Source organism: Pseudomonas sp. NPDC085632 (assembly GCF_044541255.1).
Classification (GTDB): domain Bacteria; phylum Pseudomonadota; class Gammaproteobacteria; order Pseudomonadales; family Pseudomonadaceae; genus Aquipseudomonas.
Map to the genome: position 1 here is coordinate 67,175 of NZ_JBITSX010000003.1, position 56,762 is coordinate 123,936.

Consider the following 56,762-nt stretch of genomic DNA (forward strand, 5'->3'; position numbering starts at 1 on the left):
AGCCCTCTCCCAGAGGGAGAGGGAACTGACCGAGGTGACTGCGAAAGATACGCCGACGTGAGATACCGAGCCGAACTCAAATTCGAAAGCAGATCAAAAGCCCCTCACCCTAGCCCTCTCCCAGAGGGAGAGGGAACTGACCGAGGTGACTGCGAAAGATACGCCGACGTGAGATACCGAGCCGAACTCAAATTCGAAAGCAGATCAGAAGCCCCTCGCCCTGGCCTTCTCCCGCTGGGAGAGGGAACTGACCGAGGTCATAGCGAAAGATACGCCGACGTGAAATACCGAGCCGAACTCAAATTCGAAAGCAGATCAAAAGCCCCTCGCCCTGGCCTTCTCCCGCTGGGAGAGGGGACTGACCGAGTTGTTTGGGGGGAGATACGCCGACATGCGATTGCGCGTTGAACTCAGCTTTGAAAAGCCCACAAATCGGCTCCAGCACAAACCCAAAGCCGACCGCACGCTCTTCCACCACTCAACAGGATGAGCGTTAGCTCGGCTGCAGCTGTTGATCTTGATTCACCGGCCGCGTCGGCAGGCTGAGCGGAGGGATTGATCCGGGGGTGGGAGCGCAGCGACCGTTTGGCGCAGCCAAACACAGCGAGAGGAGGTGCAGCGAAGCAAACCGTAGGCGCTGCGCCCGGATCGATCCCGGAGCGAAGGAACCCCGAGCCCCAGCGAGCGGGCCGAACGTTGCGGCAAGCCTTTTTGGGGACTTTTTCGGCGTCTGGAAAAAGTGCCTCGCCGTAAGGGCGAAACCGCCAGAAGCAACACCCAAAGCAACGGATATTCACCCATACCACCCACAACATGGTCGGCCCAAAGGCCGCCAAGCCCAAACAAAAAAAAGCCCCGCAACCACACAAGGCCGCGAGGCAAAAAATTGGTTGGTTGCGGCCAACCAAAGGAGCTCAGTCAAATACGTACAAAAGCCAAAATCAGATGCAATCCTGCGCAGCCCGCTCAAAACTCGAAGGCAAAAGATTCGAAGCCAACAAATGCCGCTCGTAGATAAACACCTTGCCGCCATTCCCGGCTTTATAGGCCTCTAAAACGTTGTCAGCGGAAATCTTGCTCGGCACCACAATCCGGTAGCTACGCTGAGTCTGCGAAACAGTCGGGTTCAGCGCACTGCCCTGCAGCTTGGGCACAACACAATCGGCGTACTGCGCAGGCGTCTTGCTCGTCTGCAAAGTCAGGCTCGGATTATTCGGCGCCGAAGCACAACCAGCGAGCAAAGAGGCAACGGCCAGAGCAGGCACAAAGAAAAGACGCATCGGTGTCATCCTGAAAATAAAAGTTCGGTTCAACCGGCAACGGTTCAGCCTCACGGAGCCGCCGTCGCCATTCATGTTTTAAGTGTTCAGCTCGACGCCACCAGCGCCTTGAGCGACACATCGAATTGCTTCAAGGCGTTGAGTTGCAGGTCACGCTGTTTATCGATCTGCGCAGCGATGGCCGGTGCCGCCTGGTTATGCACCCAGACCGATGGCAACTGTTTCTCGACAGCACCTTCAGCCTTGCCGATGTATTGCAGGTCGGCGTCGTAGAAACGCGCGGTAAAGCGTGCTTCGACCAGGCTGTTTTGCTGCGTCAGCAAGCGATTGAAGGTGTCGAGCTTCACCACCACGTCGGGATGAGCCTGCACCAATGCATCGAGGTTGTCGTAAACGGTCACCGACAAGAACTGTTGTTGCAGCGAACTCACCAGCCAGTCGATGGCCAGTTCCGGATCGGAACTGCTGACAAAGGCTTCACGAATTCGCGAGTCGAGCGCATCTTTCGCGCCGTTGACCGCCATGTCGTGGTAACGCTCAAGGTATTGCAGATTGTCCAGGGTGTTCTCGCTGAGCAACACGCCGACGGTTTGCGAATGCTGCAATGTCGCGCTGCTGCCAGTGAGGGTCTGGAAGTGACACGACCCGGCATCGGCTGCGAACGTCGGTGCAGTGAAGAGTGCTCCGCCCGTCAGCAGGGCGACCAAAGCCAGTCGAGTCAATGTGTTCATCGCGCAAATTCCTTGAGTGCGTGTTCGATGAAGGCGATTTTCCGCCGTTTACCGACAAAGCAGAACTTGCGTTTCTTGATGGTCACTATTACTTCTAGCAATAGTTGCGCGATGTGCAGACTGATACACACTCAATTACAACGAGAAAAACATGAAATGAGGAGTTCACCTTGAGAACGTTTGACCTGATCCGTGACGCCGTTCTGCCCGATTTTCGCGAGCGTGTGGCCGAGTATCTGGTTCAGTACGAAAGTGTATTGCTGGACAAAGACACAACCAACCCACAGCTCATCACAGACACCGCCAATCAGTTGCGCGGCTACCTGCGCGGCCTGAACACCACTCGCGTGCTGGGCATGGCCTACTGGGAAGAACTCGATCGTCGCGTCGTCGACACCTGGCTCGCGCCCGAGCAATGACCGACTAGACTTGCCAGGCTGCTGTCCCCGTCAGTCGAACCGGAGGTGCCCCATGAGCAACACCGAACCCACTACTTTCAACGGCTGGGCCGCCACTGCGGCCGGTGCACCACTTGAGCGTTACAGCTTTGATCCCGGCACGTTAGGCGAAGAAGACGTGGAAATCGCCGTGGAATACTGCGGTGTCTGCCACTCCGACCAATCGCTGATCGATAACGACTGGGGCATCAGCCGCTATCCGTTTGTGCCAGGTCACGAAGCCGTCGGCAAGATCGTGCGCATGGGCCTGCAAGTGCGCGGCCTGAAGATGGGTCAACGCGTGGGCATCGGCTGGTACAAGGGGAGCTGCATGCACTGCTCGTCGTGCATTAGCGGTTCGCAACAACTGTGCGGCACCGCGCAACCGACCATCATCGGCAGCAACGGTGGTTTCGCCGACCGTTTGCGCTCGCATTGGGCGTGGGCGATTCCCGTGCCGGAAAACCTTGATCCAGCCATGGTCGGACCGTTGTTCTGCGCGGGCTCCACGGTGTTCAACCCGCTGCTGCAATTCGGCGTGAAACCCACTGACCGCGTCGGCGTGGTCGGCATTGGCGGTCTCGGCCATCTGGCCCTGCGCTTTCTCAATGCCTGGGGCTGCGAAGTCACCGCGTTTACCTCATCACTGAACAAGCAGGACGAAGCCAAACGCCTCGGCGCGCACAACGTCGTCGCCTCGACCGACAGCAATGCGCTTAAGGCAATCGCCGGCACGCTGGACTTCCTGCTGATCAGCGCCAACGCCGACCTCGACTGGACCGCCATGCTCGCCACGTTGCGCGCCAATGGCCGGTTGCACTTCGTCGGCATCGTGCCCAGCGCCATTCCGGTACACGTGTTCGATCTGATCCCGCAGCAGAAATCCCTGTCCGCCTCCCCGGTCGGCTCGCCCGCCACCATGGCGACCATGCTCGAGTTTTGCGCGCGGCATCAGATTCTGCCGCAGGTCGAGATGTTTCCCATGAGCAAGGTCAACGAGGCCGTCGACCATTTGCGCAGCGGCAAGGCGCGTTACCGCGTGGTACTCGACGCCAGTCAATAAAGGATCGGCGCGGCGGTGGATGCCTGCCGCGCCCTCCCCGCTGCCAGCGGTCTGCGCGGCAACGCGACCGCTGCGAAAAAACCGCCCGAACGCTTACAATCGCCGGTCTCACCGCCCATCAGACAGGCTCATCAAGAAATGCCGCTCGACCCTCCTACGATGTTGACCATTTCCATCGCCCTCGCAGCCGCTGCCGCGCTGTACCTGGCGATCGAGTGGCGCAGCATTCGTGAGCCTTCGCTACTGTTCTGGAGCGCCGGTTTCGCCACCATCACTGTCGGTTCCACCTTGGCCCTGCTGCGCAGCAGCGGCTTTCTGCTGATCGGCATCTGGTTCGCCAACGGCTTGCTGGTGACCGCGCATTTCCTGTTCCTGCTCGGCGTGGCGCGCTTCACCCAGATACGCCTGTCGCCGGCCTGGTACCTGATCTTCGTCAGCTGGCTGGTCATGCTGTTGTTGCCGGACGGGCCGCTGTGGTCGAAGGTCATGCTGGCGGCCAATTCGCTACTGGTGGCGCTGTCGACCCTCAAGGCCAGTTCACTGCTGCGCCCACACGGCAAGTCGTTGAGCGTCGGTGCGGTTCAACTGCGTTACGTCCTGCTCGGTCACGGAATTTTCTATGTGGCCAAAGCCCTGACCGTGGTAATTCCCGGCACGCTGATCGATCTGGCGGCGTTTCGTGGCGAGATCATCCAGATTTCTCTGGTCGAGGGCGCGATGGCAATCATGTTGATCGCCTTGTCGATGACCGGCACCGAACGTTATCGCCGGGAAAAACAGATCGCCCGCCTCGCCGAACGCGACCCGCTGACGGCCCTGTACAACCGCCGCGCCCTGGAAAAACGCGCACCGCGCCTGCTTGAACACGTTTCGCCGGAGCATCCCGGCGCCCTGCTGCTGATCGACATCGACAATTTCAAACTGGTCAACGACCAGTACGGCCACACCGCCGGGGATCGTTTGCTGATCGCGCTGAGCGAGATGATCCGCTCGGTGCTGCCGCGCAATGCGCTGACAGCGCGCCTGGGCGGTGACGAGTTTGTCATTCTGTTAAACAGCTCATCGAGTGAGCGCGTCATGGAACTGGGCAACGCCTTGCGCGAGCAATTTATGAGCATGACCGCACAGACATTCCCCACCACCGCAGCCGTGACCCTGAGCATCGGCGCCAACCTGTTCGACAAAGCGCCTGCCAACCTGACCACGCTGATCGAACAAGGCGATGCCGCCCTCTACGAATCGAAACGCGGCGGACGCAATCGCCTACGCCTGACCGGACTCACCACTCCAGGATAATAAAAAGCATGTCCAGCCTCGAGACTCCTCTGCAAGACCTCGCCGCCCCCGAAGGCGTCTGCTACGGCTGCGGCGGCCGCAACCCGCAAGGCCTGCACGTCAAAAGCCACTGGCACGAAGACGGCGTGCACGTCATTGCCGAGCACTTGCCTGAGGCCAAATACTGCGGCTGGCCGGATCTGGTCTACGGCGGGCTGATCGCGATGCTGGTCGACTGCCATTCCAACTGGACGGCCATGGCCTACCACTACCGCGCAGAAAACCGCGAACCCGGCAGCCTGCCGCGCATCGACTGCGTCACCGGCAACCTCGGCATCAAGTTCATCAAACCGACACCGATGGGCGTGCCGCTGGTTTTGCGGGCGACAGTCGAGGGTGACGTCGGGCGCAAGACCCGGGTGATTTGCGAAGTGTATGCGGGGGACGTGCTGACGGCGGTGGGTGATTCGGTGTTTGTGCGGGTCGATACCGGGCAATTGGCTGATGCGGCGCATGGGCGTAAAAGCCAAAGCCCCTCACCCTAGCCCTCTCCCAGAGGGAGAGGGGACTGACCGAGGAGATGTGAGAGTTACGCCGACGTGAGATACCGAGTCGAGCTCTGGTTTTTAGAAAGCCTACAGATCAGCTCCCTTTTGAGATATCGAGTCGAACTCTGGTGTTGAAAAGCCCACAGATCGGCTCCCTCTCCCTTGGGAGAGGGCTGGGGTGAGGGGTGAATTCACCACCGAACCCGATGTGAAACAGGCTTAGCCCTGTTTCACATTCGCCCGCGCCGTATGCAGCTTTTTATAGCTCTCAACCAACCGCAAATGCCGATCCAGCCCTTCCAGCTTCGTACTGGTCGGCGTCAGGCCATAGAAGCGCACGCTGCCATTGACCGAACCAATCGCCGCATCCATACGCTCGTCGCCAAACATGCGACGGAAGTTAGCCTCGTAGTCTTCCAGCTGCAGATCCTCGTCCAGTTCCATCTCCAGCACCACGTTGACCGCTTGATAGAACAAGCCACGCTCGACGGTGTTGTCGTTGTACTGCAGGAACGCTTCAACCAGATCCTTGGCCTGCTCGTACTTCTGCAGGGCGAGGCAGATCAGCAGGCGCAGTTCCAGAATGGTCAACTTGCCCCACGGTGTGTTGTCGTCGAACTCGATGCCGATCAGCGTGGTGATCTCGGTGTAATCGTCCTGCTCACTGTTTTCCAGGCCTTGGGCGAGATTGCGCAGGCCGACCTTGCTGAGGTTGTGCAGGTTGAGGATGTCGGCGCGGAATTGCAGGGCTTTGTTGGTGTTGTCCCAGATCAGGTCTTCGACCGGGTAGATCTCCGAATAGTCCGGCACCAGAATCCGGCAGGCCTTGGCACCGATGTGCTCGTAGACCGCCATGTAGACTTCCTTGCCCATGTCTTCAAGGATGCCGAACAGCGTCGCAGCTTCTTCGGCATTGGAGTTTTCGCCATCGCCGGAGAAATCCCACTCGACGAATTCGAAATCAGGCTTGGCGCTGAAGAAGCGCCACGACACCACGCCGCTGGAGTCGATGAAGTGTTCGACAAAGTTGTTCGGCTCGGTGACGGCCTGCCCCGAGAAAGTCGGTTGCGGCAAGTCGTTGAGGCCTTCGAAACTGCGGCCCTGCAACAGTTCGGTGAGGCTGCGCTCGAGCGCCACTTCCAGGCTTGGGTGCGCGCCGAACGAGGCAAACACGCCGCCAGTGCGCGGGTTCATCAGGGTCACGCACATCACCGGGAATTCACCGCCCAGCGACGCGTCCTTGACCAGCACCGGGAAGCCCTGCTCTTCCAGGCCTTTGATGCCGGCGAGGATGCTCGGGTATTTCTCCAGCACTGCCTGCGGTACATCCGGCAAAGCCATTTCGCCTTCGAGGATTTCGCGTTTGACCGCGCGCTCGAAGATCTCCGACAGGCACTGTACCTGCGCTTCGGCAAGCGTGTTGCCGGCGCTCATGCCGTTGCTCAGGTAGAGGTTTTCAATCAGGTTGGACGGGAAGTACACCACTTCACTGTCGGACTGGCGCACAAACGGCAGCGAGCAGATGCCGCGCTGGGTGTTGCCGGAGTTGGTGTCGAACAGGTTCGAGCCACGCAACTCGCCGTCACGGTTGTAAATTTTCAGGGTGTAGTCGTCGAGAATCTCGCTCGGCAGCTCGTCTTTCGGCCCCGGCTTGAACCATTGTTCGTCCGGATAGTGGACGAACTCGGCGTTGGCAATCTCTTCGCCCCAGAACTGATCGTTGTAGAAGAAGTTGCAGTTCAGCCGCTCGATGAATTCGCCCAGCGCCGAGGCCAGTGCGCCTTCCTTGGTCGCGCCCTTGCCGTTGGTGAAGCACATTGGCGAATGCGCATCGCGGATATGCAGCGACCAGACGTTGGGCACGATGTTGCGCCACGAGGCGATTTCAATCTTCATGCCCAGATCGGCCAAAATCCCCGACATGTTGGCGATGGTCTGCTCCAGCGGCAGGTCCTTGCCGGCAATGAACGTGCCTGCGTCCGAGCCGGCCACCGGCATCAACAGCGCTTGTGCATCGGCGTCGAGGTTGTCGACCTCTTCGATGATGAATTCCGGACCGGTCTGCACAACCTTCTTCACGGTGCAGCGATCAATCGAGCGCAGGATGCCCAAACGATCCTTCTCGGAGATGTCCGCCGGCAATTCCACCTGGATCTTGAAGATCTGGTTGTAGCGATTTTCCGGGTCGACGATGTTGTTCTGCGACAGGCGAATGTTTTCCGTGGGGATGTTGCGCGTGTCGCAATACAACTTCACGAAGTAAGCCGCGCACAACGCCGACGACGCCAGAAAATAGTCGAACGGCCCCGGTGCCGAACCATCACCCTTGTAGCGGATGGGCTGATCGGCGATCACCGTGAAGTCGTCGAACTTGGCTTCAAGTCGAAGGTTGTCGAGAAAGTTGACCTTGATTTCCATGCGGGATTACCAGAATACGGCTAAACGAATGGCGGCCATTATCCGGTTTTTGCGCGGGAAGTCTTGCCCTTTCGGGAATCGCCGCTGATCGGCGGCCTGCCGTTAAAGAGGCAATTCACGCGGGGTTCACTACGCTTTCAGTGCAGTCGCGTAGAAGAATCTGAACATTGCGCCCGCGCCGTGGTTCTAGATTCAGAAGACAGCGGGTCAAGGACGAGCACATGGACATATCCTCTTATGCAGCCCCTCTTCCACCGCGCCAAAGCGCCGTCACCCGGCGCCTGGCCATCGCCGTCGGCGCGCTGTTCGTCAGCGGTGTGATTGCCGCGACAGTCGCCTTGCTGGGGATTGCCAATGCGCTGGATAGCGAAGAAATCGAAAAAACCCGCTTTTATTCGGCACGTGCTTTGGAAAATCGCATCACCGCATCAAAGAACTACATCACCAGCTACGCCTACTGGACCACCGCCTACGAGCATTTAAGCGGTCAGGTCGACACAAACTGGGCCTACACCGAGCAGAACATGGGCAAGACCCTGTTCACCAATGACGGCTATGACGGCCTGTTCGTGCTCGATCGCGAGCGCACCAAATACGCCGTGGTGCGCGGGCAACTGCTCGATGCGGACCTGTCGGCGTATCTGCAGGTCAGCGCCGCGTCGCTGCTGGATCAGGTTCAGGGGCAGAGCGATCTGAGCAAACCGGTCAGCACCTACTCGCTGTTCGAAGGCTGGCCGGCGCTGGTGTCGGTGGCGGCGATCATTCCCAATGATGAGCGGCCGCTGGATTCGGCGCAGAAAACCTCGGTGCTGGTATTCGTCGATAAACTCACCCCGACCAAATTACGCCTGATCGGCAGCGGCTACGGCTTGAGCAACCTGACCCTGGCGCTGGATGAAACCCTTGCGCCCGACCGCCCGCGAGTGCCGCTGGACAGCACCGGCTACAGCCTGATCGCCGATCTGGAGCGGCCCGGGCAACATTTGTTGTGGTCGTTGCTGCCGCCGCTCGGCGCGACGATGCTGGTGTTGATGCTGCTGACCGCCTATTTCTTTCGGCACGCCCTGCGGTCATCGCAATACGTCGACCAGAGTTTTGCCGTCATGCAAACCTCCAATCAGGCACTGGAAAGCGCCAACCGTGGCCTGGAAGCCAGCGAGGAACGCTTTCGCGCCGTGGCAGAAGCCGCGTCCGACTGGATCTGGGAAGTCGACCGCAACCTGGCGCTGACGTACCTGTCGGCGCGCTTCAGCGAAGTGACCGGTTACCCGCAAACCCTGTGGCTGGGGCACGACATCGGCCACCTGTTGAGTTGCGACACCACGCCGCTGGAACTGTGGCTGAGAAACCTGACCGAGGAGAACAGCGCGAGTGACTTGCGTTGCACCTACCGTGACCACTCTGGCCAGACGCGCCACTGTCGGTTGTCCGCCCGGCCAATCTTCGATAAACACGCGGTCATTGGCTATCGCGGCACTGCCAGCGACATCACCGACGAAGTCGCCGCTCATGCGCAAATCCAGCACCTGTCGATGCACGACGCCCTGACCGGTCTGCCCAACCGCAACAAACTCGCGCGATATCTCGATGAAGCGCTGCTGCTCAAGGAGCACGCGCCCCCGCTGTCGCTGTTGATGATCGACCTCGACAACTTCAAACCGATCAACGATTCACTCGGCCACCCGGCCGGTGACGCCGTGCTGCAAGAAGTCGCTGCGCGCCTGCGTGAATGCACCCGCGAACTCGACATCGTCGCGCGACTGGGCGGCGACGAATTTATCGTGGTGCTCAATGGCATGGACAGTCAGCACGAAATCGACAAGTTCTGCACCCGCCTGATCGGCAGCCTGCATCAACCGATAGTCTTCGAACATCACCCGCTGCACATCGGCGCCAGCATCGGCATCTCACTCAGCCGCCGCCACGGCTATGTGCCCAGCGACCTGATCCGTTATGCCGACATCGCTCTCTATCAAGCCAAATCCGAGGGCAAAAACACCTGGTGTTATTTCGAAGCGCACATGAGCGATCAGATCCAGACGCGCCGGCAACTGGAGGATGACCTGCGCCACGCGCTCAAACACAACGAATTCATCTTGCACTATCAGCCGCGCTACAAGGTCGATGGAAAACACATCGTTTCGGTCGAAGCGCTGGTGCGCTGGCAGCATCCGACCAAGGGATTGCTTGGCCCGGACTTGTTCATCCCGCTGGCGGAGCAGACCGATCTGATTGTGCCGCTGGGTCGCTGGGTATTGCGCGAGGCCTGCGAAACGGCGCTGGGCTGGCCGGAGGATATTCTGCTCTCGGTCAATCTGTCGCCGGCGCAGTTCGCCGTCAGCGATGTGGTTGAGGATGTCCGTGAAGTACTGGTGCAAACCCGTTTCCCGGCCAGTCGCCTGGAACTGGAGATCACCGAAAACGTGATGCTCAACGATACCGACGGCGCGTTGACCACCATGAATGCCCTGAAAGAACTCGGCGTGCGCCTGAACATGGATGACTTCGGCACCGGCTATTCATCGCTGGGTTACTTGCGTGCTTATCCTTTCGACGGGATCAAGATCGACAAGCGCTTCATCGCCTCGATCAGCAGCGGCACCAATGATCGCGCAGTGGTGCAGGCGATCATCGGGTTGGGCAAAGCCATGGGCCTCACCGTGACGGCCGAAGGGGTCGAGACCGAAGAGCAACTGGATATTCTCGGGGCCGATCAATGCAATGAGGTGCAGGGTTATTTCATGAGTCGGCCGATCGACAAAGTCGCGTTTGCGCGGCTGCTGCAGGATTCCAGAGGCGCTCAGTTGAAGTCAAAGAAAGGTCGCGTGACCTGAACGGCTGCACCGCGGACCAACCGCTGGAGCCGTTCGCGGCACCTCAACCGTGTGTTCGCCCCGTCTCCCCGATAAACACATTGCCCGCATCCCGCACCAACTGCCGCCATTCGGCGCTGGTGATCAGCCCCTGCTCCTCCATTTCATCGGCGGCCTTTAGCAGTTCGTCGTACTGTTGTTCCGGGTCCAGACGCATCTGCGATTGCGTCGCCAGTTTGCGCCATGCCGCCAGTTTTTCTTGTTTGCGCTGATCGAACATCGGGGATGATCTCGTGAAGGACTCCACGGGTAGAAGGAAACGAGATCGCGATGGTTCAGTGCAGTCGACGGATGGACCACTGACGGCGAAAACTCTACAGATTGAGCCTGTTCAAGATAGCGGTGGCTCAGTTGATGCAGCAGTTGACTGGTCTGGCCTCATCGCTGGCAAGCCAGCTCCCACAGGTATTGTGTTTTTCAGAAGAAGCGAACTCGCTAAATCATTGTGGGAGCTGGCTTGCCAGCGATGGCGGTAAATCAGTCGATATCCTTGCTGGCTGATTCAACGTTTTCGCGAACAAGTCCGGCTCGCGCTTCGGAGCTCTTTAGAACTTTTGCGCTACACGTTTATACGGATAATCCGGATCCCGGTATTTGCCCGGCTTCTGCCGTTTGGGCAACTCGACCTTCTCGCGCTTCACATCCTCATACGGAATGCGACTGAGCACATCGGTGATGATATTCAGGCGTGCGCGGCGTTTGTCGTTGGAATCGGCCACCAGCCATGGCGCGTGTTCGGTGTCGGAGTGCTTGAACATTTCATCCCGCGCTCGTGAGTAGTCATACCAGCGGCTGTAGGATTTCAGGTCCATCGGTGTGAGTTTCCAGGTCTTGCGACCATCATTAATGCGCGCCTCTAGCCGGCGGGTCTGCTCTTCGGGGCTGACTTCCAGCCAGTACTTGAGCAGGATCACCCCGGACTGAACGATCGCGTGTTCGACCCACGGAATGGATTTGAGGAATTTGTCTGCCTGATCGTCCGTGCAGAAGCCCATCACCCGCTCGACACCCGCGCGGTTGTACCAACTGCGGTCGAAGATCACCACTTCGCCTGCCGCCGGTAGATACGGCAGATAACGCTGCACATGCATCTGGCTTTTCTCTCGATCAGTCGGCGCCGGCAGCGCCACCACACGAAAGACACGCGGGCTGACGCGCTCGGTCAGCGCCTTGATCGTGCCGCCCTTGCCGGCGCCATCGCGCCCCTCGAAGACGATGCACACCTTGACGCCCTTGGCGATCACCCACTCCTGCAACTTGACCAGCTCAACGTGCAACTTGCGTAGTTGATCGAGGTAATCCGTGTTTTTCAGCTTGGGACTTTCAGGCGCGGTGGCGGCCTTCTTTTTGCCTTTTGCCATGACCTTGGCCTCTCTCCAATAAATGCAGAAACAGAGTGTTGATTGACGGGACAAACCAGACACGTGAGGTTAGTTCATGCCGTGCTGATTGCCATTGCCGGGCAAAAAGCCAAATTGCCATGTGTTTCGTTCGTTCTTTATTGCGTCGCACTGTTCATTGCCCGTTCTTGCCTGCCTGGAGTTTTTTTGATGCCGTCGCCTAAATCCCTGCCCACCGCCCTGCTCGGCCTGGCCCTCGCCTGCCCGGCCATGGCCGAGACTCAAGGTCTGGAGTTGGGGCAAGTACTGATTTCGGCAGATGAGCAACGGGGTTCCGAAGCCAGTGTTGAAGAAGCCAAGGCCCGCCTGGAACAAGTGCCCGGCGGCACCAACGTGGTCGACATGCGTCAGCCGTTGCAGGGCCGCGTGGCGAGCAATCAGGATGTGCTGGCGTATCAGCCGGGCGTCTATGCGCAGTCGGCGGGCAATGAAGGCGTGAAAATCTCGGTGCGTGGCTCAGGCATCAACCGCGCGCCGGGCGCCCACGCATCGGGGCTGTACACGATGCTCGACGGTCTGCCGCTGAGCGGTCCGGGCGGCACGCCATACGAATTGCTTGAACCGCTGTGGGTCGATCACGTTGAAGTGCTGCGCGGTGCCAACGGTTTTGATCGCGGTTCGCTGGCACTGGGCGGTGCCATCGATTACGTCAGCCACACCGGTTACAACGCGCCAAAACTGCAAGTGCGCTACGCCACCGGCAGCCACGGCTATCAGCAGCGTCAGGTCAGCTCCGGGCAAGTGCTCGGCGACTTCGATTACTACGTGTCGCTCACCGATTCCAACGCCGACGGCTACCAGGATCACACCGCCAGCCAGAGCAAAGGCGTGATCGCCAACTTCGGCTATCGCTTCAACCCGAACCTGGAAACGCGCTTCTACATCCGTTACCGCGAGACTGACAACGACCTCGCCGGCCGCGTGACCAAGCATTCCATCGAACACTCGCCCCGAGCAGCCAATCCGTCCTATGCGGCGCGCGATGACAGCCGCAAACAGCCGGGCAGCACCTTCATCGGCAACAAGACCACCTATTACATCGACGACGATTCGAGCATCCAGACCGGCCTCGTCTACCACGACTACCCGATGGACCTGCGCGAAGGCCCGAACCGCTTGAAAGTCGCCTACACCGACGTCAGCGGCACCTTCGATTACAAGCGCCGTGACACGATTTTCGGCATGGAAAGCCGCAGCAATGTCGGCCTGCGCGTGACCAAACACCTGCCCAATGACGGCGCCAGCGAGTTTGTGCGCATTCCCACCGCGCCCAACACTGTCAGTTACTTGCCGGGCACGCGCATGCGCAACTTCACCTATCAGGGTTCGGACACCGTTCTGCATTTCGGCAACGACCTGGAAATCGCCGACGACCTGTGGCTGACCACCGGCCTCGCCGCCATCTACACCCGCCGCGAAAGCGCCGTGACCTCCCCGCAAAGCGGCGGCAAAACCAGCATGAACGACTGGGACTACGCACCGCGCCTCGGCCTGCGTTACCAGATCACCCCGGACCTGCAAGTGTTCGGCAACCTCAGCCGCTCGGTTGAAGCGCCGCATCCGTGGTCGCTGATCTACAGCTCCAACGTGCGCTTCCCGGAGGGTAATGGCGCCGCGACCGGCACGCAGAAAGACCCGATCAAACTGCAGAACCAGACCGCAACCACACTGGAGCTGGGCGGCCGTGGCGACAGCGTCGTCGGTGAATGGAGTCTGGCGTGGTATTACGCGCAGGTTCGGCATGAATTGCTTTCGGTGTTGCCGGATGCCACGGCCGTCACGCCTTATGAGTTGAACGCCAGCCCCACCATTCACCAAGGCGTGGAAGCCAGCCTCAACAGCAAACTCTGGTCGGCGGCCGATGGCCGTCAGTTGAGTTTGCGTCAGGCGTATACCTTCAGTGATTTCCACTATCGCGATGATGATCGTTTTGGTGACAACCGCTTGCCCGGTCTGCCGATGCACTATTACCAAGGCGAATTGCGTTACGACTGGCCGCTGGGGTTCTTTGCGGCGGTGAATACACAACTGGTGTCGAAAGTTGCGGTGGATTACGCCAACAGTTACTACGCCGATCCTTACGCATTGTTCGGCGCGACGCTGGGTTACAACGCGCCGAAGGGTGACTGGCAGGGTTGGGTGGATATGCGCAATTTGACCGACAAGCACTATGCGGCGACGGTCACGCCGGGGTATGACGACAAAGGGCTGGATGCGGCGCGGTCTACGCCGGGTGAAGGGATGGGGGTTTATGTCGGGGTTTCGTGGAGTTTGCTCTGACATCTGGACCTGTGGGAGCCAGCCTGCTGGCGATGGCGGCGTATCTGTTGCGAAGACGCTAGCTGACCCACCGCCATCGCTTGCAGGCAAGCTCCCACAGTATCCAGTGCTTCAGCCCAGCCGCATCGACAGTTCAATATCGTCCGCAAACGGCACAGACAAATACCCGTTCTGCGGTGCGCGCACATAGGCCAGATACTCCGGGCAATAATCGGTGTTGTCCGCCACCACCAGCGCGCCCGGCTTCAGGTGTTTTTCGACCAGACTCAACACGTCGCCATACAACGCCTTCGCGCCATCGAGCAGGAGCAGATCGACCGATTCCGGCAGATCCGTTGCCAGCGTCAGCAATGCATCGCCTTGGCGAATCTCCACCAGATCGCTGACGCCACCTTCAACGAAGTGATGGCGCGCCAGTTCAATCTTCGACGGTTCGAATTCGCTGCCGATCAACACTCCGCCGCCGTTATCGCGCAGCGCCGCTGCCAGATGCAGGGTGGACAGGCCGAATGAAGTGCCGAACTCGACGATGGCTTTGGCTTTGGTACTGCGCGCCAGCATGTACAACAGTTTGCCGGTGTCGCGAGAGACTGGCAGCCACAGGTCTTTGAGCATTTCATAGAGTTTCAGGTATTCGGTTTTGCTGTGCATCAGGCGTTCGCGTTCTTCGCCAGGCACTGAGTTAAGCAACGGATTGGTGGCAGCGCTGGCTTGGGCGTAGAGGCGTTCGATCAGGCTCGCCAAGGGTTCAGTGGTCAGAGTGGTCATGATTGCTTTCCGTTAGTTGGGGATTAAAATGCGAGTGATTCGTCGCATTTAAATGATGCGAGCGATTCGCTTCTTGCGCTATTCGCATTCCCAAGGACGCCCGAGCTGCCCATGACCAACCGCCAGACTGCCCGTATTTCCTCACGCAAACAGCCGCAGCAGGCTCGCTCCAGCGAACTGGTGGCGGCGATTCTGCAAGCGGCTGTTCAGGTTTTGAGCGAGCACGGCGCCAGCCGTTTCACCACCGCACGGGTTGCAGAAAAGGCTGGCGTGAGCATCGGCTCGCTGTATCAGTACTTCCCCAACAAAGCGGCGATCCTGTTCCGCTTGCAAAGCGATGAATGGCTGCACACCACGCAGATGCTGCAGCGGATTCTGCAAGCGTTTGACCAGCCGCCACTCCAACGCCTGCGTACGTTGGTGCAGGCGTTCATTCGCTCAGAGTGCGACGAAGCACAGATGCGCGGCGCACTGAACGACGCCGCCCCGCTCTACCGCAACGCTCCCGAGGCCCACCAAGTGCGCGCGGCCGGGCGGCAGATTTTCGCGACATTCATGGAAGAGTTGTTGCCCGAGGTCGATGAGCAGATCCGTACCTCAGCGTGCGATCTGATCCTGACCACGCTGAGTTCGGTGGGAAAGGATTTTTCCGGCAGCCCGCGTACTGAGGAGGAAATCTCGGTATGCGCTGACGGGCTGGCGGATATGTTCAGTGCTTATGTTGTGGCGCTCAACGAGCGCCGGGCACCCCTCACGCGCGCTTCGGCAGCTTCCAGTTCGGCCGAATGAAATGGCAGGTGTAGCCATTCGGAATACGCTCGAGGTAATCCTGATGCTCCGGCTCCGCTTCCCAGAACGGCCCCGCCGGTTCGATTTCGGTCACCACGCGGCCCGGCCACAGTTTTGAGGCGTCGACATCGGCAGCCGTGTCCTCGGCGATATCGCGTTGCGCTTCGCTGAGGTAATAAATCGCCGAGCGATAGCTACGACCGAGGTCGTTGCCCTGGCGGTTAGGCGTGCTCGGGTCGTGGATCTGGAAAAAGAATTCAAGGATCTGTCGGTAGCTGATCACCGCAGGATCGAAGGTGATCTCGATGGCTTCAGCGTGGTCGCCATGGTTGCGATACGTGGCGTTCGGCACATCACCGCCGGAGTAACCGACGCGGGTCTGCAACACGCCGGGATAGCGCCGCAGCAAATCCTGCATGCCCCAGAAGCAGCCGCCGGCGAGGATGGCGGTTTCGGTTGGAGTGGTCATGGCTTGTCGTTCCTTTCGCAAGGGTTGGGTGTAGAGACTGATATGGGGGCGTGTTGGCCGATTCCAACGGGTGCGCAGAGCACCGGTCTTTAAACGCTTGATTGCAAATCCGACCGTGACTACGGCTTAGGAATTGCCGGAAGGCTTATCTCAGACATAGGTTCCGGGACAACGGTTTCGTACCCTTTTAAATGCTCCATCAGTTGCTGGTATTTCTGGAGAGGAATGGTTCTGGCCGGTTTCTGCAAATCGTTGCCGAAAAAGTTTTCCCAATGCCCGATCAGCACCTTTTTCGGCCGTGTGACACGCAGCAGTCCGATAGGGTAGTACGCGACTTTGTCCCAACTGGCTGCACAGAGGATTTCAACATCAAAGCCTTTACTGTCGGCAATGACGGGAGGAAATCCCCACGGTGGATCAGCGGCGCTGTCCTGATAATGGATGCGATAAACCGGTCGCCCGCTATCGTCGAGCAGATCAATCACCCACGCCAACGTCTTGTGCCCGTTCTTCCAGTCGAAGATAGAGGTTGGGATCTGCTCAAGATCCCTGTCATAGCCCCCTGGCAAAAGGTTCTGACCGAAAATGTGTGGCGCATGCATGCTCTCGACAGGCATTGCGCGAATCCTTCCGCGTGGCATGCCACCCGGTAGATCCAGAGGGTTTGCGCCATCCCTCAAATATTGCCCTGACGAATAGAACCATGTGCCGGGCCAGCCCGGGTCTTTGTGATTGCTGATTTGCGCGCGGCCCGGCACCACTGTGGTCGGTTTGGGAGTGTAAGCCTGCAAAATATGACGGACCGTTTCCGACCCGTAGATCACCGCATTGGGTGCCTGGACATTAACTACGCGAGCGACGTCGAGCAGGTGATCGTAATGTGCGTGGCCGACCAACAGCATGGTCACATACTGTGCGTCCGGCATGTTTCGATCAATTTTCTCCGGGTCGGACTCTACCGTCAGAGGAGGAACTCCCAGAATCCCCAACGTCGCCGGATTAGTGAAAGACGGTGCCAATAACAGCCCTTCATCTTTCCAGCGCAACAGCCAGCCACCAACACCCAGGAATTTGATTTTCGGCTCGGGCAGGTTGTGATCATCGGTTACCCGCAGCCCTTGTTGCTTGGGAGCATAGGTACACGCTGCGAGCATCAACAAGATCAGCAAAATGAGTGTGCGCATAATCGAGGCATCCTCGATGCAGCTATCATTGGTTGCCATCAACCAGGCACTCCCCTCGCGGGGAATGTCTGGCAAACACGCCGCCTAAAGCCGTCTTCGAACCCGGCTCAAAGTTTCCCTTTTAGCGCCGGTTTGGTCGAGTCGTCTGTGGTTCTGAAGATGCTGAACTCGATAGGTTTACCACTGGCAACAGTGATACTCATGACGTTCGAGTGGGCACCATAGAAAGTGTTTTTCCTGATCGTAGACTTGTATTGAAACCCTGCCCCGGTCACCGTCCTGGGTGACTCGTAGTAAAACTCCAGAGGCAGGCTGGGCGTAAACTGATTGATGGGGCTGGACATGAGCTCATGAACAACGACTTTGTTCCCTGAACTGTCTGTTATATCCATGTCGGCGCAGTACGAGGTGTGCATGTCGCCCGTCAGGAATACCACATCGGTGATGCCATTCTTCAGAATGTGTCCGAGGATCTTTTCTCGTTGAACCTTGAAAGCCGGGTCACACCATTTGTCCTTTTCCGGATTCTTTACTTCCCCCACGAAAGGCACGCTGGTAACGATGAACTTGGTGCTGTTCTTGTGTTGAGTCAGCCAGTTGAGCAGGCTTTTGAGTTGCTTGTCGTCAATCATCTGCTCAAGTGCAGCGATGCGTGAAGTGCGCGTATCCAGCACGAAGAATTGAACGTCGCCATAGCTGAAAGCATAAAAGTACTGGTCCGGCGATCCCAGCGTGACCGGGTTGTGCGAGTGCTGGAATTCCCAATAGGTCTTGAGTGCGATACGTGGCAAAGTACTACCGAGTTCTCCGCTACCGTGCTCGTAGTTATTAATGATCTCGTGATCATCCAGAATCATGTAATGCGGCAATTCAGTCAGTACTTTTTTCGCCGGAATGCAGTCGTCCCAGGCGTCCAGATACTTGTCCCGAAAGTGCTCCAGACTGGCCTCAGGCTTGAAAGGAATATCGGCATAGATCTGATCGCCTGCATGGATCATGAAGCGAGCCTGCGTTTTTGCTGCCACTCTGGAAATCGTTATCCAGGACTGATCCGGTCGCTCCAGAATTCCCAGTGAGTGCAGGTTGCAAGAGCCCAGCAAAAAGGTGAAGGGTTGCTTGGCGGTTTTCGGAAAGGTTTTGAAGCCGCCTTCGGCGTAGGCATCCCTGACGCGCGCATCGACCGGGTCTTTGAGCGTTTTTCCGAAGGCTACCTTGACCTTGTAATCAGTGTCGGCAGCCAATCCAGTGAACTCATGAACGTGAGTGAAAAACTCGGATTCTTCGGTAATTATTGAACGCTCATCCATTATTTTCTTGTTGGCAGGATTGATCAACTGGACGAAAACCGCCGGCCAGCGCGCTGATGCTCTCACCCAGACCTTGGCGGAAGTGTCTGTCGTGTGTCCCAGAATAAGCCTTGGCATTTGAATATCCTTTTGTAGACGGTCCCTAGCTTTCCCGGTCGTTGTCGACCAGGTTCACAGGCGCTGAGGATGCTACGAATCGAACGGCTTGTTCTGATGAGCAAATGGCTTCGTTACATGGTCAAATACGCGCTTGGGTGGATTGTAGATTCCCGTATGGTTTGTGCCAGTTTGCTGCGAAAAGCACCATTTGTACCGTAGGGCCAGCGCGAAGGCCTTTAATGTCGAAACAACCTTATTCTCTAAAAGCCGATCGCATTCAGGCAGCAAGCTGCTTTACTCCAATGAAGGACAGGCATCGGAGGCGAATATGGCGAGCAAGGTAGTGGATCTTGTACGGGGCAGTTCGTTTTTTAAAACTGCTGCCGGAATGCATCGAAACCCATTGGGGCTCATTGCATTGTTCATCATCTCGGTTTATGCAATCGGAGCGCTCGTTGTTGCATTTGGAAACGACAAGTTTTATGGGGCTCCAAGCCACCCGGTGATTTTGTTTATGGCGACCTTTCCCGTTGCCGTGCTTTTCGTTTTTTACTTACTGGTTGCGTACTACCACACCCACCTCTATGGGCCTGGCGACTTCATCAATCAGGATCATTTCTTTTTAGGAGCAACCCCAAAAGCACTAAAAGGACTTACGACAGGCGCCGCTATTTCCGGAACACCGATACCAGCGACCGAGTCGGATATTTCAGCCTTGAATGCTGCATACGAACGCATGATCGACTTTGGCTTCATTCTCCTTCATCAATCGGAGACTCTTCGCGCTAGAACTACTCCGGGAAGCGGGTTGTTCAAAGTAAGGGTTTGGATAGAACCCATGGACCGAGAAAACAATCTTGCTGAAATTGAGTCGGTTACCTACCGGGTCTGGGAAGATTTCCCGCAACCCGTAATCGCTTCTTCAGATCAACAATCGTCTTTTGACCTCTGGTTAAAAATCTACGGAGAGTTTCCGGTATTGGCCGTAGTGAGGAAGAAAAATGGCGAGACGTTCCATTTGATGAGGCACATCGACTTACCTGGGCGTCCCATGGACTGACCGAGAAAAGCCAGGTCGACATCGGCTTCGAGTCCTGTTCATCCAACGTCTACTGCCAAAACAGCTGCATCACCGCCGTCTAAACCGCCGACTTCGAAAAACTCCGCACCCTCATGCCACCCGAAGTCCTCATCACCGTACAACCCCTCCAAATCTGCCCCGGTCGGGGCCTGATCGCGTTCACCGCGCACACTTACGATTACTGCGACAGCGACGCCTACAACGAAATCGCCGTGTCGATCGTCACCAGCAAACCCGCCATGCCTCCAGCCGAAACTCGGACGCGGTGACGATTACTATGGGCGACGAGAGTTTGTCGAATTATCTGCGGGCGTCGGGGCTGGGGAAAAACGCTGAAGTATGAGTATTTGACGTCATTTCAGAGTGCACTGTACACCCCCCAAATCCTTTGTTTTGCTCGATGCGCGCTGACCCAAGAGATTGACCGAAGGGTGGATCCACAGATTTTTCTGGAGCCGTTCAGCTATCCAGCGGCCTAGGTTCAACAGCGTTTAAATACGCCTGGTACAAGTGGGCCTTCAGTATCCCTCAAGGCTGGCGATAACCTGTTCGGTGGTTCAGTCGGGCGTGAGCATTTTCGCACTGATCCACCCGCCAATCTTCTATTGATCATGGACTCTCCAATGCTTCACCGTATCCACGCCGATTATCACCAGGCAACCTTCAGCCGTAGCGCCTGCGCTTGGCTGTTTATCGACGACGTTCCCATCGAGCGGTGGCTCAACGACCATCTCGAATACCCCGGCCTCGACATGAACGCTCTTTCGCTGATCTGGTTGCTGGACGAGGAAGAGGACGCCCTCGCCCAACGCCGCTTCGCACCTGCCGAGGACGGTTCGTCGACGCTGGTGCCGTTGCTGGTCTGCAGCGATGACATGGACTTCGATTGCTTTGTGCTGATGACCGAACAGGTGATCGATGGCGATACTTTGCACTGGCGTCGCTTTGGCTTGAGCGTTTCCAGCGGCCTGGAAGTCGGCATCAGTACGCGGTGGGACGCCGAAAACCGTCCGGTCAGTTTTTCCCTGGCGCAGTTTCGCGGCGCGCTGGAGGATTTTTACAGACTGATGAAAGCCGGGGGTGCCGAGTAGCAGGCTACACCACCGCCGACCGACACCTCCGGGCATCAGTGCCCGACAACCGCCGCCGCTCCAGCAACACGCGGCCCAGACCGGAACCCGTGCACCCGCGCGCCGAAGGCGATTACAAACCCAAGGCTCACCAACACCACCATCGCCCACGGAAACGAGGCGACGCCCCAGCGGTCGAGCAACACCCCGCCGACCACCCCGCTACCGGCAATCGCGCTGTTCCACGCCACCACATTCAACGACAGCGCGACATCGGCGCCTTCACCGGCGGCATCTGCCAGCGCCGTCTGCAACAAAGTCGCCGCACCGCCAAAACTCAATCCCCACACCGCCACGCCTAGGTAAATCACCTGCGGCATACGCCCGAAAAAGCCGAACACTACGCAAACCAGTGCAAACGTGGCCAGGCTCACCAGCACGGTCTTGCGCAACAGCGGCTCAACCCGTTTCGCCGTCAGCCAGATCCCCGCCAGCGCGGCGATGCCGAACACCAGCAAGACCAGATCCACACGATCGGCCAACCCCGCCGGGGCTACGAACGGCGCGATGTAGGTATAGAGAATGTTGTGCGCGAGCATCCAGCTGATCACCACTGCCAGCACCGGTCGGACGCCCGGTGTGGTCAATACGCGGCGCAGCGACAGACGTTGATGCGCAGGTTGCGGCGGATAATCCGGCACTTTCACCAACACCCAGACGATCAGGATCAAGGTCAGGGCCGACATCAACCCGAACGTCGTGCGCCAACCGACGAGGCCTCCCAGCCATGTGCCGAGCGGCACACCGAGTGACAGGGCAATCGGCGTACCGACCATGGCCAGTGCCAATGCCTTGCCCTGTTGATCCGGCTCGACCATGCGTCGCGCATACCCGGCCAACAGACTCCAAGCCAGACCCGCCGCAACCCCGGCGAAAAACCGCGCCACCAGCGTCACACCATAGTGCGACGACAGCGCCGTAATCGAGTTGAACAACAGAAAACCAACAATCGTCAGCAACAACACATTGCGCCGACGCCAACCACGCGTGGCGATGGTCATGGGGATCACCGCCAGCACCGAGCCCAGCGCGTACGCGGTGACCATTTGCCCGGCCATGGACGGCGAAATCGCCAGGCCATCGCTGATCAGCGGCAACAGTCCGGCGGGCAAGGTTTCGGTCACGATGCAGATAAAACCGGTCATGGCCAGCGCCAGCAAGGCGCCGATGGGCAAGCGTTTTGGCGCTGCCGATAAAGTCATTGAAGGTGTCACGGGAAACTCCTTGAGCGCAAAATGTCAGACTTAAATACCGATCGATATAAAATACTGGCGGCAGTCGAGGCACGTTGTCAATGACTTATGTATCGACTAGTATCCAAATCACTTTCCGAGGAGTTTCTGCTATGGCCAGAACCGGTCGCCCCCGCGCATTCGATCGCGACGACGCCGTTGACCAGGCGATGCAATTGTTCTGGCAACACGGCTACGACTCGACCTCCCTCGCCCTGTTGAAGGCGCAATTGGGCGGCGGCATCTCCGCGCCAAGCTTCTACGCCGCATTCGGCTCAAAAGAAGCCTTGTTCGATGAGTGCGTGCAGCGTTACCTCACCACCTTCGCCCAGGTCACCGAATGCCTGTGGGACGAAACCCTGCCGCCACGCCAGGCCATCGAGACCGCGCTGCGCCAGTCGGCATGCATGCAATGCGATGACGGCCACCCCAAGGGCTGCATGGTCACCCTCGGCGTCATGAGCGCGCCCAGCCCGGAAAACGCCGGTGTCGTCGAAGCCCTCACCCACTCCCGCGCCCGCACACGCGCCGGGATTCGAGCATGTGTCGAGCGAGGTGTGACCGAGGGATTATTAGCGGACGACACAAACGCAGCCGCCATGGCGACGGTGTTCGACAGCTTCCTGCAGGGGATTTCCATTCTGGCTCGGGACGATACGCCGCTGGAGAGCATTGATGCGGCGATTACGCAGGTGATGGGGACGTGGGATTTGGCCCGTACCCTACGCAACTGATCCGCCGCCACCGTCATCGGCCCCGGTGCCGGTTGCGGATACGCCGTACCACGGGCGGTGTGGAAGGTGATGTTGCTTTCGACTTTCTGAATGACCTGATGACTGTGCCCGTTCAGCACCGTCACCGAACCGTACTTGCTCAGCCCCGACGCCGACAAACCTCATCAAGCCCAATCAATTCGGGGCTTCAACGTCGTCTCGTGGCAAGTCAACCACATGCGCTACGTCCTCGTCTCCGACGTCGTAAAAAGCGAACTGCAGACCTTCAGTCAGCTCCTGCCCCCCCCTAACCACCATCCCCAAGGAGCTGCGGCACGCTGCGCCTACAGGGGGCAGCCTGGATGTTGGTGGGGCGAAACGTCAGACGCCGCCAGTAGCGCTCCTCAACATCCGGGAAAAGCGTGAGATCGCCAAATGGATTTCATCCTGAGTATCGCCATCCCAATCCTCAATCGTCGCCAACTCAGCCCTCAGCGCGTCAATTCGATCGCGTATTTCAGCAACCTCTTCGTCCCCACATTGCCGCGCAATTGCCGTCCACTGCTCTTCCGAAATACGCTGCTGCACGGAAAGCCCCGCACTCGCTTGCGCGATCATTGCTGACAGTTTACTCATCAAATGCCCCTCATCTATTCCGTCCAGGCCGTTCGGCCCGATGCTCCCACCGATAACTTTGGATGACGTAATCAATCGACATCGTTGGGCTAGTGGCCATCCAAGTGTGAGCGTCAAAATGGCTGCCGCTGCTACAGGCGAGAATGCAAATTCAAAATGTATTTTTCCACAACATTGAGGCTACAACGAGCCTCGGCTCCTGATGGCAGAGGGAAACCTCTGGGAAATTTCCTACAAGCCAGCGGGAAGCCGGCTATTCGATGCGCCCCTTGTGATCCTGATAATTCAGCCCTTCGTTGGCCGACGCCAACAACGTCCAGATGCAGTCAGCCTGCATTGAATGGCCGTTTTCTTCTCAGGAGGGCACACACCATGAAGATCGGGTTACGGATGCTGGGCGGGCTTGGCGCATCGGCGTTGATGCTGATGGCGGCGCCGGCGATGGCGGCTTGCACCTGGGCGACGGGCAACAATACGGTCAAGCAGTTGACGCTCACCGGTGGTGCGGTGTTCGCGCCGCGAGACGTGCCGATCGGCACCACGCTGAACACCAACGGCACCATGCGACAGCTGAATTTCGGTGACACCTTGCTGTGTTATGGCACGGCCACCTACAACACGACACTGATCGGTCCGGTGGCGGTAAACATTCCGGTGGATGTGCTGGATGTGCCGACCAATGCCTTGCTGCAGACCAACGTGCCCGGCATTGGCCTGGCAATCTACATGACCGGTTTCGCTGCCGCATGGATTACGCCGCCGGGTAATCCCAACCGCTTCATTCCCTTCAACATGAATCGCACCGCTCCAAGCCAGGCGAACATGAACCAGGCGATGATGCGTTATGCGCTGATCAAGACCGGTGACATCGCGCCTGGCACCCACACCATCAACCAACTGGTCGCCACTGGCACTTCGGACATGGGCCCAATGTTCGACCTGACCTTTACCGCTACCGTGACCCTGGCCGGCTGCTCCCTGCCCGCCGCACCGGGCAACCAGATCAACGTGCCCATGGGCACCTGGGAAAAACGCGTATTCAACGGCAAAAACTCCACCACCCAAGCCCAGCCGTTCGCCATTACCCTCAACGCCTGCATCGCCGGCAACAACTATCCATCGAACACCAACGGCTACTTCAACGGCAACTTCGCCAACATTCAGATCGATGCCGACAAGACCTCAACCATCCTCGACGCGGCCAACGGTGTCCTGAGCCTGTCGAGCGATTCGACGGCTCAAGGCGTGGCCATTCAGGTGTTGCAGGACAACGGCACGCCGATGAATCTGGGTCAGCCCGTGCGCCTCAATCGGATCGTCAACGGCGTGACGTCAGTGCCACTCCGAGCCCGTTATATCCAGACCGGCGATGGGCCGACGCCGCAACCCGGCACCGCCAATGGCCATGCGAGTTTTACCGTGACTTACCGCTGAAATCCACCCACAAAAATCCACCTGTTTTTCCCGACGCTCCCCTTTGCCATCGCCTATTTCGTGCGGTGCCAAAGGCGGGGCGTTTTTTTTGCCAACAACTTATTGATCGCATAGCCGCGCTAGGAAATTTCCTACAAGCAAAGGGATTTTCCCTACATAGCGCCCTGATCAGCATCCCGATAATGAGCCTCAGACGCCACGCTCTGCCCCAGACGGGATGGCGACGTCGATCCGTCTCAGGGCCTTCGGGCTCAAGGACATTTACTCAATATCTGGAAGTGATCATGAAAAATTTTGCGCTCAAAGGTTTGTCCCTGGCCCTGGTTCTGGCAGCTGCTTCGCAAGCCGCAATGGCCGCCGACGGTGAAATCAACTTTGTCGGCAGCGTGACCGACAACACCTGCCCGGTCGTGGTGTCCGACCTCAACGGTTCGGCCGGTGCCGGCGACGTCGGCCTCGGCAGCGTGCCGGCGACCTCTCTGGCAACGGCCGGCGCAGTAGCGGGCGGCGGCGCGTTCACCCTGACCATCGACACCACCGCACCTGGCTGCAACGTCACCGGCAAGAAAGCCGTGGTCAAGTTCCTTTCGCTGAGCGGCAACGCCGGTTCCAGCGGCCAGTGGATCGGCCTACTGCCGGAAGCCGGCGTGGCCACCAACGTCGCCGTGCAGATCAAGGATGCGTCCGGCAAAGACGTGCAACTGGGCCTGGAATCCTCGCCTTATCTGGACCTGACCCAGCCGCTGCGCTTCACCGCCAACTACGTCGCCACCGGCGCCGCCACCTCCGGTCCGGCCAACGCCAAAGCCGCGTTTACCGTCGACTACCAATAAGTCCGGTCTGCAGCCGGCGGCGATTGGCGCCGCCGGATGCCCTTCCCTTTGCCACGGTTTTTGTGGCCGTGCCGACAAGAGGATGAACGCAATGAACCCAGCAAAAACCCCCTTCAAAACCGCATCGGTATTGGCCGTATTGTTGAGCGCGACGTTGCTCAGCAGTTTCAGCCAGGCCGGTGTGATGCTCGGCGGCACGCGCATCGTGTACGACGGCAACAAACGCGATGCCTCGATCACGGTCAGCAACACCACGGCCGAGCCTTACGCGGTGCAAGCCTGGATCAACACCGAGGCCGACGACAACACCACCGCCACGCCATTTGTGGCCACGCCGCCGCTGTTTCGCCTCGATCCGCGGAAAGAGCAAATGGTGCGTATCCAGAAAGTACCCGGCGATCTGCCGCAGGACCGCGAATCGGTCTTCTATTTCAACGCCCAGGAAATTCCGCTGGCCGGCAAGGCCGACGCCAACACCCTGAAAATCGCCATGCGCACGCGGATCAAAGTCTTCTATCGCCCGCCCACCCTCAAGGGCAGCGCGATGGAGGCACCGCCGCAACTGCGCTGGAGCCTGCAACAGGAACAAGGCAAACCGGTGCTGGTGGTCAACAACCCGACAGCGTTTCACGTGTCCTTTATCGGCGTAAAAGTCGAGGCCGGTGCGCAAGTCGTTGAAGTCAACGAACCGAAAATGGTCGCGCCGATGAGCAGCCAGCGTTACGCACTGCCGGGTTTCAGCGGCCGCAGCGGCGCGGTGGTGTTCTCCGCGATCAACGACTACGGCGGTTACAGCGAGCCGAAAAAAGTCGAGCTGAGCAGCGCCCCGTAACACCGCCACCCCTTTCCTTGCGAACCTGCCTGCACGCTGCCGATGCCGCGTGGCGGCCGAGTGTTGAGTATTGTCATGCGAATCGAAGCCCTGAACCGTCATCGTCAGTCCGCGCCTTTTGTTCCATTGCATCTGTCGGTCGCCATTCTCGCGGCGCTGATGGGCAGTTCGGCAAGCGCAGACGAACCGGCGAAGTTTGATGCCAGCTTCATGCAGCCCTTCGGCGGCGCCAGCGCCGGGCCCAACCTCGATCTGGACGCCATCGCCAATAGCGGCAGCATCGGCCCCGGCACCTATCCGGTGGTGATCCGTCTGAACCAGAGCTTTTTCGACCGTCGCGACATGACCTTCGCCAAGGACGCAAAAAGCGCTGAAGTGCGCGCCTGTCTGTCCGAAGCGTTTCTCAAGGAACTCGGGGTCAAGGTCGATGCGTTCCTGCCCCCGGGCGAAACATTCCCCGCGTGCATCGACCTTGCCGCGCTGATCGAAGGCGCTTCGGTGAGCTTCGACGCCGGGCGTCTGGCCCTCGACATCAGCGTGCCGCAGATCGCCCTGCGCCGCGACGCCGCCGGTTATGTCGCCCCCGAAGAATGGGATCGCGGGATCAACGCGGCGATGCTCAACTATCAGTTCTCGGCGGCCAACACCCAGTCCGACGCCCGTGGCAACGGTACGCAGTACAACCTCTACGCCAACGGCGGATTCAACCTCGGCGACTGGCGTTTTCGCTCCAGCTCCTCGTTCCGTCAGGACGAAGACGGCCAGCAGGACTGGCAGCGCAGCAACACCTACGCGCAGCGCGATTTGACCGCGATCAAAGGCACCCTGACCCTCGGCGAAAGCTTCACCCCGGGCGACGTGTTCGACAGCATTCCGTTTCGCGGCGCCCAGGTGGCGTCGGACATGGGCATGTTGCCGGACTCGATGCAGGGTTATGCGCCGATCATTCGCGGCATCGCCGAAACCCAGGCCAAGGTCGAAGTGCGGCAGAACGGCTACTCGCTGTACACCACGTACGTCGCGCCCGGGGCGTTTGAAATCGACGACCTCAACGCGGCGTCGGGCAGTGGCGACCTCGAAGTGATCATCACCGAAGCCGACGGCCGCGAGCGGCGCTTCACCCAGCCGTACGCCACGCTGGCCAACATGCTGCGGGAAAAAACCTGGCGTTACAGCGCCACCGCCGGTGAGTACAACGCCGTCGACGGCGGCCAACGTCCGGTCTTCGCCCAGGCGTCGCTGGCGTACGGTTTGCCGTTCGACCTGACGTTGTATGGCGGCCTGTTGGGCGCCGACTTCTATCGCGCCGGCGTCGTCGGCGTGGGCAAAAGCCTCGGCAGTCTCGGCGCCGTGTCGCTGGACGTGACCCAAGCGCAAACCGACGTGCCGAGCGGCTCCGGGGTCGCGGCTGGCAAAGAAAAAGGCCAGAGTTTTGGCGTGCGTTACGGCAAGGCCTTCGAAACCGGCACCTCGGTACGCTTCGCCGGCTATCGCTATTCCACCGAAGGCTATCGCGACTTTGATGAAGCGGTGAGCCTGCAAGAGCCGAACGAATTCAACACCTTCTCCAAGCGCAGCAAAGTCGAAGCCAGCATCAACCAGGCGCTCGACAGCTACGTCTCGTTCTACCTGAACATGAGCAAACAGAACTATTGGGGCAGCTCGCGCGAAGATAAACAGATGCAACTGGGCTTCAACACCCAACACAAGGGCGTGACCTACGGCATCTACGCGAGCAAGACCCTGACCGACAACTTCGGCCAGAACAATCAAGTGGTGTTCACCGTGTCGATGCCCATCGGCCAGACGCGCAGCACCGGCACCTACACCGTCACGCGCAACAACGACGGCAGCCTCGACCAGCGCGCCGGCCTGAGCGGGCGCGACGGCAACCTCAACTACAACGTCAACGCCAACCGCTCCGACAACGGCGGCAACAACGGCTCGGCCCTGATCGGCTACCGCGCACCGTTCGCCCAACTCGGCGCGGGCGTCAGCGTCGGCAGCGGCTACCGCCAGACCTCGGTGAGCGCCGCAGGCTCCGTGCTCGGTCACAGCGATGGCCTCGAATTCGGCCAGACCCTCGGCGAAACCGTGGCCCTGGTCGAAGTCAAAGACACCCCGGACGTCGGCGTCCTCAACGCCCCCGGCACCCTCACCAACGCCAAGGGCTACGCCCTCGTGCCGTACGTCACGCCGTACCGCAAAAACCGCGTGGCCCTCGACACCGGCGAACTGGACAACAACATCGACATCGAAGAAGGCGTGACCAACGTCGTGCCCCGTCGCGGCGCCGTGGTCAAAGCCAGCTTCGCCGCCAGCCGCTCGGAAAAAGCCCTGCTCAACGTGCGCCTCAAGGACGGCAAACAACCGCCGTTCGGCACCCCCATCACCAACGAAAAAGGCGCCAGCGCCGGCGTCGTCGGCCAGGCCGGTCAAGTGTTGCTGTCGGTGGGTGAAGGCAAGGTCTACCAAATGAAATGGGGCGAAAAAGCCGAACAGAGCTGCCGCATCGAACTGGACGTGAGTAAAGCACCGCTGGTGGATGGTTATCGCGTGGCGGACGCCGTGTGTCAGTAAAACCGGGGCTTGATGCGCGTTGATGATCGACGCTGTTTAAGGATGCCAGGCCTCACACGCCTGGCATTTCAACGACCGGTTTAAAAACGTTCCGAGATACGTCCGACAGGCTACAACGCCTTGCGCCGTTGCCTACGACTACGCCAGAATCCGCCGGCTTGTGCGCCGGGTGGGCGGGTTCTATCGTGGGTCGGTCACTGAATAGCAGTGATCGGGTTTGGTAGCCCGTGTATACAAGGTGCGCAATTTCACTATTGGCGAAAGTCTTCGCCTGGCTTTTATGGTGGTCATGCGCAGGGCGCTTTCGAGCGCGCCGGTTTTCCTTGTGTCCCGGTCTACCAACCTGTGCATGGCCGCCACCCATCGTTTGGTAGCGAGTGGGTGATGGCTCCTTTTAAGCGACACAAGGGAGTTACATCATGTTCAAGATCACACCGAATCCGCCAGAAACCGATCCAATCGCAGGCGACGAATCCCCCGACGCCAAGAAATTCAACGAAGCCGTCGACCGCGCCCTCTCCCACTACCTCGGCCCTGCCCCGGAAATCATGCTCACCCCGTACCAAACCAACAAGATGTTTATCGCCAACCCGAACACCAAGACTGAGGAATTGCTGGTGAATGCCAGTGAATCACTCGGCTCGGCTTCGGTGATGCTCGGGGATGTTATCGGGCTAGTTCACGGACCGGCACGCAAGACGCTGCAAGGCATTGCGCAGGTGGTGATGCTTGGGGAGTTGGCGGTGAATAGGGCGTTGGATAACGTGGTGCCGACGGAGTAACGAAAATTCCTCCATGACGGCTAGGATGTCGTCATGGAGGTTGATCAGATATACGCACCAAGATTGAAAATAAATCAGATAGAAAGTAAATCCGTCCCTTTTTTCTATGACCGATTACCTCATACGATGCTTACACCCTAGCAAAGGTACTGGGACTGTCGTTCCTGTTGAGTGGCATTTCACATTACTGCGTCGAGAGACCAGCGTTGAAACTCAGGCATGCGCTGAGGGGTGACGTGAAGGATGGCGACGGGCAAGTGCAAGTGCAAGTGCTCGGTGGTGAACTGCGACTTGATCGCAAGCTCAGGCGTGTGCACCAACAATCGTGCTGGCGCATTGGTCGAAGCAGGCGTTCACGCATGCGCTTCGTTCTGGTTTCCGATGTGGAAAAAGACGAACTGGAGACCTTGGGTCAACCTATGCAAAATGGTGCCTGAACCACTTTCCTCTCAAACACTTTTTCCGTGTGCAGGGCAAGCCTGACAGCGAAGACGGAAGTCCATTTAGCATTGAGTTAACCATAGTGACTGTATTGAAGACACTTCGAGAAAGGATGTATTGATCGTCACTCAATCCTAAGTGCTGCTTTACAGCGGACCGTAGCATCTGATTAGATAGAGGCACTTTGACATCAATTCGTTAACCCTCCCTTTTACTCACCATCTGAGATCACCAATGGAAAATGGACAAAAGAAACTCAAGGAGCTTTTCGATGGAAGAAAAGTATTCAGTATCCCGGACTATCAGCGAGCATACGCGTGGGATAAGACACGCCAACTCCCGGACTTCCTTGAAGACATTGAAAACCAGTCGTTAGGCCGCGATTACTTCCTAGGGACGATCTTGTTTCAGGAAAGGGATGAGAAATTACAAGGCTACGACGTAATTGACGTGGTGGATGGCCAGCAGCGCATCACAACAATTATCATCTTCATGAAAACCCTTCTTGATGAACTGGCGACACGACTGGGTCCCGAGGAGTTCGTGGATAAAGGACTCGATCTGGTGATAGAGACCTACATTAAAAGTCGAAACCGAAGCAAACTCAATGCCATTTCTCCGGACAACGACTTTTTCCAAGATTATATTCTAGAAGACCAGAACGGTGCGGACTACATAACCACGCCGTCACAGCGTCGACTCTACAGCGCCAAACAGTTTTTTGCCGAAGCGCTCGCAAAAAAACCGACCACTGAACTATTGGAATTGAAAACCAAGTTGGACTCACACACAAAAGTCCTTACTTACTCCGTAAAAGATACAGCGGAAGCGACGCTTATTTTTGAAACGACGAATGATCGTGGTAAAGGCCTAACCCACCTGGAGAAGATCAAAAGTTTCCTCATGTACAAGACTTATCTGGCCACAGGCGAAGACGTCGACGTACACCTTCGTTCGATTCAGGAACGCTTCACTGAAATTTATCGAGAACTTGAACAGTTCGATGAGAGACTTTCGGAAGACTCTGCACTTCAATATCACTGCATTGCATTCGAGAAATGGAGTGATAAGTCTGATTACCAGCAGCCTGTCAACTACATTCGCAACAAGATTAATCCACTGATAAATTCCGGCAAAAAGGACGAGGCACTAAGCTTCATTGATCGATTCAGCAAAGAGCTAAAAGAAAGCTTTACAATTCTCAGACTTTTAATGCAATCGCAAAGTCAGGGTTTTAGAGATCTTGTCTGTCTGGATCGCTTAGGCGCATTTTATCCACTTCTAACGAAAGCTTACAAATTTGACACCTCTGCCAACAAGGCGAACTTCGACTTGGTCTGTAAATTTCTGGAAATTTACAGCTTTCGCGTATTTTCTATTCAACAGGCACGCTCCAACACTGGTCAACCTGCACTGTTCACTGCTGCAAGGGATTTTGGCGGGAAGTTTACCCCCTTGTTCGACAGACTCACCACCCTCATTAATCATCACAGCCCTAATAAATTCTTTAAGGAAAATCTGCAGTACACTGATTTTTATGCGTACATGCACTCCAAGGACATGAGCTACCTGTTCTGGAAGTACGAAAACTACCTTCGCCAGACAGAACAACCCATTTGTGCAGACATGTCAGAGCGCGAATACAGGGATGCTACCAAGCGTACCAATCTGACAATAGAACACATTGCATCACAAACTCCCGAAGCGCTGGGTATTATTCGGAACGTTTCAATACTTCCTGCGTTGAATGAAGCGTTTCTGGAAGAGCATATCAACCGGCTGGGCAACCTAACATTCGACCCGGCCTCCGCTAACTCATCAAAGGGCAACAGCAACATCCAGCTTAAAAACTCCAACTATTTCAAAAAAGCGCCTTACAAAACTCAAAACGAACTGGATAGTTTCATTATCGATGGTAAATGGAGCATCGGTTCCATTGAGGCCCGGGGGAAAAAAATCATAAAATTTTGCCTGCAACGCTGGAACCCTGAATATCTGGAAACCCCATAATATTGATGTCAGACACCTGCGCTCGCTGAACAAAGCGTCAAAGCTTCAGCTCGGCTGGTTATCAACGCCGGGTTGAACAGCGAATGCTGCTGAAAAATGACTGAAACCATTCCAATTATTGTCGTAAAAGCAATACAGCCAGACAATTCTTAGGCCCTTAGCCAGGCTTAGTTCTTAACTGCAAGGAAGCCAGCCATATGTCTACCCCAAAAAAGCATCATTACGTCCCCAAAGGAATACTAAAAAATTTTACTGCCGACACAGCTCAGGAAAAAATAAATTATATTGACAAATTTTCCGGAGAGCTACACAGCAGCAGCACACAAAAAGTTGCCCGCCAGCACTACCTATATAGATTTTCCGAAGGAGGTAAATGCCTTGAGAAAAGCTATTTTGGTAAAATCGATAGTGCAGGACCAATCGTTATTGATAAAATCGTAAGCGACGCACCATTGGAGAAACTGACACTTAAAGAACAAAAAGACTTACGAAGATTTGTCTCTGCTCAAATGCTGAGGGTACCTGCCATCCTGAAGCAACTGGAAAACTTTGATGATGACATTTCAAATGCATTTGATGGTGAGCATTCCATAATCAAGGAAACCGCACACATTGACTTCCTGAATTCAATCCTTAAAGGTGTAGACATCTATGATGATCTACTTTCGAAAAAAAGTATGACCGTACTGGTACAGCGGGACGCCTCGCAATATTTTGTGATTGGCGACGCACCGGTCATAACTAAAAACTACGGACCTAACGCAACCTCACAAATCGGACACTCACTCCCTATCATTGACTGGGACTTTATCTCATTACCTCTATCGCCTAAACACATATTGATATACTTCAATCAGTCTGACCAAGTCGACATCCGACAACTCGCGCAGGAAAACAATGACTGGCAATTCATAAAAGCTGACAAGTTTGTTTTCTCCGCATCAAAAGAGCTACTCTTGACCGAACTAAAAATATATCACCAAAACGCATATAGATTCATAGAAAAAACCAAACCCGAGTACATAGCTGAACACTCTTTAAAATACGGCGACAAAATCGAGATCGGCCCACCTAGAATAGCCTTTACGGAAACTGCAAAAAAACAGATAAGAGACTTACTAATTAAATCTTCAAAAAACAAGAAACCTTAAGTTAACACCTGCCATCACTGAGTTCGTCGCCGATGTAGCGAACTCGCTGCCCTCGACATCGCATAAAGAGATAAAAAAGAAATTAGCGAATTTTCTAGAAAACCATTCCATTCTATGAACGGACGTTGAGCAGCAACTCGCTGCTCTTTCTTTGGCTTCGGCAAACCTACAGCATAAGCGCCACGCACTGATGCCGCTCTTGTCGCCAATCAAAAAAAAAAACACGAACGTTCCCGAACGCCTGACCAAGTCTTTGTGCAAAGGCTACCCATCAGAGCGCCAAATCTGATGTTTTCAACTCTCAAACAGCGTCCAGCCATGGCAAATGTCATCAAATTCTTTCGCCGTAAAAAATAATACAAGTTCCTCAGGGTTGAATGTTTCTTGCCACTAGTTCCAGTACCCAGGAATAGGGTCTATCGTTATCACGTTATTGCAGGCGGTATTTTCCAATATCCCCAGAATGATATCAGGCTGCACTCAACTCGAACCTTTCACCTTGGTTCAGCGCCCAGAGTTTTCCGACAAGGCTGTCATCCCCGACCACCGCTTCATCTGGCGCCATCAGATACCGTGTATAAAGTTTTTTGTAGTCGGGCGCTTCTGGGCATGGACCAACCCTTTGATGAAACGAGAACTGCCGAGGGGTCCAGAGATCTGAATTGATGGCGTGCTTTGGCCGAAAGCAAAACGGTCATCAGCCATACCCACTCGATGCTCAAGTGCGGCTGTGATCTTGAAAAAAAATAACCTCAACCCTTCTTCTTCAACAATTTATTCAGGTAGTACTTCACACTCCAGCGATCCTTCGGTCTCGGTTTGTAATGGGTTTTGTTTCTTTGCGAAGGATCAACCCCCACCCCACTCGCCGTGTAGTAATAAAGCGCAATCGACCGTCGAGTGATGCGCTCCGGCGTAGTCAACGGCTCCGGATGCCCATGGTTACTATCCTTATCCGTATTAAAAATCACACACCGGTTATAAACCGGCAGCACCTTCTTCAGGCATTTCTTCATCCCTACATCCCAAAGCTCCAGGTTGCCGCCGTACGCCTCCTGCCAGTCCTCGGTCAGGTAAATGATCACGTTCAGCCGACGCTCAATATTGAGCTTTTTGTTCAGCCGAAAATCCGAGTGCACGCCGAGGAAACCGCCGGTTTTGGTTTCGTGTAATCCACCGCCAGCAAAATAAGGGTCAGGAATCAGCCCTTGAATGCCGGTGAGTTTTTCGAGGAATTCCAGCATGGGTGCGGAGTTGAAGGTGTTGAATACGTTCTTCAGGTACGGGCTGCAGGCGTTGGGGCTGATCTGGCGTTTGAGTTGGCCTTTGTAGCCGCGCTCGTAGATTTGTTCGTTGTTGGTCGGTTCGACGGGGAAGTGTTCGCGGATGCTGGCGATGACATCGGCTTGCAGGAAGTTGTCGATGACGATGTGCGGGAATGGCGTGGCCTGGGTGTATTCGTGGGTCAGCGATTCGCCGAAAGCGCTGGCGGCGGTTTGGTCGAAGTCGAGTTCGGGGGTCAGGGTGATGGGGAGTGTTTGCGTGTTGGCTTGCATTGCCGCTCCAATTGACTTGAATGCTTTCAGGTCTCGGTAAACAAGGCTGGGCGCTCTGCGCGGTGCCTTGGTTTTTTGCTGAGTACGGATGCGAGCAGGTTGCCATGTCGGCCATGGCCTGCCGAGTGTCCGTTGCGTAAACGTGGGGCGGCGCTGTAACGGCATGTTTCTGGCTGTCACAAACTCGTCATATTGCCTCTGCTAATCTCGTCGGCGCCCTGCCCTACACCCCAGTCCGAGAGCCCCCAACCGAAGGTCCCGCCAAGGTGTTTCCGACTCCCGTTCGCCAGCCAATCATCCTGCGCTCCGACAATCTCCGTTCCGATGACTTCGGCGCGTTGTTCTCCCGATTCTTCGGCAACCGTTATTCCGACTCCCCGCCGCTGCCGTCGAACATCATTATCGGCGGCGTTTATGGGCGGCACGATGGCGTCAGTTTCCGGCGCATGCATTACCACGGTGATTTCAGCGTTTCGTTTCCCGATCCGCAGGATGAGATTACGTTTGTGATCCCAACGGCGGGCAAGATTGTTTTCAATCACGCGACCGAGTCCATCGGTGTGACGCATATGGGCCTGGCGGTTGATAAGGCCGATATTCGTTCGATGCGCTTTGTTGATGATCATGCGCATCACGGCATGTCGATCAATCGTCATCAACTCACCGAGCGGTTGTCGATGCTGTTGGATAAACCGATTGTGCAGAAGATCGTTTTTGCACCCAGCGTGGACCTGAACACTGCAGCGTTTCAGGGGATTCGGGCGTTGATTGATCTGGCGACGGGGGCGGAGTTTGATCTGTTGCTCAACAGCGGGACGTTGATGCCGTCGCGGTTGCGCGAGATGTTAATTGATGCGGTGCTGGAGGCTTGGCCGCACAATTTTTCCGAGGCATTGCAGCGGCCGGCGCCGAGGGTTGCGCCACGGCATGTGAAGTTGGCGGTGGAGTTTATTCAGGCGCATCCGGAGCAGTTGGTCAGTGGCGTGGATCTGGCGCGGTTGAGCCATGTCAGTCAGCGCGCGTTGCAGGAGGGGTTTCGGCGGTTTGTCGGGATGTCGATTGTGGGGTATCAGCGGCAGGTGCGGCTGGAGCGGGCTTATGAGGTGTTGAAACGGCGGGGTTCGGGATCGGTGACTGAAGTGGCGTTGCGATTTGGGTTTAGTAATGTGGGGCGGTTTTGTCGGTATTTTCAGGGGGCTTATGGGGTGAGTCCGGCGGATTTGCGGGGGCGCGGTTGATCGGTTCTTACGCTGGAATGCTGATTGTGGGAGCTGGCTTGCCAGCGATGGCGGTGGGTCAGGCAATGGAGATGTTGGCTGGGCTGGCCAAATCGCTGGCAAGCCAGCTCCCACAAGGATTTTTGGTGTGCCTGAGATTGTCGGCATCCCATAGGGATTTTTGGTGTGGTTGGGATTGATGGCAACTCATATAACCTTTGGTGTTGGTTGGATTGGGGTCTTCCTTGACCCCGCTTCTGTTTAGAACGCGTAGCTGGCCTTGAGGCCGCCGTTGAAGCCGTGGCTGTCGCCGCCGCCATTGGCGCCTACTTCTGCACCCAGGCTCAGGGCGCCGAGGCTGGCCATCACATTCACTCCGCCGCTGAACTGGTCGCGATTATCAAACGCCGCACGTTGTTCGATGTCGAGGCCCAGCAGGTGGCTTTGGCTGTCGACTTCGTTGTCGCCCAGTGTGCGTTCGTAACCGACTTGTACGCCCGGCACCAGTTGCCATGCGCCCATCGTCACCGGGACAAAACCTACGTTGAGGTTGGCGACGGCGCTGCGGCGGGTGGCGCTGTTGTCGTCGACGTTGAGTGCCAGTTCGCTGCCCTTCTCTTTGAAGCCGTTGAGGTCGAGGTGGCTGACGCGCAAACCAAGGCTTGGCTCGAAGGTCATGCCGTTGACCGGGGCGCGGTAGCCGAGGGCGACGGTGGCGCCGGTGAGGTTGCCGTGGGTATCGCCTTTCGCGGTGCCGAGGCCGCCGCCGAGGTCACGTTTGCTGTCGTAGTCGACGTAGCCGGCGCTGGCGTTGGCGTCGAGGAACAGGCCTTGTTCGAGGCTGGTGAAGCCGTAGCGGGCGCCGATGTTGAGGAAGGTGAAGTCGGTGTCAGCCTCGCCCCCCGCGCCGCCGACCGTGCCTTTGCTGTAGCCGAAACCGCCACGTGCGCTGAGCTGTTCGCTGAAGCGTTGGGTGATGCCGACCATCAGGCCTTGGCTGTGTTCATTGCTGCTGTCGGCGTGGGCCGAGCCGTCGGTGCCGAGGTAGCCGGCGAGCGCGGTGGTCCAGAGGCGGTACTGGCCGACCTTGAGGTCGCTGCCGCTGGCGAATGCTGCGGCGGCTTGTTCGATCATCGCGTTTTGCCGCAGCAAGTAGCTGGCGGCGTCGGCGTGCACCTGGCCGCCGACCTGCGATTCAACACCGCCGAGGGTGCCGGCGTCGATGGCCGATTGCAGGTAGTAGTTGTAGGCGCTGTAGGTGCCGGACAGGTTGGTGTTCTGCAATTGGCGGAGCAGTTCGGCGCCGGCGGCGGCGTTGCCGATCAGCCCGGCCTGACCCGGCAGGCTGTTGTATTCGACCAGTTTGCCGCGCAGAACGTAGATGGTTTCCTGTGACAGCCCGAGGCCCTGCTTCAGGTAGTTGTCCATGCTGCCGTATTGCGCGGTGACTTCATCGAGACCGGCCTGAAGGTAACTGGCCTGGACGCCCAGCAACGGCTCGTAAATGGCGGCCATGCTCGGCGGCAGCACTTTGAGCGTGGCGGCGACGCGGGCGGCGGTATAGTCGTTGGTCGCCAGGTAATTGGCCATGATCGTTGCGTTGTCGACACCGGCGATGCTCTGCAACACGGCGGCGGTCCAGCCGGTGCGATCCTTGCCGGCGGTGCAGTGGAACAGTTGCGCAGCGTCGACGCTGGCCAGTTCATTGAACAGGTTGCCGAACTGGCTGCGCATGCCGGCGTCACTGACGAAAGCGCGGTTGGTCTGCTCCATCATGGCGATGGCGTCGGCGGCGCTTTTGAAGGAAATATTGGTGATGTTCGAGCCGGAGGTAGTGCTGCCGATGATGTCGATGTTCTGCCAGGTTGCGCCGCTGATCATCGTGTCGGGGGTGGCGGCGATTTCGCTGGGGGTACGCAAGTCGTAAACGGCTTTGATACCGAGGCCGTTGAGAATCGCCAGATCGGCCGCGGTCGGCGTCAGCGCGTTGGAACGGTAGAACACCCCGGCGCGCATCGTGCCGTCGTGGGCCGTGGTGTACGCGGTGGTGATGCCGGCGACGTCGCGAAAGTTGTCGATGCCTTGCAGGCGCGGCGTGTCGAGCGGCACAGACTCGGCAGCATGGGCGGCGGCGATGGACAGGCTCAGTACGGACAGCGAACACAGAAGACGTTGAAACACGGTGCAGCCTCATTGTTTAAGCGTTGGGCTGATCACTATGGGTAGGCAAGTGATACTGAATATGACAGTTTTGCTTTGAAGGGAAATGGCTGCGCGAATGGGCCGTGGGGTGCGTGATTGGTCCATCCACCGGTAGGGAAAGTCTCAGGAACTAACGAAAATGGAAGATCAGATTCGAATGGCAACACGTGAAGATGCCGCCATGATCAGTGAACTCATCGTGAACACTTTGCGTGAGTCCAATGGGCGCGACTATTCGCCAGACGTTATAGCGCAGGTGCAGCGCAGCTTTGCACCGCAGGCGATTCTAGACTTGTTGAGCAAACGTCAGGTTTATGTGGCGACTTGGAATCAACACATCGTGGCAACCGCCAGTCTTGATCAGGACGTGGTTCGCAGCGTGTTTGTCGAACCGGGCTGTCAGGGTAAAGGGCTGGGTAAGCGGCTGATGGAAAAGCTTGAGTCGGTCGCTGTTAGCCAGACTTTCACCAAGCTGCAGGTGCCCTCTTCGATCACCGCTGAAGGTTTTTATCGCTCGCTTGGGTTCGACAGGGTTCGGGATGAATATCACGGTGCCGAACGCACGATCATCATGCAAAAGCTGTTGTGACCGCAGCGGCAGCCCCCTGTAGGAGTGAGCCTGCTCGCGATAGCTAGAGTGTCATCTAGCACATCAACGGCCTGACCCACCGCCATCGCGAGCAGGCTCGCTCCTACACGGGTGCGTGGTGTTCGCAGAATCGGCGGTTGAACATAACCACTCGCGCAGTCAGCCTGGTTGATCTACAGCAATATTTGCCCCACACAGCGGCGTTATTCTGCAGTGGCTGAAAACAGCCGTGCTGTGCGCACGTCACAGGCCTTGTGGCCAAGGTGGCGCTAAATGAACAAAAAACGCATTGTCTGGGGGAGCATTCTCCTGGGCCTTCCGTGTGTCTTGCTTCCGGTCCTTTTGATGGGTTACGTCGCCTGGATGTTGAATCTGGCAGCGGCTCAGCAACGTCTGGAAATCCTCGCTTCCGTCGCCTCCAGCCGTGCCCACGGGACTTTCAGTGAAGCGGCCGGCGCACTGAAATCCATCGCTGGGTCGCGTCTCGCGCCGTGCACGCCGGAAAGCATCGACGAGATGCGTCTGCTGACTATCAACACCCTCTCGGTGAAGTCGATCGGCTACGTCGAAGAAGAGATTTACGCCTGTGGTTCCTGGGGACCGGTCGGGCAGCACGCGACGCCATGGCGCGAGGATTTCACCACCTCGGACGGCGTGCGCGTTTCACTCGGCGTGCAGTCGCGCATCGTTGCGGCGAAACCGATGATGGCGCTGCAGTATGCGGCGTTCAACGTGCTGGTCGATCCCGAGCAGTTTCTGCATGTCATGCTTGATGAGGATTTGCACCTGGCGGTCGGCACCGCGTCCGGGCAATTGATCAGCGCCTCACGCCCGGGCGCGGAGCACTTCCTCGCTCGCGTGCATTCCGGTCCGCACTCGGGGCTCGACGACGGCTACCTCTACACCCTCGTGCACAGCGGCGACTGGGTCGCCATCGCCGCGCTGTCGCGCCATGAGCTGATGCAAGGCTTGATCCGCCGGGAGTTACTGCTGTTGCCCATCGGTGGTTTGCTCGCCGGGGTGCTGGTGTTGCTGATCGTGCGCCGCACCCGGCAACGTCTGTCGCCGCTGGCGGAACTGCAACTGGCGGTGCGCAATCGCGAGTTCGTTGTTCACTATCAACCGATCATCCGCCTCAGCGACGGTGCCTGCGTCGGTGCGGAGGCACTGGTGCGCTGGCAGCATCCGGATGGCTCGCGGGTGTGCCCCGATGCGTTTATTCCGCTGGCCGAGCGCAGCGGTTTGATTCTGCCGATCACCGATCAGGTCATCGACAATGTGATGCGTGACCTCGGCCCGTTGCTGGTCAAGGAGCGCAGCTTGCACGTGGCGATCAACCTGGCGGCGAAGGACGTCAGCAGCGGCCGCTTTCTGCCGATACTCGACGCTGCGTTACGCCGCGCCGACGTGCAGCAAAAGCAGATCTGGCTGGAAGCCACCGAGCGCGGCTTCGTTGAGATTGATGCTGCCCGCGCCACCGTCAATCGCGCCCGTGAGCTGGGTTATCTGGCGGCTATCGATGATTTCGGCACCGGGTTTTCCAGCCTGCAGCATTTGCAGCAACTGCCGCTGGACGTGCTGAAGATCGACAAGTCGTTCGTCGACAATATCGATCAGGATGCCGCGACCGGCACCGTGACCGGCCACATCATCGAAATGGCCAAGAGTTTACGTTTGCAGATCGTTGCTGAAGGTATCGAGACCGAAGCGCAGCGCGATTACTTGCACCGTCAGGGTGTGCAGTTTGGGCAGGGTTGGCTGTTTGGCAAAGCGATGCCGGCGGAGGAATTCTTGCGGTTCTATCAAGAGCGGGCAAACGTGCTTGTCGACCATCCAGCGCTAGAAAGCGTGTAACTATCGCCGAGCCCCGGACAAGCCACCCGCCAGCCGATCAAGAATCTGCACGAGCTCAGGTCGCGTCCATTTTTCCCACGGTACGATCTCCTCGTCATCACCGGTGTGCCTATGCTCTCCGGAATCAAACGCCAGGTAGATGGAAAAAGCCGGCTCGGGCATTTCGGCATCCATGCCGAGGTTGACGATATCGCCGAACAACAGATTCATCACCTCGTCGCACGCGTGAAAGTCGCGTACACCGCTAAGGAACTGATCGGCCATGGCAATCGCGACTTGATTCAACAGGTCGCGAGGATTCATCTGCACAGCCTGACAAATAAGGCTCAAGTCGTGAATCGTGTCTTGCTCCAGAATTTGCAAAACGTAAGCAAGATCAGCGCGGCTCAGGGTCGGCAATGCGTGTCCTCCGGGCGTACAGTGAAGTGTGCGCGCAGCATGCAATGGATCGCCGCCAATGCCAACGTCTGCTGCACACTTCAATTGGTTTTGCTGACAACCTTGATGTCTGTAATCCCTACCCGCTTGGCCTGCTCGAGAATCTCCTCGGCCGTCGAATCCGCAGTGGGCATGATCAAGCCGTTTTCCGCGTCGCCCAGATGCAGTTCCAGCAAGTGCATCGCAGCCTCATGGTTGGCCAACTCCTGTTCCTTGAGTTCAAGCAGAAAGGTACGAGGCTCGCCGTTGAATCGGTAATCGATGTGAAAGGTGTACATGATGTCATCCGCGTCAGTAGAAAAAGGCACTGATCATCCTGACGCAGCAGTCAGTTTTTAGTTCAATCGCAAAGCGAAGCGGTCAGACCTCCCCGCGATTCAAGGGAAGTCTCGACATGGTCGTGTTGTTGTTTTTTTCAACTCATCATGAACGCATCCAGTTCCTCATGGCGGGTAATCAGAACCGCAGGCGAAACGCCCAGGGTCAGCGCCAGTACGACGCTGCTGTGCAACAACTCGGTGTTTCGCTCGATATCAAACGCGGCGGTCATCAGATCGCCCAGATGATCGAATGCCTCAAGGATGTCCTGCACGACGGCTTGGCATTGCCGGTCGACTGTGGCCAGGTATTCGTTCATTCGTGCATCCAGGGTGGCCTGAATCCCGGCCGATTGCCCTTTGAGGAATTCAGCAAGCATCTTGCCAGCCACGGAGCCCACTACCGCGCCGATCACGGGAACAGGTATCAGAGCCTGTCCGGCGGCCGTAGCGATACCGACGATGGCCGACTCTGCGCAGACAACAGTGCCCAGGCTAATCAACTCGTCCAGATCAATCCTGCCGGCGTGGTAATCGACGATCAGCGTACTGACCCCTTTCGCGGCGCTGACCACAGCGCCGGCAAAAGGCGCAGCCATGTTTGCATAGTTGGTCATGAGGTAGATCGAGCCGCCGGCGATCGCACCGCCGATTGCTGCCGTGCCTGTATCGATTCCAACATCGGCCCAGTCCTGCGTGTTGAAATCACCCTTGAATACGTTTTTGCCTTCCTTGTATTTGGCGTACAGCGAAGTGGTCAACCCGACGGCACCTCCCACCGCACCTGCGATCGCGGCAGCCTGGGCCGCGCCAGCCAACGACGGGCCGTTTTCGCTGCGAATCTGTTCCTTGCGCTGATCATTGCGGTCGGCCAACGCATTCTCTTCCCGCTCAAGAGTGTCGAACACCTTGCCCTGTTGCGGGTCCGCGTAGTTCTGCAGGCTGGGTTTGACGACGTCCTGGAAAGGTTTGCCAGACGTCTCCTCGATTTCCTTGACCTTTGCCAGGATGGCCCTGACCGACTTATCACTCAGAGGACCGGGATCACCGTTGATGACGCGGGTGATGGTTTCGAACTGGTCCTTGGGAATCTGGTAACAAGAGCCGTCTCTACCGAACGTTTCGTACTTGCTCATATGCTCAAGCACTTCGCCGAGCCCATTGTTGGCACCGTTGATGAACTTCGACTGAACCGCGATACCGTCCAGCAGGAAGTCCTCGGGGGCCGCGCGGCCGACGCCTTCGAACGTCGCAACGAAGTCGCCTTGTTCGACCAGCGAGCGGGCATTGCGCACCCCCACTTCAACCTGCTCGGCAATTTCTCCGTGTTTGGTCAAAGGGTTACCGAGGATCTTTTCGGGGGTTTTCAGAAACGCGCGAACAATATCAATTTGCTCAACCGCTTTGTGCAGCGCTTCATCCTGACCGTTCAGTAACCGGGTAGTGGTCTGGATTCGAATGTTGTTGATTCCGTCCACCAGTTGCGCACTGATCTGGTCGCGGACCGTACCCGTCTCCGTCTGATCGAGCGCCATTATTCAGGCGCCTTGTTCAATAGTTGAGAAAGCGAGTTCATATGGTTGACGAGCGCGCCGAGCATGTTCTTCTGATCAGCATTGAACAGCGAGTAGTTGTTTGGAGCGGTGCGCGTCAAAACACCCAGCAATACATCAATGCCGTCGGCGTGTTGCACGGTGCTCGCGATCATCCGGTCTACCCATTGTCTGGCGACGTTCAATGTCCGGGTGGAGGCTTCGATCTGTGCACGATGCTCGGCAGCCTCTTCGGCAATTTTCCGGTTTTTGCTCCGCGCATACAGACCGCCGCCTACAATGGCTGCGCCACCAATGCCCCAGCCAATGGGACCTGCCAGCGCGAGCAATGCCGATCCTGCAGACATTCCGCCACCGCCCGCCGCCAATGCACCTCCGCCCAACCAGGCAAGCGCAGCGTTGGTGGCGGCGGCGCCCGACAGCCCGGAAATCGCCGCACCGGTGGAAGCAGTGCCGAACGTGGTAGCAACTGCCATTGCGGCCGTCGGTGCGAACGCTGCTGTACCGACACCCGCGGCTACACCAGCAGCCGCCGACGAGCCGGCCGTGAATTCGACCTTGGAGGCTTCGATGTTGAGCTTGTTGACCAAGCCACAAAATGATTGGGCCTCGGCCCTGAAAGTCCCAAAGGACTTTTCGAATTCCTTGGGTGAGTTGGCCAGGTGGTTGATGAACGTCTCGACCGATCTCATCAATTCGGTACTGGCGCGGTGGCGCACGGTATGCAGACCGGTACAGGCTTTCTCGACATCGTCAGCGACAAGCGTCTGACGATTGCGGGCCTTTTCAAGTTGCTCCAGCGCGTTTTTTTTAAGATCACCATTGAACATTGAACGAATTCCATCTCGATTGTGGCAAAGTGCCACATATTAATGGAATCGACAGATATGGCAATTAGCCTTTAACGCCTGACGGCAGAGCAGTTGCGCATTTTTTACAGGGAGAACGAGATGGGTTTCAGGGCGCCTTCAAATCAGATAACGGTGGTGTATGCGGACGGATACGTCAGTGCCGCCAACATCATCGAGGCACGAATCCAGGCGTTTGCCGGGTATACCAGCCGTCTGTGGGATGTCGGCTTTTATGATGCCAACAAGGCCACGCTTGACAGCGATCAGCGGGTCATTTTTCTCGGTGGGCCGGATGAGAATTCGGCGGCCGCCGCTTACGCAAAAGTGTTTTCGAATCAGGAGAAAGCCTTCGGTTGTGTTTACTCCATCGTCGGTTCCAAAGCGCTGATTTACCCTACCGGTGAGGCGCCGGACGATTCGCTCCAACCGGACGACTCCACTCATTTTTATAGCGACAGCTGCGGCAACACGCGCTCCAAAAACAGTTTTTCCTCATTCTCAGGCATCGAATCGTCTTCGGTGTATCAGGCAGTGGCCGGTGTTTTCGGTGGTGGCCTGTTCAACCGGATGCTCAAACCGAAAGTACCCACGCGGCAGGAGCAACTGGAAACCGGTTGCGAAGAGTTCATGCAGCAACGATTCGCCCGCTGGGTCAACTTTGACGCGACCCGGGCAACGCCCTGATATCACTCATCCGTGGCGACAGTAGACCAACGATGCAAGGGTTTTCCCCCGAAGGAGCAATATGACAACGCTGAAACAAGCTGAAGACAAAATGGAAGTTGACGCAACGCTGCGTGAGGCCTATCTCTTCGAAGCCGCGAACAAAAAGGTGATGTTGATCGCCGTGACGGAACAGTCCCGGCTTGGCCAGATCGAAGAAAAGCCTGACTTTGAGTACTATCGCGCCCGCGCAACCAAGCCGGGGACATTCAATAATCAGTTTGATCGATTCGGCAATTGCGTTTCGGTCACGGTCTGCCACCAGACCCATACCGTAATGTTTGGTCCGACCAGTCAGATCCAGATGTACCCGGAAGGGCACGGCCTGGGCCCGGCCTTGATGGCCCGCGTCATCGACTGGCTGCATCGCAAAGGACTACAGAACTACGTCATTCAACCGGGCATGCTTTCTTCTCACACAGTCAATGGCGACAGTGAGCGCCAGCGCCGTAATCAGTTCTACATGAAGGTTGGGTTCGTGCTGAGCGGCAGTGACAAAAATGGTCAAAGCGCGCAAGGTCTTGACGTGCTCAGCGGTCACTTCTCTGCGCCCACGGTCGGTGTCCTGAAGGTACAAAAGGCCTACCTGGATCGACTTGTTCCCTGCTCCGACTTCTATAGCAAACTGAGTACTGAACGGTATGTCGCGCAGCAGAATGTCTGGGATATTCAGAGCCATGTAGCCTGGGCTAAAGGCAGCAGCTGGGCGGCACTGCTGAAGCGTATCGTGCTGTTCATCATGAACTCGCCGATCGACAAACGCTGATTCACTCGCTTAGCGGGCTTGGTTGATCGCCAAGCCTTTTGAGCCTCGTGTATTCAAATCCTGGATGTCGGTTGCAACCGTCAATCCCTCCCCAGGCTGTTCCTGCAACTGTGCCCTCCCGCATCGACCGCTACGCTCAAGCCAGTCGCACGCACCACTGACGACTCGAAATCCGGTTCGGCTAATGTGTCGTCAACGCGCAAAGACTTTAAATCATCCTCGTACCATGCAAACTTTTCGCGTCGGCAGGCGTCCTTTTCTTAAACCCCTTAGCGGCTGATTTCAGCCAAGGATCGGCGATGACCTTCTTCATTTTTCTTCTGGCCTGCGCAGCAGCGGCAACTACCGGCGTGATGTTCAAACCGGGACCGTGGTACGAAACGCTGAACAAACCCGGTTTCACCCCGCCCAATTGGGCGTTCCCCGTGGCCTGGACAATTATCTATCTGCTGCTGGCGTGGGCCGGTTACCGCTTGAGCCTGATCCCCGGCAGCCAGACCGTGCTGGCGCTGTGGGCGGCGCAGATTGCGTTGAACACGCTGTGGACACCAGTGTTTTTTGGCGCGCATCAGGTGTTGGCGGCGATGGTGATTCTCACTGTGTTGTGGCTGGTGGTCGCGGCGATGGTGGTGCTGGCGATACAACTGGACCTGATCACGGGGTTGATCCTGTTTCCTTATCTGGCGTGGCTGTGCGTGGCGGCGGCGTTGAATTTCTCCATCCTGATCAAGAACCGCTGATGAGCAATGCCAATTGGGGTACTGCAACACCGTGGCCGCAGGGCGAGCGCGAGTTGGCGCAGGTGCGTGCTTTCAACAGGAAGCTTGCCTGGCTGCCGCGCTTCAAGATCCGCAATCGCCTGACGCCGCGTTTGATTCAGGCGCTGCTGCGCCTCAGTCAGATGGGCGGCTCCGGCGTGTTGCGCAAGTTTGGTCTGACGGCCGAGCGCAAGCTGATTGATAACGTGCCCGTACGGATAATTCGCCCCCAGGGCACGGCGAAAGGCGTGGTGCTGGATTTTCACGGCGGCGGCTGGGTGATCGGCAATGCGCAGATGGACGACAACTTCAACGCGGCCATCGTCGATACCTGCGAGGTGACGGTGGTTTCGGTCGACTATCGATTAGCGGTTTCGACGCCGATTGAAGGTCTGCTGCAAGACTGCCTCAACGCTACTCGCGGAATATTGCAAGAAGCCGAGTTTGCCGGTCTGCCCGTGGTGGTGGTCGGTGAGTCGGCGGGTGGCCATCTGGCGGCGGCGACCTTGCTGGCGCTGAAGCAATGGCCTGATTTACTGCAACGCATCAGCGGTGCGCTGCTGTATTACGGCGTCTACGACCTCACCGGAACACCCAGCGTACGCAACGCGCCTGCCGACACGTTGGTGCTGGACGGCCCCGGCATGGTCGAGGCGTTGCGCCTGCTGACGCCCGACATGACTGATGAGCAGCGCCGCCAGCCACCGTTGTCTCCGCTGTACGGCGACTTCGCCGGTTTTCCGCCCGCGCTGCTGTTTGCCGGCGAACTCGACCCGCTGCGCGACGACACCCTCGACATCGCCAGGCGTTGGGCGCAATCAGCGCCGGTCGACATGTACGTGTTGCCCTCCTCACCTCACGGTTTTATCCACTTCCCCACGGCCATCGCTCAGGGCGTTCTGGCCTACAGTCGGAAATGGATTTCGGCGCACGTTAAGGCAAATCTTCAGCCCGCTTGAAAACCGGCTGCCCAGGCCAGTTGGCGATACGCCGCGACCAATTGTTCGAGGTTAAACGCCAGATTGCGTCCGCTGGGATTGGGTAGCACCCAGACGGCCGCATGGCCGAAGGTCTCGGGCTGAAGCCCCCAGGCAATGACCTTTTTCCCGGACAGCCCCGAATAAGCCGCTTTGCCGAGAAACGCAACATGCCCGGGTTTGTAGCGGGCAATCTTCTGTTCGAAATCGGCCGCAGCGGCGACAAACTCCTGCGCCGATACTTGATCCGCCCGCGCGGTTGGCCTTGCGACCACCGCCGTCAATCCGCACTGATATTGCAGAATCGAGCGGTCGTTTTCCGGGCGCACTTCTTCGGGTGTAAACCCGGCCAGATGCAACGTGCGCCAGAACCGATTGCTGCGCCCGGCGAAATGATGTCCCTGCGCCGCTGCCAGCAGACCCGGATTGATCCCGCAAAAGACCACTGACAGGTCTTGCGCGAGAATGTCTTCGAGGCCGTTCATGAGCGCGCTCAGCCGCAGATCACGCTGACGGCGTTGCGCACAATCGCGGTCAGTTCTTCACGGGATTTGCCCGCCCGCGCGCGGATCGAAATGCTGTGCAGCAGCGAAGATGCGATCACCGCCAACGCAGCCAGATCACTATCAGGCTTCAGTTCCCCTGTCTCGATCGCCGTTTGCAGGCGTGCTTCCAGATCGGCATCCAACTGGCTCAACCGTGCTGACAGTACGTTGCGGATCTGCGGGTCTTCGACGGCTTCGGTGGTCGCCGTGCCGATGGCAAAGCAACCGCGAGGCTGGCCCTCGCCCGAGAAATAAATCGCCAATTGCCCTTCATAGAAGCTGGTCAGTGCCTGTGCCAGGGTCAGGTTGTTATCGGTCAACACGGTCTGCATGGCGGCGTGCGCGGTGTCCCAATATTGATCCAGCGCCTTGATATAGAGCGCGTGTTTATCGCCGAACGCGGCGTACAGGCTTGGCCGGTTCATGCCGGCGGCTGTGGCGATGCTGTCCAGCGACGCGCCGGAATAACCCGTGTTCCAGAACACGCCAAGTGCCTGCTGCAGCGCCGTGTGCGGGTCATACGCACGAGGCCGGCCACGGCCTTTTCCTTCTGTCGGTTTATTTTGTGCCATGTCGTACAAATTCCTTGCAAGGATGGGAAGTCGCTCATATTCTTACACCATCGCACAAAATTAAGGAACCAGAAATTCCTTGGTCAACAGCTTTGTTGTGGCGCAACTCAAACGAGCTGTAGCAACGACAAACAGCGGAAAGGAGCGATCCTCCCCCACCGCGCACGGATTTGATTTTTCGCAGCCATTAATCACGTCGCGGCCACAGGCGATTGCCCCGGTCGGCCCGATGTCCCGTTTGCGCTTCAGCATTTTGGATAGAGCAGATCATGACCCAGCCAATTGATCTCACCGCAACACATGCCAGCGCCCAGCCGATCCGGGATCTGGCGGACGCCCCGCCAAAAAAACCGCTCAAGCAAAGGCTGCGGCCACTGTTGATGGCCGGCCTGCCCGCGCTGTTCGCGGTCATCGGTTACAGCCAATACCGGGCGAACGAGCCTTACGTCTCCACCGACAACGCCTATGCCCGAGTGGCCAAGGCATCGATCAATGCGCGGGTGTCCGGGCAAGTGGTCGAGATTGCCGTCAACGACAACCAACCCGTGCGCAAAGGTCAGGTGCTGTTTCGCCTCGACCCACAGCCGTTGCAGATTGCAGTCGACCGCGCCGAAGCCCAGTTAGGCAATGCTCGCCTGCGCATCGACGGCCTCAAGGCCAGCTATCGCCAGCAACAAGCCGAACTGCAATCGGCGCGGGCATCGGCGGACTACGATCAGAAAGAATTCGCCCGCAAAAAAGCGCTGGTCGCCAGCGAATTCGTCTCGCGGGCGGCCTATGAGCGCGCCGACACCGATCAGAAAGTCTCGCGCCAACGCATCGCTTCGATCGAGCAACAGATCGCCAGCACCGTAGTCGCCCTCAGTGGTGATCCCGACATCGCCATCGACCGACATCCAACCGTGCGCGAAGCCAAGGCGCAGCTCGACGAAGCGCAGCTCTATCTGTCCTACGCCACAGTGACCGCACCGGCCGACGGCATCGTGGCCAAGGTCGACGACTTACAAGTGGGCAATTACGTCAGCAACGGCACTGCCGCGTTCGCATTGATTTCCGACCATGAGACCTGGGTCGAAGCCAACTTCCGCGAAACCCAGGTCACGCACATGCGCCCCGGCCAGACCGCGACGATCACGCTCGACACCTACCCTGATCGCCCCTTCAAGGCCCACGTGATCAGCATGAGCCCCGGCGCCGGCGCGGACTTCGCCCTGCTGCCGCCGGAGAACGCGACCGGCAACTGGGTGAAGGTGGTGCAGCGGGTGCCGGTACGCCTCGAACTCGACGACGCCGACCCGGCCATGCCGTTGTTCTCGGGCACCAGCGCCACCGTCGAAGTCGACACCGACCACCGCACACCGTGGTGGTATCCACTCAAGTCGTTGCTCAGCGCGGGGTAATGGGAGATGAACAACACGGCTGATCTGCGCGCATTGCGCTTCGTCGCCTTACTGACGACTTATCTGCAATCGATGAACCTGCCATTGCCTAATGCCGCCCTGCGCTTGATACAGGGCAGCCTGTCGATGACTGACGATCAGGCCGGGTGGATTTTCACGGCGTATCTGGCCGCCAGCGCGATCACCTTGCCGATCGCTCAGTGGCTCGCCGCCGCCTTCGGCTTGAAGCGGGTTTATCAGATTGCCCTGGTGCTGTTTGCCCTCGGTCTGTGGCTCGGCACGTTAGCGAGTACGCCGCTGGAATTCATCGCCGCGCGCATTCTGCAAGGTCTGGCCAGCGGCATATTGGCGCCGCTGTCGATGGCGATTGCCCTGGAAACCCTGACGGCGGAAAAGCGTCCTGCGTTCGGCGCGAAATGGACAGCGCTAGTATTGTTCGGCATCGTCAGCGGCCCGAGCATCGGCGGCCTGATCTGCGAGTACTTTGACTGGCGGCCGATGTTCTACCTCAGCCTGCCGCTCATCGCGTATATCTTCATGGTGGTGGCGTTGCTGCTGGCCGAGAAAAAAGCCGAGCAGCGTCCGCCCTACGATTTCTTCGGCTTCGCCACCTTCACCCTTGGCATGATCGGCCTGCAGATGCTCCTCGACCGTGGCGAGCGTCTGGACTGGTTCGACTCGCTGGAAATCTGGATTGAAGCGCTGGCCTGCGGGCTCGGGCTGTACCTGTTCATCGTGCATCGGTGGACGGCCAAGGTGCACTTCGTCAGCAAGGCGTTGCTCAGCGATCGCAACTTCGTGCTGTCGACAGTGATGTTCTTCGCCCTCGGTTTCGTGCTGCTGTCGACCATGGCGCTGACCTCGCCGATGCTCGACGAAATCATGGGCTACCCGCCAGACACCACCGGTTTTCTGACCATTCCGCGCGGCTTCGGCCTGGTCGGCGCGTTCCTGCTGATGGTGCGTGCGCCGGGCTGGATCGACACCCGCGTGTTCATCTCCGCCGGCCTTGCGCTGGTGGTCTACGCCAATTGGCTGATGCTCGGTTACTCGCCCTTGATGGACTGGACACCCGTGGCATGGAGCGGATTCATTCAAGGCGTCGGGCTCGGCGTGTTGATGCCGGCGTTGAGCAAGGTCGCCTTCAGCACGCTCAACCCGGCATCGCGCGCGGAAGCCGCTGGCCTGTTCAACCTGATGCGGGTTTATGGCAGCACCCTCGGTGTGGCGGTGGTGCAGATCTTTTTCTTCAACAACACCCAGGCGATGCACATGGCGCTGGTCAGCCAACTGACGCCCTATCGCCTGACGCTGCCGACTTCGCTGCCGGCGCTGGAACACTTGAACCACCTGGTGACCCATCAGGCCGCGTTCGTCGCGGTGATGGGGCAGTTCAAGATTCTGATGCTGGCGATGCTCGTGGTGAGTCCGCTGGTGTTGTGGCTGCGCAAACCTGCTGCCGCCAATTGATCTTTGTGGAGTACGCAACATGAAAACGTCTACGCGCTTCACTCGTTCTGCAATTCCCGGCACTTTCAGCGCACTGGCCCTGATGGTGATGCTGTCGGCCTGCACCGTCGGCCCGGACTTTCAACGCCCCGGCACTGGTTCGTCAACGCACTATGATGAGCAAGCCGAGCAGTCGACCGGTGCTCAGCGTTTCGACATGGGCCAACGCATTCACGGCGATTGGTGGACGGCGCTGCGCTCGCCGAAGCTCGACCAGGTGATGCGCCGCGCCATCGACGGCAACCTTGAACTGGTCGCCGCTGACGCAACGTTGCGTCAGGCCGCCGCGTCTGTTGCCGCAGCAGAAGGCGCGCTGTACCCACAAGTGGATTTTGCGGCAGCGGGCGGTCGGCAACGCACACACAACGGGCCGCAGCCAAGCGTTGCCAATGTCTACGCCATCGGTCCACGTGTTGCATTCGATCTGGATGCTTTCGGTGGCATCAAGCGTGAAGTCGAAGGCCAGCAGGCGCTGGCCGATTTGCACAAACATCGCTACGAAGCGGCCTATCTCACCTTGACCGGCGAAGTGGCCCGGCAGGCGTTACTCATCGCCTCGGCCAATGCGCAGATCGCGGCGGTGCAAACGCTACTGGCCAATGACACGAAAAACCTTGATCTGGTGCGCCGCGCCCAACAGAGCGGCAGCACCACGCGCATCGATGTTTCACTGGCCGAAACCCGCCTCGCTCAGGATCGTACCCTGCTGCCGCCCCTCGCCCAACAGCGCGATGCGGCGCGGCATGCCTTGTCGATCCTGGCCGGTAAAGGCCCGGCTGACTGGATCACTCCAGACTTCACCCTCAATGACTTTGCCCTGCCAGCGACGCTGCCGGTCAGCCTGCCCTCGGAAACCGCGCGCACCCGCCCGGACATCTTGCAGGCCGAAGCCGAACTGCACATGGCCAGTGCGGCCGTGGGCGTGGCGACGGCCAATCTCTACCCGCGCATCGAACTCTCGGCCTCACTGGCGCAAGCCGCTTCCGGCAATGGCGGTGCCGCACTGTGGGGATTTGCTGGCGGACTGACCGCGCCAATCTTCAATGGCGGCACGTTGAAAGCCGAGCGTCAGGCGGCTGTCGATGGCTACAACGCCTCGCTCGCGCGCTATCAGCAGACGGTGATTGAGTCGTTCGGCCAGGTCGCGGACAGCTTGCAGGCGATCCATCACGGCGCCGAACAAAATCTCGCGCAGGACGATGCATTGCGGGCCGCGGACAGCAGCTTGCGCCTCAACCAACAGGCTTACGCCCAAGGCGAAAACAGCGTACTGCAAGTGCTCGAAGCCGAGCGTGCCTACGAGCAAGCGTTGCTCGGGCAGATTCAGGTGAAGACCGCGCGCTATCTCGACACCGTGCAGTTGTTCGTGGCGCTGGGCGGCAACGCCGTCGGCGCTTTCGAGCAAAAACTTGCCGCCCGTGCAGGCAAAGAACACACACCACTGTAACCACTGACACTGGAGAAAAACCATGACCTATGAAGCCTTTCACGATGCGCTTCGCGACACCCGCTGGCCGCTGAACAACGGTGCAGGCTCGATGCCGGCCGTTGGCTTTGGCACCTTGTTCCGCGATTTGAGCACCACCACTGAAGCGGTCAAATGCGCGCTGGAGGTGGGTTTCCGCCATTTCGACTGCGCCGAGCGCTATCGCAATGAAACGCAGATCGGCGTGGCTTTTCAGCAGGTCTTCGCTGCCGGCCAGATTCGCCGTGAAGACGTGTTCATCACCACCAAACTGTGGAACACCAACCACCGGCCCGAGCGGGTCAAACCGGCCTTTGAGGCAAGTTGTCAGCGTCTGCAAACCGACTACATCGATTGCTACCTGATCCACACGCTATTCGCCTTTCAGGCGGGGGATGATCAGGACCCACGTGACGTGTTCGGCCATGTTATCTACGATGGCGAAGTCACTTTGCTCGACACCTGGCGTGCGCTGGAAAGTCTGGTGGATGAAGGACGCTGCAAATCCATCGGCCTGTCGGACATTACGCTGGAAGCGTTGAAAGAGATCGTCGCGCAGGCGCGGATCAAACCGGCCGTGGTACAGATCGAGTCGCACCCGTATCTGCCGGAATGGGAAATGCTCGAGTTCTGCCAACAGCACGGCATCATTCTTCTGGCGTTCGCGCCGTTGGGCCATGGGATGGAGCCGAATGTGCTGGAGGATGTGGTGCTGAGCGGAATTGCCCGGCATGTGCAGAAGACTCCGGCGCAAGTGGCGCTGGCGTGGGCCGTGCAGCGTGGCACGGCGTTTCTGACGACCTCGGCGACGCCAGCGCATATTCAGGAGAATTTTGATGTTGCGACATTGCCGCAGCGGGCGATGCGTGAAATCAGGGAAGACATCAGCACACGGATCCGCTTCAATTCGGTGGTGGAAACCGGGGTGCCGGGGTTTATTCCTGGGCGTAAATCTTGAAGTTTGTGGCGTGACGCTGAGTGTAGCCCTCACCCCCCGCCCTCTCCCTGAGGGAGAGGGCGCCTGATCGCGTGCTATTCAAATCCTGAGTTCGACTTGATATTTCAAGACACCACGGTCAGTCCCCTCTCCCTCCGGGAGAGGGTTAGGGTGAGGGGCTGCCATTGAAAGTGAACACCGACTCACCAACACCACACAACCCACCATAAGGCGGAACAACGATGGACGTTTTCCAGAGCATGCGTTTCTTCGTCGCCGTCGCGCAAAGCGGCAGCTTTACGGCGGCCGCCGAGTTGCTCGACACCACCACAACCAACGTCTCCAAAGCCGTGTCCGCCCTCGAAGCCCGCCTGCATACGCGCCTGATCAACCGCACCACTCGCCGTCTCGCCCTGACCGAAGCGGGCCTGCGCTACCTGCAACGCTGCGAACGCATACTCGACGATGTCCGCGAGGCCGACGAGGAAGCCGGCACCGCACAAACCCTGCCCGTGGGCCGCTTGAAGATCCACGCGATGTCGGCCATCGGCAACCACTACGTGATCGACGCCATCGCCCGCTATCGCGAGATTCACCCCACGGTGATGTTCGACCTGACCCTGACCAACCGCGTACCGGACCTGCTCGAAGAAGGCTACGACATGTCCATCGTACTGGCCCGTGAACTGCCGGATTCCGGCTTCGTCGCGCAACGGCTGGGCATCACCTACAGCATCCTCTGCGCGTCGCCGGCTTATCTGGAAAAACGCGACATACCCCACTCGCCCGACGCCCTGGCCGAACATGAGTGCCTGCGCATCGTCAACACGGTAATGCCGGTGGAGCACTGGACGTTTGAGGGGCCGCAAGGCATGGAGACCATCACTATTCCCGTGTCGCCTTTCCATATCAATACCGCCGACGGCATGACCATCGCGATCAGAAAAGGCATGGGCATCGGCATTCAGCCGATAGCTTCGGCCGTGGATGGGCTACGGGCGGGGACGTTGGTGCGGGTGTTGCCGGAGTACCGGCTGGAGGAGTTGAACCTGTTCGCGATCTATCCGTCGCGCAAGTTCGTTGATGCGAAGACCAGAACCTGGGTGGATTTTCTCAAGCAATCGATCCCGGAATTACTGGCATCGGACGAAGATATTGCGGGAGCAAGAAAGCCCTGAGCGCAGCAGACAAGGAGTGTCGACCCTCCCTTCTCTGCACTGAATCAACTGGAGCAGCCAGTGCCCATCACCTGGTATTGCAGAACATGGCGCTCGCCATGGGAATCCTCGTAAGTCATCTGTACCGGCACCGGCGCGCATTCATTGGCCGGCTCGGTGATCGAGATCACATGCTCGATGTCGAGTTTGGTCGAGTAGCCATAGGTTTCGACCGGCAGGTTTTGCGTCGGCGCCGAATCCGCGTAGGCCTGTGCGCCCAGACTGCCAAGCAGTAACGCCATTGCGATTTTCATTGTGTTCATGATGTTCACCGTCTCGTTGAGTGGGCCGCTTCAGCGTGATTGCTGCTGGCCTGGAGACGATGCTAGGGAGTGACGGTGGCGGGAAAAATCGGGCGGCGGGACAAACACTGTTGCCGAATCGAGGGTGAATACCTCGATTCGGTTCTCGAGGGTGCTCCGCCACAGCGAGTGGCTCACCGGCTTAACTCAAGGGTCGGGGTTCACGTAAGATCTGTCCACAACTCCTTGACCGAGGAGACAGGCTCATGAATACGAAGGGATAACGTGAACCTAAGAGAAGAAATCGAGAGGATTTTTGAGGGCAATGCCTTCGCCAGGCCGCTTTACTATTCCTACCCCGGAGGACTGCGCTTCGAGCTCTCCGAAACCGGTGGGATCATTGAGCAGTTCCAGACCGCCCTACGAAAATCGACAACGATCTGTGGCGATATCTTTTCTGACGCCGCAACGTTTGTAGTGTGTCTGCGCACTCACTCAGGCAACCATGGATTTATGCATCGGGCCGCGATTCAGGCATTTCGATCTGCAGGCGTTGATTTCCCTCCTGAACGCTCAGTCTGGAGTGAGGAGATAGATGTCGAAGAATGGTATTGCGAAGAAGAGCCTGAGTACTGGATCAACATCGCGTTCGAAACGCCGATCACAAGCCTTCAAGCATTTCTCTGGTGCGCGTTGACTAAAGATTTTGGCGCTATTGAGCCCAATCCCCACTGTGATGTGTATCTGTTCAATCTGCCGAAACAGGTCATGGTTTTCCCTACGACGACAGAGGCATGGATGTCGTCGGCCCTAATGCACCGCTGCTTTCGCAACTGTACGAGCGGCACAATCAATACCTGCTGGACTATGACCGCTCGGCCATGGATGCCACGTTCGCAGGAGCGCGTTAGTCGCTACACCGGGCGCTGGCATCAGCGACGAATCCAAAAAGGGAGCTTTTGGGCGTGAACAATACTGGGGGCGCAATATGGAAATAGATCGTCTGCTCAAGAAGCGGCAACTCAATGTGCAGGAACAGAATGCGGTGACTGCCCATCGCCTGACGGAAACCGCTCGATTCTGGCGTGATACCAATATTCCCGAGGCCTTGGCACGTTTCGGCGAGCGCCAAGGTGTTGATTGGTCAGAAACCGTCGTACTCGATCTTGAAGTCGACTTTCCCGGAATGCCACGGCTGTATGGCTTGATCCTCGATCAAGCGGAACGGTTCATAGCGTTTCAAATTGACACCGACGGTGATCATCAACACGTAGAGTTCGTAAGCCAATGGGAGGATG

General features: G+C 57.9%; 51 protein-coding genes and 3 pseudogenes (1 of these 54 cut by a window edge). 33 read left to right on the forward strand and 21 right to left on the reverse strand.

All coding sequences use genetic code 11. From position 1 onward, the window contains the following. Positions 1-941: 941 nt before the first annotated feature. Together ACIF4X_RS03815 and ACIF4X_RS03820 are read right to left on the reverse strand one after the other, a co-directional pair. A complete protein-coding gene (locus ACIF4X_RS03815) occupies positions 942-1,280 on the reverse strand; it encodes a hypothetical protein (RefSeq protein WP_397481187.1) in 339 nt (112 codons plus the stop codon). Between the two features lie 86 nt (positions 1,281-1,366). Then, positions 1,367-2,011: an ATPase gene (locus ACIF4X_RS03820; protein WP_175554164.1), complete on the reverse strand. Its 645-nt coding sequence runs from the start codon at positions 2,009-2,011 to the stop codon at positions 1,367-1,369. A 170-nt stretch (positions 2,012-2,181) separates the two neighbouring features. Here ACIF4X_RS03820 and ACIF4X_RS03825 point away from each other — a divergent pair, with 170 nt between their 5' ends. From ACIF4X_RS03825 to ACIF4X_RS03840, 4 genes are all read left to right on the forward strand, one after another. Next, positions 2,182-2,430: a hypothetical protein gene (locus ACIF4X_RS03825; RefSeq protein WP_397480990.1), complete on the forward strand. Its 249-nt coding sequence runs from the start codon at positions 2,182-2,184 to the stop codon at positions 2,428-2,430. Positions 2,431-2,482: 52 nt separating this feature from the next. After that, complete coding sequence (locus ACIF4X_RS03830) at positions 2,483-3,511, forward strand: NAD(P)-dependent alcohol dehydrogenase (RefSeq protein WP_397480991.1); 1,029 nt, start codon at positions 2,483-2,485, stop codon at positions 3,509-3,511. A 138-nt stretch (positions 3,512-3,649) separates the two neighbouring features. Next, positions 3,650-4,807, forward strand: coding sequence for a GGDEF domain-containing protein (locus tag ACIF4X_RS03835; RefSeq protein WP_397480992.1), 1,158 nt, complete (start codon positions 3,650-3,652; stop codon positions 4,805-4,807). 8 nt (positions 4,808-4,815) lie between these two features. Next, on the forward strand, positions 4,816-5,331 hold the full coding sequence (locus tag ACIF4X_RS03840; protein ID WP_397480993.1) for a PaaI family thioesterase: 516 nt from the start codon (positions 4,816-4,818) through the stop codon (positions 5,329-5,331). A 222-nt stretch (positions 5,332-5,553) separates the two neighbouring features. Here the strand turns inward: ACIF4X_RS03840 and ACIF4X_RS03845 are convergent, their stop codons facing one another. Further along, positions 5,554-7,752 carry an OsmC domain/YcaO domain-containing protein gene (locus ACIF4X_RS03845; RefSeq protein ID WP_397480994.1) on the reverse strand — a complete coding sequence of 733 codons (2,199 nt, stop codon included), beginning with the start codon at positions 7,750-7,752 and terminating at the stop codon, positions 5,554-5,556. 221 nt (positions 7,753-7,973) lie between these two features. Here ACIF4X_RS03845 and ACIF4X_RS03850 point away from each other — a divergent pair, with 221 nt between their 5' ends. Beyond that, on the forward strand, positions 7,974-10,586 hold the full coding sequence (locus ACIF4X_RS03850) for an EAL domain-containing protein (protein ID WP_397480995.1): 2,613 nt from the start codon (positions 7,974-7,976) through the stop codon (positions 10,584-10,586). A gap of 43 nt (positions 10,587-10,629) precedes the next feature. On the opposite strand, the gene ACIF4X_RS03855 is transcribed toward ACIF4X_RS03850, so the two are convergent. Continuing rightward, positions 10,630-10,845 carry a hypothetical protein gene (locus ACIF4X_RS03855; protein ID WP_397480996.1) on the reverse strand — a complete coding sequence of 72 codons (216 nt, stop codon included), beginning with the start codon at positions 10,843-10,845 and terminating at the stop codon, positions 10,630-10,632. A 325-nt stretch (positions 10,846-11,170) separates the two neighbouring features. Further along, positions 11,171-11,986, reverse strand: a complete 816-nt coding sequence (gene ppk2 / locus ACIF4X_RS03860; RefSeq protein ID WP_397480997.1) for a polyphosphate kinase 2 — start codon at positions 11,984-11,986, stop codon at positions 11,171-11,173. Between the two features lie 189 nt (positions 11,987-12,175). Here ppk2 and ACIF4X_RS03865 point away from each other — a divergent pair, with 189 nt between their 5' ends. Beyond that, positions 12,176-14,305 (forward strand): TonB-dependent receptor family protein, encoded by a 2,130-nt coding sequence (locus ACIF4X_RS03865; RefSeq protein WP_397480998.1) that lies wholly within the window; start codon positions 12,176-12,178, stop codon positions 14,303-14,305. 111 nt (positions 14,306-14,416) lie between these two features. Here the strand turns inward: ACIF4X_RS03865 and ACIF4X_RS03870 are convergent, their stop codons facing one another. Next, on the reverse strand, positions 14,417-15,073 hold the full coding sequence (locus ACIF4X_RS03870) for an O-methyltransferase (protein ID WP_397480999.1): 657 nt from the start codon (positions 15,071-15,073) through the stop codon (positions 14,417-14,419). Between the two features lie 111 nt (positions 15,074-15,184). Between ACIF4X_RS03870 and ACIF4X_RS03875 the strand changes: the two genes are divergently transcribed. Next, positions 15,185-15,862, forward strand: a complete 678-nt coding sequence (locus ACIF4X_RS03875; RefSeq protein WP_397481000.1) for a TetR family transcriptional regulator — start codon at positions 15,185-15,187, stop codon at positions 15,860-15,862. Here ACIF4X_RS03875 and msrA read toward each other — a convergent pair. The 3 genes from msrA to ACIF4X_RS03890 all read right to left on the reverse strand — a co-directional run bounded on the left by msrA (position 15,825) and on the right by ACIF4X_RS03890 (position 18,939). Next, positions 15,825-16,331, reverse strand: coding sequence for a peptide-methionine (S)-S-oxide reductase MsrA (gene msrA, locus ACIF4X_RS03880; protein ID WP_397481001.1), 507 nt, complete (start codon positions 16,329-16,331; stop codon positions 15,825-15,827). The two genes, ACIF4X_RS03875 and msrA, sit on opposite strands and share 38 nt — an antisense overlap. Before the next feature lie 119 nt (positions 16,332-16,450). Continuing rightward, entirely contained in the window at positions 16,451-17,554 is a 1,104-nt protein-coding gene (locus ACIF4X_RS03885; protein ID WP_397481002.1) for an MBL fold metallo-hydrolase, read from the reverse strand. A 68-nt stretch (positions 17,555-17,622) separates the two neighbouring features. Further along, entirely contained in the window at positions 17,623-18,939 is a 1,317-nt protein-coding gene (locus ACIF4X_RS03890) for an alkaline phosphatase D family protein (RefSeq protein WP_397481003.1), read from the reverse strand. Between the two features lie 310 nt (positions 18,940-19,249). On the opposite strand from ACIF4X_RS03890, the gene ACIF4X_RS03895 reads away from it, so the two are divergent. From ACIF4X_RS03895 to ACIF4X_RS03905, 3 genes and pseudogenes are all read left to right on the forward strand, one after another. Next, entirely contained in the window at positions 19,250-19,981 is a 732-nt protein-coding gene (locus ACIF4X_RS03895) for a pYEATS domain-containing protein (RefSeq protein ID WP_397481004.1), read from the forward strand. 2 nt (positions 19,982-19,983) lie between these two features. Beyond that, positions 19,984-20,238 (forward strand): annotated as a pseudogene (locus ACIF4X_RS03900) (acetoacetate decarboxylase (ADC)); the annotation flags it as partial. A 387-nt stretch (positions 20,239-20,625) separates the two neighbouring features. Next, positions 20,626-21,093 (forward strand): hypothetical protein, encoded by a 468-nt coding sequence (locus ACIF4X_RS03905; RefSeq protein ID WP_397481005.1) that lies wholly within the window; start codon positions 20,626-20,628, stop codon positions 21,091-21,093. 35 nt (positions 21,094-21,128) lie between these two features. Here ACIF4X_RS03905 and ACIF4X_RS03910 read toward each other — a convergent pair whose 3' ends face one another. Then, positions 21,129-22,346 (reverse strand): MFS transporter, encoded by a 1,218-nt coding sequence (locus tag ACIF4X_RS03910; protein WP_397481006.1) that lies wholly within the window; start codon positions 22,344-22,346, stop codon positions 21,129-21,131. Positions 22,347-22,477: 131 nt separating this feature from the next. On the opposite strand from ACIF4X_RS03910, the gene ACIF4X_RS03915 reads away from it, so the two are divergent. Next, a complete protein-coding gene (locus tag ACIF4X_RS03915) occupies positions 22,478-23,098 on the forward strand; it encodes a TetR/AcrR family transcriptional regulator (RefSeq protein WP_397481007.1) in 621 nt (206 codons plus the stop codon). Here ACIF4X_RS03915 and ACIF4X_RS03920 read toward each other — a convergent pair. Next, positions 23,089-23,241, reverse strand: a pseudogene (locus ACIF4X_RS03920) (metallophosphoesterase); the annotation flags it as partial. The gene ACIF4X_RS03915 and the pseudogene ACIF4X_RS03920 overlap by 10 nt on opposite strands. A gap of 1 nt (position 23,242) precedes the next feature. Here ACIF4X_RS03920 and ACIF4X_RS03925 point away from each other — a divergent pair. Then, positions 23,243-23,377, forward strand: a pseudogene (locus ACIF4X_RS03925) (anti-sigma factor); the annotation flags it as partial. An 81-nt stretch (positions 23,378-23,458) separates the two neighbouring features. Here the strand turns inward: ACIF4X_RS03925 and ACIF4X_RS03930 are convergent. Then, a complete protein-coding gene (locus ACIF4X_RS03930) occupies positions 23,459-23,713 on the reverse strand; it encodes a hypothetical protein (RefSeq protein ID WP_397481008.1) in 255 nt (84 codons plus the stop codon). Between the two features lie 372 nt (positions 23,714-24,085). On the opposite strand from ACIF4X_RS03930, the gene ACIF4X_RS03935 reads away from it, so the two are divergent. The 7 genes from ACIF4X_RS03935 (at position 24,086) to ACIF4X_RS03965 (ending at position 33,776) form a co-directional block, all read left to right on the forward strand. Next, the gene (locus ACIF4X_RS03935; protein ID WP_397481009.1) at positions 24,086-25,147 is read left to right on the forward strand and encodes a fimbrial protein; all 1,062 of its coding nucleotides are present in this window, start codon (positions 24,086-24,088) and stop codon (positions 25,145-25,147) included. Positions 25,148-25,431: 284 nt separating this feature from the next. Beyond that, positions 25,432-25,980, forward strand: coding sequence for a fimbrial protein (locus ACIF4X_RS03940; RefSeq protein ID WP_093433268.1), 549 nt, complete (start codon positions 25,432-25,434; stop codon positions 25,978-25,980). Positions 25,981-26,071: 91 nt separating this feature from the next. Next, the gene (locus ACIF4X_RS03945; protein WP_397481010.1) at positions 26,072-26,812 is read left to right on the forward strand and encodes a molecular chaperone; all 741 of its coding nucleotides are present in this window, start codon (positions 26,072-26,074) and stop codon (positions 26,810-26,812) included. Between the two features lie 75 nt (positions 26,813-26,887). Further along, entirely contained in the window at positions 26,888-29,392 is a 2,505-nt protein-coding gene (locus tag ACIF4X_RS03950; protein ID WP_397481011.1) for a fimbria/pilus outer membrane usher protein, read from the forward strand. Between the two features lie 419 nt (positions 29,393-29,811). Next, complete coding sequence (locus ACIF4X_RS03955; protein WP_150774761.1) at positions 29,812-30,174, forward strand: DUF6124 family protein; 363 nt, start codon at positions 29,812-29,814, stop codon at positions 30,172-30,174. A 675-nt stretch (positions 30,175-30,849) separates the two neighbouring features. Continuing rightward, the gene (locus ACIF4X_RS03960; RefSeq protein ID WP_397481012.1) at positions 30,850-32,625 is read left to right on the forward strand and encodes a DUF262 domain-containing protein; all 1,776 of its coding nucleotides are present in this window, start codon (positions 30,850-30,852) and stop codon (positions 32,623-32,625) included. Between the two features lie 197 nt (positions 32,626-32,822). Continuing rightward, positions 32,823-33,776, forward strand: coding sequence for a DUF4238 domain-containing protein (locus ACIF4X_RS03965; RefSeq protein ID WP_397481013.1), 954 nt, complete (start codon positions 32,823-32,825; stop codon positions 33,774-33,776). Positions 33,777-34,528: 752 nt separating this feature from the next. Here ACIF4X_RS03965 and ACIF4X_RS03970 read toward each other — a convergent pair. Beyond that, positions 34,529-35,332: a 2OG-Fe(II) oxygenase gene (locus ACIF4X_RS03970; protein WP_397481188.1), complete on the reverse strand. Its 804-nt coding sequence runs from the start codon at positions 35,330-35,332 to the stop codon at positions 34,529-34,531. Positions 35,333-35,598: 266 nt separating this feature from the next. Between ACIF4X_RS03970 and ACIF4X_RS03975 the strand changes: the two genes are divergently transcribed. Continuing rightward, complete coding sequence (locus ACIF4X_RS03975; RefSeq protein ID WP_397481014.1) at positions 35,599-36,570, forward strand: helix-turn-helix transcriptional regulator; 972 nt, start codon at positions 35,599-35,601, stop codon at positions 36,568-36,570. Between the two features lie 240 nt (positions 36,571-36,810). Here ACIF4X_RS03975 and ACIF4X_RS03980 read toward each other — a convergent pair whose 3' ends face one another. Further along, a complete protein-coding gene (locus ACIF4X_RS03980; RefSeq protein WP_397481015.1) occupies positions 36,811-38,730 on the reverse strand; it encodes a tyrosine-protein phosphatase in 1,920 nt (639 codons plus the stop codon). A gap of 160 nt (positions 38,731-38,890) precedes the next feature. Between ACIF4X_RS03980 and ACIF4X_RS03985 the strand changes: the two genes are divergently transcribed. Beyond that, positions 38,891-39,340, forward strand: a complete 450-nt coding sequence (locus ACIF4X_RS03985) for a GNAT family N-acetyltransferase (RefSeq protein ID WP_397481016.1) — start codon at positions 38,891-38,893, stop codon at positions 39,338-39,340. Between the two features lie 345 nt (positions 39,341-39,685). Beyond that, complete coding sequence (locus ACIF4X_RS03990) at positions 39,686-41,194, forward strand: EAL domain-containing protein (RefSeq protein WP_397481017.1); 1,509 nt, start codon at positions 39,686-39,688, stop codon at positions 41,192-41,194. On the opposite strand, the gene ACIF4X_RS03995 is transcribed toward ACIF4X_RS03990, so the two are convergent. The 4 genes from ACIF4X_RS03995 to ACIF4X_RS04010 form a co-directional block, all read right to left on the reverse strand. Further along, the gene (locus ACIF4X_RS03995) at positions 41,195-41,497 is read right to left on the reverse strand and encodes a hypothetical protein (protein WP_397481018.1); all 303 of its coding nucleotides are present in this window, start codon (positions 41,495-41,497) and stop codon (positions 41,195-41,197) included. It lies immediately after the preceding gene. 176 nt (positions 41,498-41,673) lie between these two features. Then, positions 41,674-41,940 (reverse strand): hypothetical protein, encoded by a 267-nt coding sequence (locus ACIF4X_RS04000; RefSeq protein WP_397481019.1) that lies wholly within the window; start codon positions 41,938-41,940, stop codon positions 41,674-41,676. A gap of 107 nt (positions 41,941-42,047) precedes the next feature. After that, positions 42,048-43,484 (reverse strand): hypothetical protein, encoded by a 1,437-nt coding sequence (locus ACIF4X_RS04005; protein ID WP_397481020.1) that lies wholly within the window; start codon positions 43,482-43,484, stop codon positions 42,048-42,050. Continuing rightward, entirely contained in the window at positions 43,484-44,332 is an 849-nt protein-coding gene (locus tag ACIF4X_RS04010; RefSeq protein ID WP_397481021.1) for a hypothetical protein, read from the reverse strand. The genes ACIF4X_RS04005 and ACIF4X_RS04010 overlap by 1 nt, the downstream gene beginning before the upstream one ends. A gap of 93 nt (positions 44,333-44,425) precedes the next feature. Here ACIF4X_RS04010 and ACIF4X_RS04015 point away from each other — a divergent pair, with 93 nt between their 5' ends. From ACIF4X_RS04015 to ACIF4X_RS04030, 4 genes are all read left to right on the forward strand, one after another. Continuing rightward, positions 44,426-45,037, forward strand: a complete 612-nt coding sequence (locus ACIF4X_RS04015) for a hypothetical protein (RefSeq protein ID WP_397481022.1) — start codon at positions 44,426-44,428, stop codon at positions 45,035-45,037. Positions 45,038-45,098: 61 nt separating this feature from the next. Further along, a complete protein-coding gene (locus ACIF4X_RS04020) occupies positions 45,099-45,842 on the forward strand; it encodes a hypothetical protein (protein WP_397481023.1) in 744 nt (247 codons plus the stop codon). A 299-nt stretch (positions 45,843-46,141) separates the two neighbouring features. After that, positions 46,142-46,582 carry a TspO/MBR family protein gene (locus tag ACIF4X_RS04025; protein ID WP_077572574.1) on the forward strand — a complete coding sequence of 147 codons (441 nt, stop codon included), beginning with the start codon at positions 46,142-46,144 and terminating at the stop codon, positions 46,580-46,582. Next, entirely contained in the window at positions 46,582-47,559 is a 978-nt protein-coding gene (locus tag ACIF4X_RS04030) for an alpha/beta hydrolase (protein ID WP_397481024.1), read from the forward strand. Before ACIF4X_RS04025 ends, ACIF4X_RS04030 begins: the two co-directional genes overlap by 1 nt. Here the strand turns inward: ACIF4X_RS04030 and mug are convergent. After that, positions 47,547-48,062 carry a G/U mismatch-specific DNA glycosylase gene (mug, locus tag ACIF4X_RS04035; protein ID WP_397481025.1) on the reverse strand — a complete coding sequence of 172 codons (516 nt, stop codon included), beginning with the start codon at positions 48,060-48,062 and terminating at the stop codon, positions 47,547-47,549. The genes ACIF4X_RS04030 and mug overlap by 13 nt on opposite strands. Positions 48,063-48,070: 8 nt before the next feature. Then, positions 48,071-48,694, reverse strand: a complete 624-nt coding sequence (locus ACIF4X_RS04040; protein ID WP_397481026.1) for a TetR/AcrR family transcriptional regulator — start codon at positions 48,692-48,694, stop codon at positions 48,071-48,073. A 269-nt stretch (positions 48,695-48,963) separates the two neighbouring features. Between ACIF4X_RS04040 and ACIF4X_RS04045 the strand changes: the two genes are divergently transcribed. The 5 genes from ACIF4X_RS04045 to ACIF4X_RS04065 all read left to right on the forward strand — a co-directional run bounded on the left by ACIF4X_RS04045 (position 48,964) and on the right by ACIF4X_RS04065 (position 55,183). Next, positions 48,964-50,094, forward strand: coding sequence for an HlyD family secretion protein (locus ACIF4X_RS04045; RefSeq protein ID WP_397481027.1), 1,131 nt, complete (start codon positions 48,964-48,966; stop codon positions 50,092-50,094). A gap of 6 nt (positions 50,095-50,100) precedes the next feature. Beyond that, entirely contained in the window at positions 50,101-51,564 is a 1,464-nt protein-coding gene (locus ACIF4X_RS04050) for an MFS transporter (RefSeq protein ID WP_397481028.1), read from the forward strand. A 19-nt stretch (positions 51,565-51,583) separates the two neighbouring features. Continuing rightward, positions 51,584-53,050, forward strand: coding sequence for an efflux transporter outer membrane subunit (locus ACIF4X_RS04055; protein WP_397481029.1), 1,467 nt, complete (start codon positions 51,584-51,586; stop codon positions 53,048-53,050). A gap of 22 nt (positions 53,051-53,072) precedes the next feature. Continuing rightward, complete coding sequence (locus ACIF4X_RS04060; protein ID WP_397481030.1) at positions 53,073-54,026, forward strand: aldo/keto reductase; 954 nt, start codon at positions 53,073-53,075, stop codon at positions 54,024-54,026. Positions 54,027-54,247: 221 nt separating this feature from the next. Continuing rightward, positions 54,248-55,183 carry a LysR family transcriptional regulator gene (locus ACIF4X_RS04065; RefSeq protein ID WP_397481031.1) on the forward strand — a complete coding sequence of 312 codons (936 nt, stop codon included), beginning with the start codon at positions 54,248-54,250 and terminating at the stop codon, positions 55,181-55,183. A 44-nt stretch (positions 55,184-55,227) separates the two neighbouring features. Here the strand turns inward: ACIF4X_RS04065 and ACIF4X_RS04070 are convergent, their stop codons facing one another. Further along, the gene (locus tag ACIF4X_RS04070) at positions 55,228-55,485 is read right to left on the reverse strand and encodes a DUF2790 domain-containing protein (RefSeq protein WP_397481032.1); all 258 of its coding nucleotides are present in this window, start codon (positions 55,483-55,485) and stop codon (positions 55,228-55,230) included. 773 nt (positions 55,486-56,258) lie between these two features. On the opposite strand from ACIF4X_RS04070, the gene ACIF4X_RS04075 reads away from it, so the two are divergent. Continuing rightward, complete coding sequence (locus tag ACIF4X_RS04075) at positions 56,259-56,375, forward strand: DUF3885 domain-containing protein (RefSeq protein WP_397481033.1); 117 nt, start codon at positions 56,259-56,261, stop codon at positions 56,373-56,375. A 77-nt stretch (positions 56,376-56,452) separates the two neighbouring features. After that, a protein-coding gene (locus tag ACIF4X_RS04080) for a hypothetical protein (RefSeq protein WP_397481034.1) crosses the window boundary here: on the forward strand, positions 56,453-56,762 show its 5' portion. 101 nt of this gene lie beyond the right edge of the window; only the first 310 of its 411 coding nucleotides appear in the window; it begins with the start codon at positions 56,453-56,455; the stop codon falls past the right edge of the window.

Bases quoted from the DNA above. Each gene is read 5' to 3' on its own strand.
- ACIF4X_RS03840 (WP_397480993.1), top strand. From the start codon at position 4,816: ATGTCCAGCCTCGAGACTCCTCTGCAAGACCTCGCCGCCCCCGAAGGC.
- ACIF4X_RS04045 (WP_397481027.1), top strand. From the start codon at position 48,964: ATGACCCAGCCAATTGATCTCACCGCAACACATGCCAGCGCCCAGCCG.
- ACIF4X_RS03905 (WP_397481005.1), top strand. From the start codon at position 20,626: ATGCTTCACCGTATCCACGCCGATTATCACCAGGCAACCTTCAGCCGT.
- ACIF4X_RS04060 (WP_397481030.1), top strand. From the start codon at position 53,073: ATGACCTATGAAGCCTTTCACGATGCGCTTCGCGACACCCGCTGGCCG.
- ACIF4X_RS03965 (WP_397481013.1), top strand. From the start codon at position 32,823: ATGTCTACCCCAAAAAAGCATCATTACGTCCCCAAAGGAATACTAAAA.
- ACIF4X_RS04025 (WP_077572574.1), top strand. From the start codon at position 46,142: ATGACCTTCTTCATTTTTCTTCTGGCCTGCGCAGCAGCGGCAACTACC.
- ACIF4X_RS03915 (WP_397481007.1), top strand. From the start codon at position 22,478: ATGGCCAGAACCGGTCGCCCCCGCGCATTCGATCGCGACGACGCCGTT.
- ACIF4X_RS04055 (WP_397481029.1), top strand. From the start codon at position 51,584: ATGAAAACGTCTACGCGCTTCACTCGTTCTGCAATTCCCGGCACTTTC.
- ACIF4X_RS03830 (WP_397480991.1), top strand. From the start codon at position 2,483: ATGAGCAACACCGAACCCACTACTTTCAACGGCTGGGCCGCCACTGCG.
- ACIF4X_RS03820 (WP_175554164.1), bottom strand. From the start codon at position 2,011: ATGAACACATTGACTCGACTGGCTTTGGTCGCCCTGCTGACGGGCGGA.
- ACIF4X_RS04075 (WP_397481033.1), top strand. From the start codon at position 56,259: ATGGATGTCGTCGGCCCTAATGCACCGCTGCTTTCGCAACTGTACGAG.
- ACIF4X_RS03870 (WP_397480999.1), bottom strand. From the start codon at position 15,073: ATGACCACTCTGACCACTGAACCCTTGGCGAGCCTGATCGAACGCCTC.
- ACIF4X_RS03835 (WP_397480992.1), top strand. From the start codon at position 3,650: ATGCCGCTCGACCCTCCTACGATGTTGACCATTTCCATCGCCCTCGCA.
- mug (WP_397481025.1), bottom strand. From the start codon at position 48,062: ATGAACGGCCTCGAAGACATTCTCGCGCAAGACCTGTCAGTGGTCTTT.
- ACIF4X_RS04050 (WP_397481028.1), top strand. From the start codon at position 50,101: ATGAACAACACGGCTGATCTGCGCGCATTGCGCTTCGTCGCCTTACTG.
- ACIF4X_RS03885 (WP_397481002.1), bottom strand. From the start codon at position 17,554: ATGGCAACCAATGATAGCTGCATCGAGGATGCCTCGATTATGCGCACA.
- ACIF4X_RS03945 (WP_397481010.1), top strand. From the start codon at position 26,072: ATGAACCCAGCAAAAACCCCCTTCAAAACCGCATCGGTATTGGCCGTA.
- ACIF4X_RS03930 (WP_397481008.1), bottom strand. From the start codon at position 23,713: ATGAGTAAACTGTCAGCAATGATCGCGCAAGCGAGTGCGGGGCTTTCC.
- ACIF4X_RS04065 (WP_397481031.1), top strand. From the start codon at position 54,248: ATGGACGTTTTCCAGAGCATGCGTTTCTTCGTCGCCGTCGCGCAAAGC.
- ACIF4X_RS04030 (WP_397481024.1), top strand. From the start codon at position 46,582: ATGAGCAATGCCAATTGGGGTACTGCAACACCGTGGCCGCAGGGCGAG.
- ACIF4X_RS03850 (WP_397480995.1), top strand. From the start codon at position 7,974: ATGGACATATCCTCTTATGCAGCCCCTCTTCCACCGCGCCAAAGCGCC.
- ACIF4X_RS03955 (WP_150774761.1), top strand. From the start codon at position 29,812: ATGTTCAAGATCACACCGAATCCGCCAGAAACCGATCCAATCGCAGGC.
- ACIF4X_RS03940 (WP_093433268.1), top strand. From the start codon at position 25,432: ATGAAAAATTTTGCGCTCAAAGGTTTGTCCCTGGCCCTGGTTCTGGCA.
- ACIF4X_RS03995 (WP_397481018.1), bottom strand. From the start codon at position 41,497: ATGAATCCTCGCGACCTGTTGAATCAAGTCGCGATTGCCATGGCCGAT.
- ACIF4X_RS03985 (WP_397481016.1), top strand. From the start codon at position 38,891: ATGGAAGATCAGATTCGAATGGCAACACGTGAAGATGCCGCCATGATC.
- ACIF4X_RS03950 (WP_397481011.1), top strand. From the start codon at position 26,888: ATGCGAATCGAAGCCCTGAACCGTCATCGTCAGTCCGCGCCTTTTGTT.
- ACIF4X_RS04040 (WP_397481026.1), bottom strand. From the start codon at position 48,694: ATGGCACAAAATAAACCGACAGAAGGAAAAGGCCGTGGCCGGCCTCGT.
- ACIF4X_RS04005 (WP_397481020.1), bottom strand. From the start codon at position 43,484: ATGGCGCTCGATCAGACGGAGACGGGTACGGTCCGCGACCAGATCAGT.
- ACIF4X_RS03990 (WP_397481017.1), top strand. From the start codon at position 39,686: ATGGGTTACGTCGCCTGGATGTTGAATCTGGCAGCGGCTCAGCAACGT.
- ACIF4X_RS03815 (WP_397481187.1), bottom strand. From the start codon at position 1,280: ATGCGTCTTTTCTTTGTGCCTGCTCTGGCCGTTGCCTCTTTGCTCGCT.
- ACIF4X_RS03845 (WP_397480994.1), bottom strand. From the start codon at position 7,752: ATGGAAATCAAGGTCAACTTTCTCGACAACCTTCGACTTGAAGCCAAG.
- ACIF4X_RS04020 (WP_397481023.1), top strand. From the start codon at position 45,099: ATGACAACGCTGAAACAAGCTGAAGACAAAATGGAAGTTGACGCAACG.
- ACIF4X_RS03935 (WP_397481009.1), top strand. From the start codon at position 24,086: ATGAAGATCGGGTTACGGATGCTGGGCGGGCTTGGCGCATCGGCGTTG.
- ACIF4X_RS03895 (WP_397481004.1), top strand. From the start codon at position 19,250: ATGGCGAGCAAGGTAGTGGATCTTGTACGGGGCAGTTCGTTTTTTAAA.
- ACIF4X_RS03875 (WP_397481000.1), top strand. From the start codon at position 15,185: ATGACCAACCGCCAGACTGCCCGTATTTCCTCACGCAAACAGCCGCAG.
- msrA (WP_397481001.1), bottom strand. From the start codon at position 16,331: ATGACCACTCCAACCGAAACCGCCATCCTCGCCGGCGGCTGCTTCTGG.
- ACIF4X_RS03970 (WP_397481188.1), bottom strand. From the start codon at position 35,332: ATGCAAGCCAACACGCAAACACTCCCCATCACCCTGACCCCCGAACTC.
- ACIF4X_RS04010 (WP_397481021.1), bottom strand. From the start codon at position 44,332: ATGTTCAATGGTGATCTTAAAAAAAACGCGCTGGAGCAACTTGAAAAG.
- ACIF4X_RS03865 (WP_397480998.1), top strand. From the start codon at position 12,176: ATGCCGTCGCCTAAATCCCTGCCCACCGCCCTGCTCGGCCTGGCCCTC.
- ACIF4X_RS03960 (WP_397481012.1), top strand. From the start codon at position 30,850: ATGGAAAATGGACAAAAGAAACTCAAGGAGCTTTTCGATGGAAGAAAA.
- ppk2 (WP_397480997.1), bottom strand. From the start codon at position 11,986: ATGGCAAAAGGCAAAAAGAAGGCCGCCACCGCGCCTGAAAGTCCCAAG.
- ACIF4X_RS04070 (WP_397481032.1), bottom strand. From the start codon at position 55,485: ATGAACACAATGAAAATCGCAATGGCGTTACTGCTTGGCAGTCTGGGC.
- ACIF4X_RS03855 (WP_397480996.1), bottom strand. From the start codon at position 10,845: ATGTTCGATCAGCGCAAACAAGAAAAACTGGCGGCATGGCGCAAACTG.
- ACIF4X_RS03890 (WP_397481003.1), bottom strand. From the start codon at position 18,939: ATGCCAAGGCTTATTCTGGGACACACGACAGACACTTCCGCCAAGGTC.